This window comes from Zobellella taiwanensis (assembly GCF_003012795.1).
Lineage (GTDB): Bacteria > Pseudomonadota > Gammaproteobacteria > Enterobacterales > Aeromonadaceae > Oceanimonas > Oceanimonas taiwanensis.
Genome location: NZ_PXYH01000008.1, coordinates 1 through 57,322 on the forward strand (window position 1 = coordinate 1; position 57,322 = coordinate 57,322).

General features: G+C 63.4%; 52 protein-coding genes (1 of these 52 cut by a window edge). 35 read left to right on the plus strand and 17 right to left on the minus strand.

What is annotated here, in order from left to right; translation table 11 throughout:
* Positions 1-229: 229 nt before the first annotated feature.
* The 3 genes from yaaA to C7I36_RS07240 are packed head-to-tail and all read right to left on the minus strand — an operon-like array spanning position 230 to position 3,197.
* Positions 230-1,009, minus strand: a complete 780-nt coding sequence (gene yaaA, locus C7I36_RS07230; protein WP_106453056.1) for a peroxide stress protein YaaA — start codon at positions 1,007-1,009, stop codon at positions 230-232.
* A gap of 9 nt (positions 1,010-1,018) precedes the next feature.
* Entirely contained in the window at positions 1,019-2,128 is a 1,110-nt protein-coding gene (locus tag C7I36_RS07235) for a PilT/PilU family type 4a pilus ATPase (RefSeq protein WP_106453057.1), read from the minus strand.
* A 34-nt stretch (positions 2,129-2,162) separates the two neighbouring features.
* Positions 2,163-3,197, minus strand: a complete 1,035-nt coding sequence (locus C7I36_RS07240) for a type IV pilus twitching motility protein PilT (RefSeq protein WP_106453058.1) — start codon at positions 3,195-3,197, stop codon at positions 2,163-2,165.
* A gap of 33 nt (positions 3,198-3,230) precedes the next feature.
* On the opposite strand from C7I36_RS07240, the gene C7I36_RS07245 reads away from it, so the two are divergent.
* From C7I36_RS07245 to C7I36_RS07295, 11 genes are all read left to right on the plus strand, one after another.
* Positions 3,231-3,923 (plus strand): YggS family pyridoxal phosphate-dependent enzyme, encoded by a 693-nt coding sequence (locus C7I36_RS07245; RefSeq protein WP_106453059.1) that lies wholly within the window; start codon positions 3,231-3,233, stop codon positions 3,921-3,923.
* Between the two features lie 10 nt (positions 3,924-3,933).
* Positions 3,934-4,758: a pyrroline-5-carboxylate reductase gene (proC, locus tag C7I36_RS07250; RefSeq protein WP_106453060.1), complete on the plus strand. Its 825-nt coding sequence runs from the start codon at positions 3,934-3,936 to the stop codon at positions 4,756-4,758.
* A gap of 9 nt (positions 4,759-4,767) precedes the next feature.
* Positions 4,768-5,319 carry a YggT family protein gene (locus C7I36_RS07255; protein WP_106453061.1) on the plus strand — a complete coding sequence of 184 codons (552 nt, stop codon included), beginning with the start codon at positions 4,768-4,770 and terminating at the stop codon, positions 5,317-5,319.
* Positions 5,307-5,618, plus strand: a complete 312-nt coding sequence (locus C7I36_RS07260) for a DUF167 family protein (RefSeq protein ID WP_106453180.1) — start codon at positions 5,307-5,309, stop codon at positions 5,616-5,618. Before C7I36_RS07255 ends, C7I36_RS07260 begins: the two co-directional genes overlap by 13 nt.
* Positions 5,619-5,650: 32 nt before the next feature.
* Positions 5,651-6,064, plus strand: coding sequence for a DUF4426 domain-containing protein (locus C7I36_RS07265; protein WP_106453062.1), 414 nt, complete (start codon positions 5,651-5,653; stop codon positions 6,062-6,064).
* 21 nt (positions 6,065-6,085) lie between these two features.
* Positions 6,086-6,685, plus strand: coding sequence for an RdgB/HAM1 family non-canonical purine NTP pyrophosphatase (rdgB, locus tag C7I36_RS07270; protein ID WP_106453063.1), 600 nt, complete (start codon positions 6,086-6,088; stop codon positions 6,683-6,685).
* A complete protein-coding gene (gene hemW / locus C7I36_RS07275) occupies positions 6,685-7,830 on the plus strand; it encodes a radical SAM family heme chaperone HemW (RefSeq protein ID WP_106453064.1) in 1,146 nt (381 codons plus the stop codon). The genes rdgB and hemW overlap by 1 nt, the downstream gene beginning before the upstream one ends.
* 51 nt (positions 7,831-7,881) lie before the next feature.
* Positions 7,882-8,616: a cell division protein ZapD gene (gene zapD / locus C7I36_RS07280; protein ID WP_106453065.1), complete on the plus strand. Its 735-nt coding sequence runs from the start codon at positions 7,882-7,884 to the stop codon at positions 8,614-8,616.
* Complete coding sequence (gene yacG / locus C7I36_RS07285; RefSeq protein ID WP_106453066.1) at positions 8,613-8,804, plus strand: DNA gyrase inhibitor YacG; 192 nt, start codon at positions 8,613-8,615, stop codon at positions 8,802-8,804. Before zapD ends, yacG begins: the two co-directional genes overlap by 4 nt.
* A complete protein-coding gene (mutT, locus tag C7I36_RS07290) occupies positions 8,788-9,207 on the plus strand; it encodes an 8-oxo-dGTP diphosphatase MutT (RefSeq protein ID WP_425445037.1) in 420 nt (139 codons plus the stop codon). Before yacG ends, mutT begins: the two co-directional genes overlap by 17 nt.
* Positions 9,208-9,483: 276 nt before the next feature.
* The gene (locus tag C7I36_RS07295) at positions 9,484-11,442 is read left to right on the plus strand and encodes a methyl-accepting chemotaxis protein (protein WP_106453068.1); all 1,959 of its coding nucleotides are present in this window, start codon (positions 9,484-9,486) and stop codon (positions 11,440-11,442) included.
* A 24-nt stretch (positions 11,443-11,466) separates the two neighbouring features.
* Here C7I36_RS07295 and C7I36_RS07300 read toward each other — a convergent pair whose 3' ends face one another.
* Positions 11,467-12,204, minus strand: coding sequence for a FadR/GntR family transcriptional regulator (locus C7I36_RS07300; protein ID WP_219899614.1), 738 nt, complete (start codon positions 12,202-12,204; stop codon positions 11,467-11,469).
* A 297-nt stretch (positions 12,205-12,501) separates the two neighbouring features.
* Between C7I36_RS07300 and C7I36_RS07305 the strand changes: the two genes are divergently transcribed.
* The 12 genes from C7I36_RS07305 (at position 12,502) to C7I36_RS07360 (ending at position 25,451) form a co-directional block, all read left to right on the plus strand.
* Positions 12,502-13,527 carry a 4-hydroxythreonine-4-phosphate dehydrogenase PdxA gene (locus tag C7I36_RS07305; protein WP_106453069.1) on the plus strand — a complete coding sequence of 342 codons (1,026 nt, stop codon included), beginning with the start codon at positions 12,502-12,504 and terminating at the stop codon, positions 13,525-13,527.
* Between the two features lie 118 nt (positions 13,528-13,645).
* On the plus strand, positions 13,646-14,818 hold the full coding sequence (locus C7I36_RS07310) for an L-rhamnonate dehydratase (RefSeq protein WP_106453070.1): 1,173 nt from the start codon (positions 13,646-13,648) through the stop codon (positions 14,816-14,818).
* 9 nt (positions 14,819-14,827) lie between these two features.
* Positions 14,828-15,826, plus strand: coding sequence for an AraD1 family protein (araD1, locus tag C7I36_RS07315; RefSeq protein WP_106453071.1), 999 nt, complete (start codon positions 14,828-14,830; stop codon positions 15,824-15,826).
* A 27-nt stretch (positions 15,827-15,853) separates the two neighbouring features.
* Positions 15,854-16,867, plus strand: a complete 1,014-nt coding sequence (locus tag C7I36_RS07320; RefSeq protein WP_106453072.1) for a TRAP transporter substrate-binding protein — start codon at positions 15,854-15,856, stop codon at positions 16,865-16,867.
* The gene (locus tag C7I36_RS07325) at positions 16,867-17,832 is read left to right on the plus strand and encodes an amidohydrolase family protein (protein WP_219899615.1); all 966 of its coding nucleotides are present in this window, start codon (positions 16,867-16,869) and stop codon (positions 17,830-17,832) included. The genes C7I36_RS07320 and C7I36_RS07325 overlap by 1 nt, the downstream gene beginning before the upstream one ends.
* 50 nt (positions 17,833-17,882) lie before the next feature.
* Positions 17,883-18,887, plus strand: coding sequence for a TRAP transporter substrate-binding protein (locus C7I36_RS07330; protein ID WP_106453074.1), 1,005 nt, complete (start codon positions 17,883-17,885; stop codon positions 18,885-18,887).
* Positions 18,888-18,934: 47 nt separating this feature from the next.
* The gene (locus tag C7I36_RS07335; protein ID WP_219899616.1) at positions 18,935-19,525 is read left to right on the plus strand and encodes a TRAP transporter small permease; all 591 of its coding nucleotides are present in this window, start codon (positions 18,935-18,937) and stop codon (positions 19,523-19,525) included.
* A gap of 2 nt (positions 19,526-19,527) precedes the next feature.
* Positions 19,528-20,808 (plus strand): TRAP transporter large permease subunit, encoded by a 1,281-nt coding sequence (locus C7I36_RS07340; protein WP_106453075.1) that lies wholly within the window; start codon positions 19,528-19,530, stop codon positions 20,806-20,808.
* A 59-nt stretch (positions 20,809-20,867) separates the two neighbouring features.
* Positions 20,868-21,851: a TRAP transporter substrate-binding protein gene (locus C7I36_RS07345; RefSeq protein ID WP_106453183.1), complete on the plus strand. Its 984-nt coding sequence runs from the start codon at positions 20,868-20,870 to the stop codon at positions 21,849-21,851.
* Positions 21,852-21,914: 63 nt separating this feature from the next.
* A complete protein-coding gene (locus C7I36_RS07350) occupies positions 21,915-22,853 on the plus strand; it encodes a YncE family protein (protein ID WP_106453076.1) in 939 nt (312 codons plus the stop codon).
* A 12-nt stretch (positions 22,854-22,865) separates the two neighbouring features.
* Positions 22,866-23,822, plus strand: a complete 957-nt coding sequence (locus tag C7I36_RS07355) for an amidohydrolase family protein (protein WP_106453077.1) — start codon at positions 22,866-22,868, stop codon at positions 23,820-23,822.
* A 48-nt stretch (positions 23,823-23,870) separates the two neighbouring features.
* The gene (locus C7I36_RS07360) at positions 23,871-25,451 is read left to right on the plus strand and encodes an aldehyde dehydrogenase (NADP(+)) (RefSeq protein ID WP_106453078.1); all 1,581 of its coding nucleotides are present in this window, start codon (positions 23,871-23,873) and stop codon (positions 25,449-25,451) included.
* Between the two features lie 45 nt (positions 25,452-25,496).
* On the opposite strand, the gene parC is transcribed toward C7I36_RS07360, so the two are convergent.
* From parC to nudF, 6 genes are all read right to left on the minus strand, one after another.
* Positions 25,497-27,746 carry a DNA topoisomerase IV subunit A gene (gene parC, locus C7I36_RS07365; protein WP_106453079.1) on the minus strand — a complete coding sequence of 750 codons (2,250 nt, stop codon included), beginning with the start codon at positions 27,744-27,746 and terminating at the stop codon, positions 25,497-25,499.
* Between the two features lie 10 nt (positions 27,747-27,756).
* Entirely contained in the window at positions 27,757-29,652 is a 1,896-nt protein-coding gene (parE, locus tag C7I36_RS07370; RefSeq protein WP_106453080.1) for a DNA topoisomerase IV subunit B, read from the minus strand.
* A 329-nt stretch (positions 29,653-29,981) separates the two neighbouring features.
* Positions 29,982-30,551 carry a YqiA/YcfP family alpha/beta fold hydrolase gene (locus C7I36_RS07375; RefSeq protein WP_106453081.1) on the minus strand — a complete coding sequence of 190 codons (570 nt, stop codon included), beginning with the start codon at positions 30,549-30,551 and terminating at the stop codon, positions 29,982-29,984.
* A gap of 2 nt (positions 30,552-30,553) precedes the next feature.
* Positions 30,554-31,396, minus strand: a complete 843-nt coding sequence (cpdA, locus tag C7I36_RS07380; protein WP_281258135.1) for a 3',5'-cyclic-AMP phosphodiesterase — start codon at positions 31,394-31,396, stop codon at positions 30,554-30,556.
* Positions 31,393-31,833, minus strand: a complete 441-nt coding sequence (locus C7I36_RS07385) for a DUF1249 domain-containing protein (RefSeq protein ID WP_106453083.1) — start codon at positions 31,831-31,833, stop codon at positions 31,393-31,395. Before C7I36_RS07385 ends, cpdA begins: the two co-directional genes overlap by 4 nt.
* A gap of 21 nt (positions 31,834-31,854) precedes the next feature.
* Positions 31,855-32,475, minus strand: coding sequence for an ADP-ribose diphosphatase (gene nudF, locus C7I36_RS07390; protein WP_425445038.1), 621 nt, complete (start codon positions 32,473-32,475; stop codon positions 31,855-31,857).
* A 231-nt stretch (positions 32,476-32,706) separates the two neighbouring features.
* Here nudF and tolC point away from each other — a divergent pair, with 231 nt between their 5' ends.
* Positions 32,707-34,008: an outer membrane channel protein TolC gene (gene tolC / locus C7I36_RS07395; RefSeq protein ID WP_106453085.1), complete on the plus strand. Its 1,302-nt coding sequence runs from the start codon at positions 32,707-32,709 to the stop codon at positions 34,006-34,008.
* A 26-nt stretch (positions 34,009-34,034) separates the two neighbouring features.
* Here tolC and C7I36_RS07400 read toward each other — a convergent pair whose 3' ends face one another.
* The 4 genes from C7I36_RS07400 to C7I36_RS07415 are packed head-to-tail and all read right to left on the minus strand — an operon-like array spanning position 34,035 to position 37,996.
* The gene (locus tag C7I36_RS07400; RefSeq protein ID WP_181256316.1) at positions 34,035-35,036 is read right to left on the minus strand and encodes an AbrB family transcriptional regulator; all 1,002 of its coding nucleotides are present in this window, start codon (positions 35,034-35,036) and stop codon (positions 34,035-34,037) included.
* The gene (locus tag C7I36_RS07405) at positions 35,033-36,556 is read right to left on the minus strand and encodes a tripartite tricarboxylate transporter permease (RefSeq protein ID WP_106453087.1); all 1,524 of its coding nucleotides are present in this window, start codon (positions 36,554-36,556) and stop codon (positions 35,033-35,035) included. Before C7I36_RS07405 ends, C7I36_RS07400 begins: the two co-directional genes overlap by 4 nt.
* A gap of 4 nt (positions 36,557-36,560) precedes the next feature.
* Positions 36,561-36,995, minus strand: a complete 435-nt coding sequence (locus C7I36_RS07410) for a tripartite tricarboxylate transporter TctB family protein (protein ID WP_106453088.1) — start codon at positions 36,993-36,995, stop codon at positions 36,561-36,563.
* A gap of 11 nt (positions 36,996-37,006) precedes the next feature.
* Positions 37,007-37,996, minus strand: a complete 990-nt coding sequence (locus C7I36_RS07415) for a Bug family tripartite tricarboxylate transporter substrate binding protein (RefSeq protein WP_106453089.1) — start codon at positions 37,994-37,996, stop codon at positions 37,007-37,009.
* A gap of 126 nt (positions 37,997-38,122) precedes the next feature.
* Here C7I36_RS07415 and C7I36_RS07420 point away from each other — a divergent pair, with 126 nt between their 5' ends.
* From C7I36_RS07420 to nirD, 10 genes are all read left to right on the plus strand, one after another.
* A complete protein-coding gene (locus C7I36_RS07420) occupies positions 38,123-38,794 on the plus strand; it encodes a response regulator transcription factor (protein WP_106453090.1) in 672 nt (223 codons plus the stop codon).
* The gene (locus C7I36_RS07425; RefSeq protein WP_106453091.1) at positions 38,791-40,200 is read left to right on the plus strand and encodes a sensor histidine kinase; all 1,410 of its coding nucleotides are present in this window, start codon (positions 38,791-38,793) and stop codon (positions 40,198-40,200) included. Before C7I36_RS07420 ends, C7I36_RS07425 begins: the two co-directional genes overlap by 4 nt.
* Entirely contained in the window at positions 40,197-41,243 is a 1,047-nt protein-coding gene (locus C7I36_RS07430) for an ABC transporter substrate-binding protein (RefSeq protein ID WP_106453092.1), read from the plus strand. Before C7I36_RS07425 ends, C7I36_RS07430 begins: the two co-directional genes overlap by 4 nt.
* Positions 41,244-41,378: 135 nt before the next feature.
* Positions 41,379-43,985: a nitrate reductase gene (locus tag C7I36_RS07435; protein WP_245880064.1), complete on the plus strand. Its 2,607-nt coding sequence runs from the start codon at positions 41,379-41,381 to the stop codon at positions 43,983-43,985.
* A gap of 369 nt (positions 43,986-44,354) precedes the next feature.
* Positions 44,355-45,722, plus strand: a complete 1,368-nt coding sequence (locus tag C7I36_RS07440; RefSeq protein WP_106453093.1) for a CmpA/NrtA family ABC transporter substrate-binding protein — start codon at positions 44,355-44,357, stop codon at positions 45,720-45,722.
* Between the two features lie 13 nt (positions 45,723-45,735).
* A complete protein-coding gene (locus tag C7I36_RS07445; protein ID WP_245880065.1) occupies positions 45,736-46,707 on the plus strand; it encodes an ABC transporter permease in 972 nt (323 codons plus the stop codon).
* Between the two features lie 10 nt (positions 46,708-46,717).
* Positions 46,718-47,530, plus strand: coding sequence for an ABC transporter ATP-binding protein (locus tag C7I36_RS07450; protein WP_106453094.1), 813 nt, complete (start codon positions 46,718-46,720; stop codon positions 47,528-47,530).
* Between the two features lie 40 nt (positions 47,531-47,570).
* Positions 47,571-48,332, plus strand: coding sequence for a uroporphyrinogen-III C-methyltransferase (gene cobA, locus C7I36_RS07455; RefSeq protein WP_106453186.1), 762 nt, complete (start codon positions 47,571-47,573; stop codon positions 48,330-48,332).
* 325 nt (positions 48,333-48,657) lie between these two features.
* A complete protein-coding gene (nirB, locus tag C7I36_RS07460; protein ID WP_106453095.1) occupies positions 48,658-51,171 on the plus strand; it encodes a nitrite reductase large subunit NirB in 2,514 nt (837 codons plus the stop codon).
* Complete coding sequence (gene nirD / locus C7I36_RS07465) at positions 51,168-51,503, plus strand: nitrite reductase small subunit NirD (RefSeq protein ID WP_106453096.1); 336 nt, start codon at positions 51,168-51,170, stop codon at positions 51,501-51,503. The genes nirB and nirD overlap by 4 nt, the downstream gene beginning before the upstream one ends.
* A 132-nt stretch (positions 51,504-51,635) precedes the next feature.
* Here nirD and hldE read toward each other — a convergent pair whose 3' ends face one another.
* On the minus strand, positions 51,636-53,060 hold the full coding sequence (hldE, locus tag C7I36_RS07470) for a bifunctional D-glycero-beta-D-manno-heptose-7-phosphate kinase/D-glycero-beta-D-manno-heptose 1-phosphate adenylyltransferase HldE (RefSeq protein ID WP_106453097.1): 1,425 nt from the start codon (positions 53,058-53,060) through the stop codon (positions 51,636-51,638).
* A gap of 139 nt (positions 53,061-53,199) precedes the next feature.
* Here hldE and lpxL point away from each other — a divergent pair, with 139 nt between their 5' ends.
* Positions 53,200-54,123, plus strand: coding sequence for an LpxL/LpxP family Kdo(2)-lipid IV(A) lauroyl/palmitoleoyl acyltransferase (gene lpxL, locus C7I36_RS07475; protein WP_106453098.1), 924 nt, complete (start codon positions 53,200-53,202; stop codon positions 54,121-54,123).
* Between the two features lie 50 nt (positions 54,124-54,173).
* Here the strand turns inward: lpxL and C7I36_RS07480 are convergent, their stop codons facing one another.
* Both C7I36_RS07480 and glnE read right to left on the minus strand, forming a co-directional pair.
* The gene (locus C7I36_RS07480) at positions 54,174-54,533 is read right to left on the minus strand and encodes a four helix bundle protein (protein WP_106453099.1); all 360 of its coding nucleotides are present in this window, start codon (positions 54,531-54,533) and stop codon (positions 54,174-54,176) included.
* Between the two features lie 42 nt (positions 54,534-54,575).
* Positions 54,576-57,322, minus strand: partial view of a bifunctional [glutamate--ammonia ligase]-adenylyl-L-tyrosine phosphorylase/[glutamate--ammonia-ligase] adenylyltransferase gene (gene glnE / locus C7I36_RS07485; RefSeq protein WP_106453100.1) — the 3' portion only. It continues 127 nt past the right edge of the window; only the last 2,747 of its 2,874 coding nucleotides appear in the window; its start codon lies beyond the right edge, outside the window — the gene reads right to left on this strand; the stop codon is at positions 54,576-54,578.

A 57,322-nucleotide genomic window follows, 5' to 3' on the forward strand; every position in this document is an offset into this window, starting at 1 on the left:
GGCTTCCTTCAGACCCCACCGTTGGCCAGTGGCGCCCTTGCCAGTCGGATTGTCTTCCCCTCAGTCGGGGTGACGCCATCTTCTTTCAGATGGCCGGGTTTGCCGGCTTCGCCGGGCAAACAAAAAAACCGGCCAGGGGCCGGTCAAATGAAGAAGAAAGAGCTGAAAATTCAGTAGACATATCCTCAGAAAGCCCTGGCAACCAAAGGTTCCCCTGAGTTGCCACTTTTTATTGCGCTCCCTCCTCGCGTTTGAACACCAGTTCGGTCGGCCCCGATTCCTGCTCCACAAAGTAATAACCAGCCCGGTCGAAAGCGGTAAGCTGGCTGACCTCGGTCAGGCGGTGCTCGATGATATAGCGGGCCATCATGCCCCTCGCCTTCTTGGCATAGAAGCTGATGACCTTGTACTGGCCGTTTTTGCCGTCCTTGAACACAGGGGTGACGATCTGCCCGTCCAGCCGCTTCGGTTTCACCGCCTTGAAGTACTCGTTGGACGCCAGGTTGATCAACACATTGTCCCCCTGCTCCGCCAGCGCCCGGTTGAGCGTCTCCGTGATGATATCGCCCCAAAACTGGTACAGGTCCCGCCCCCGCTCGTTGTCGAGCCGGGTACCCATTTCCAGCCGGTAGGGCTGCATCAGATCCAGCGGCCGCAGTACCCCGTACAGGCCGGACAGCATGCGCAGGTGGCGCTGGGCAAAGGCGAAATCGTCCGGTCTCAGGGTTTCTGCGTCCAGGCCGGTGTAGACATCCCCCTTGAACGCCAGTATCGCCTGCTTGGCATTGGCGGGCGTGAATTCGGGGGTCCAGTCGGCGAAACGGGCGGCATTGAGGCCGGCCAGCTTGTCGCTGATGCTCATCAGCCGGCCGATCTCCGCCGGGCTCAGCCGGCGGGCCCGCTCGATCAACTCGGCGGCATGATCCAGCAGCTGGGGCAGGGTATGCTCGGCAATCACCGGCGGGGTGTCGTAGTCCAGGGTCTTGGCGGGGGAAACCACTATCAGCATAAGGATCCTCTAAGATTCGATGGTGACATTGTCGAGCATGCCGGAATCCAGTCCGCCACCGCCCTGCAGCTTGATCATCAGGCGCAGATCATTGGGGGAGTCGGCATAGGCGAGTGCTTCGGTGTAGCCTATATGCTGCTGGGTATAGAGGTCAAACAGCGCCTGATCGAAGGTCTGCATGCCCTGCTCCCTGGACTTGGCCATGACGTCCTTGAGCTTGTGCATCTCCCCTTTGCGGATCAAATCCGCCACCAGGGGGGTATTGAGCAGGATCTCGAAGGCGCCCCGGCGCCGCCGTCCGTCCCGGGTCGGGATCAATTGCTGGGCCACGATCGCCTTGAGGTTAAAGGAAAGATCGAACAGCAGTTGGCGGTGCTTGCTCTCGGGGACCAGGTGCATGATCCGGTCCAGCGCCTGGTTGGCGTTGTTGGCGTGCAGGGTGGCCATGCACAGGTGGCCGGTTTCGGCGAAGGACAGGGCGAAGCCCATGGTTTCCTCGGAGCGGACCTCGCCGATCAGGATCACATCCGGCGCCTGGCGCAGCGAGCTTTTCAGGGCAGCGTCAAAGGATTCGGTATCGATGCCCACCTCGCGCTGGGTAATGATCGACTGGCCATGCTGGTGCACGTATTCCACCGGATCCTCTATGGTGAGGATGTGGCCGCCCGCATGACGGTTGCGGTGGCCGATCATGGCCGCCTGGGTGGTCGACTTGCCGGTGCCGGTGCCGCCCACGAACAGCACCAGACCGCGCTTGGTCATGGCCACCTCACGCAGGGTATCCGGCAGGTAGAGCTCCTCGAAGGTGGGAATATGGCTTTCGATGCGCCGGATCACCATGCCCGCCTTTTCCTGCTGCCAGAAGGCGCTCACCCGGAAACGCCCGTGCTCATCGTCGCTGATGGCGAAGTTGGCCTCCTTGTGGCGGTGGAAACGCTCCCGCCATTCGGGGTTCATGCAGGACTCGACCAGCGCCAGGGCGGCTCCGGCGGACAATCGCTCCTGCCCTATGGGCTGCATCCGTCCCTGCACCTTGATGGTGGGCGCCACGCCCACCGAGATATACATGTCCGACGCCTTCTGTTCGCGCATCGTTTTCAACAAGGGAGCCAGCTCCATGACACAATCTCCGCTGTGGTTGTTCATCCCGGCGTCAGATCCCCTGGGGATCCACCGCCTTGGCCCGGGCATCCGCCGGGGCCACCATGCCGCTGCTGACCAGCATCTTGAGGTTCTGATCCATGGTTTGCATGCCATGGGCCATGCCGGTCTGGATCACCGAGTACATCTGCGCCACCTTGTCCTCGCGGATCAGGTTGCGGATCGCCGGCGTGCCCAGCATGATCTCGTGGGCGGCGATCCGCCCGCCGTTGATCCGCTTGAGCAGGGTCTGGGAGATGACCGCCCGCAGCGACTCGGAAAGCATGGAGCGTACCATGTCCTTTTCGGCGCCGGGGAAAACATCGATGATGCGGTCAATGGTCTTGGCCGCCGACGAAGTGTGCAGGGTACCGAACACCAGGTGGCCGGTTTCGGCGGCGGTGAGCGCCAGGCGGATGGTTTCCAGGTCGCGCAGCTCGCCCACCAGTATGATATCGGGATCCTCCCGCAGCGCCGAACGCAGGGCGTTGCTGAAGGAGTGGGTGTCCCGGTGCACTTCCCGCTGGTTGACCAGGCATTTCTTGTTAGCGTGCACGAATTCGATAGGGTCTTCGATGGTGAGGATGTGCTTGTTGAAACTCTCGTTGATATGGTCGATCATCGCCGCCAGGGTGGTTGACTTGCCCGAGCCGGTCGGGCCGGTCACCAGCACCAGGCCGCGCGGGTATTCGGCGATGCGGCGGAAAATCTCCGGCGCCCCCAGGTGTTCCAGGCTCCAGACCTCGCTCGGTATCACCCTGAAGGCCGCCGCCGCACCCCTGGACTGGTGGTAGGCGTTGACCCTAAAGCGCGCCAGACCAGGCAGCTCAAAGGAAAAGTCGACCTCGAAGTTTTCTTCCAGCTCCTTGCGCTGGCGATCGTTCATGATGTCGTACACCAGGCGGTGCACTTCCCTATGCTCGAGCACCGGCAGATTGATCCTGCGCACTTCGCCGTCCACCCGGATCAGGGGGGGCACCCCGGCCGACAGGTGCAGATCCGACGCATTATGCTTTACACTAAACGCCAATAATTCCGTAATATCCATGATAAATCCCTGTCGCTTTCGGTTATCTATTATATGAATACTATCGCACAGCAGCTGCAACTCGTTCATGACAGAATCGCCGGCGCCGCCGCCCGCTGCGGCCGACCCGCCGCCGACGTCGGTCTGCTGGCGGTCAGCAAGACCAAGCCCGCCGCCGACGTGGCGGCCGCCTATGCCGCAGGCCAGCGCCAGTTCGGAGAAAACTACGTGCAGGAAGCGGTCGACAAGATCAAGGCCCTGAGAACCACCTGTCCCGACATCCGCTGGCACCTGATAGGTCCGCTGCAGTCCAACAAAAGCCGGCTGGTGGCCGAACACTTCGACTGGGTGCACACGGTGGACCGGCTTAAAATCGCCCAGCGGCTCAGCGATCAACGCCCGGTGCACATGCGCCCGCTCAATATCTGCCTGCAGGTTAACGTGAGCGGCGAAGCCAGCAAGTCCGGCCTGGCCCCGGCCGAGGTAGCGGCCCTCGCCGAGCGGGTCGACGTCCTGCCCGGCTTATGCCTGCGCGGCCTGATGACCATACCCGAAGCGACCGATGATCCGGAAATACTCCGGTCACAATTGCTAGAGTTGAAACAACTCTTTGATAGAATGGCGGAAAAATATCCCCGACTGGATACCCTGTCGATGGGAATGAGCAACGATTTGGAACTCGCAGTGGCCTGTGGCTCGACCCTGGTGAGGGTCGGCACGGCTATATTTGGCTCCCGCAACCCCTGAGTGATCATTGATGGAACACAGAAAACTCGCCTTTATCGGCGCGGGTAACATGTCTCGCAGCCTGATCTCCGGCCTGATCCAGTCCGGCTATCCGGCGGATAGCATTATCGCCGCCAACCCTTCCCGCCCCAAGCTGGACGCCCTGGCCGCCGACTTCGGCATCCGCACCACCCAAAGCAATGCCGAGGCCGCCAACTGGGCCCAGGCCCTGGTATTGGCGGTCAAACCCCAGATGATGGCGGCCATGCTGGGCGAACTGCTCGCCTCCGGACTACGGTTTGAGGGCAAGCTGCTGATTTCCATTGCCGCCGGCATCAGCGTGGCGCGCCTGCAGCACCTGGCCGGCGGTCACGACAATATCGTTCGCACCATGCCCAACACCCCTTCCCTGCTGGGCCTTGGCATGACCGGGCTCTATGCCCGCCCGCAGATCAGTCAGGCCGACAGGGACTACTGCCAGCAGATGATGGCGGCGGTGGGCAAAACCCTGTGGGTGGCGGAAGAGGACGGCATCAACCAGGTGATCGCCGCCGCCGGCAGCGCCCCGGCCTATTTCTTCCTGTTTATGGAGGCCATGGCCGAGGAAGCCCAAAAGCGCGGTTTCAGCGCCGAGGAAGCCCGCCTGCTGGTACAGCAGACTGCCCTGGGCGCGGCCCAGATGGTCGCCGCCAATCCCGGCCTGACCCTGGCCCAACTGCGGGCCCAGGTTACCTCCAAGGGCGGCACCACCGCCGAAGCCATCCGCAGTTTCCAGCACAACCAGCTGGAACGGCTGGTGGGCGATGCCATGGCGGCTGCCGTGGCCCGGGCCCGGGAACTGGAAACCCAGCTTTAAGGATTCATGATGAACACCGCTTATTACCTGATCAATACCCTGTTCGACCTCTACCTGATGGTGGTGCTGCTGCGTATCTGGCTGCAGCTGGCCAGGGCCGATTTCTACAATCCTTTCAGCCAGTTCGTGGTCAAGGCCACCAACCCCGTGCTGACCCCCCTGCGCCGTTTCATTCCCGGCTTCTTCGGCATCGATATGGCGGCGGTGCTGCTGGCCCTGCTGGTGGCTACCGCCAAGCTGATGATTTTCAAGGCCATGAACCTGTTATACGCGGACTGGAGCACAGTGGTGCTGGTAGGCCTTATCACAGTACTGAAAAAGGCCGGTGTCATGCTGTTCTGGATCCTGATCATCCGTGCCCTGCTCAGCTGGGTCAGCCAGGGCCGCAGCCAGGTAGAGTATGTGCTGCACCAGCTCACCGAGCCGCTGCTCGCGCCCCTGCGCCGCCTGATCCCCCCCATGGGCGGCCTGGATTTATCCATTCTGGTGGCCTTTATCGCCCTGCAGGCCCTGAACTGGCTGATGGGCGATCTGTTCGGCCCCCTGTGGTGGCAGCTGTGAGCCAGCCGGTCCGGCTGGAGCAGGGCCGGCTTTACCTCAGCCTCTACCTTCAGCCCAGGGCCAGCCGGGATCAGTTTCTCGGCCTGCACGGCAACGCAGTCAAACTGGCCATCACGGCGCCGCCGGTGGATGGCCAGGCCAATGCCCACCTGCAAAAGTGGCTGGCCCGCCAGTGCCGGGTTGCCGCCGCCAACGTCAGCCTGCTGGCGGGCCAGGGCAGCCGGCATAAAGCGGTGATGATCGTCGAGCCCCGACAAATCCCGCCCGCGCTGGCGGAACTCCTCGGCCGGGAGGCCTAGACTGATCCTATAACCCCGAGCAAGGAATCCTTATGTTCAAGATGCTGATTTCCGCCCTGGCGCTGTTCGCCTCCACCCAGGTTTTGGCGGAAACAACCCGGGTAGGCGACTGGACGGTGCACTACAGCGCCTTTTCCTCCACCTTCCTCACCCCCGAGGTGGCGCGCAGCTACAACATAGAGCGCAGCCGCTTCAATGGCCTGCTCAACATTGCCGTCACCGATGACGAAGGCAAGACCCAGCAGGTGGCACTGAGCGGCCAGGGCAAAAACCTGATCGGCACGGTACGCGAGCTGACCTTCCAGACCGTCCGCGAAGGCGACGCCATCTACTACATCGCCCAGTATCCCTTTCGCAATGAAGACAATGTGCTGTTCACCATCGACATCAGCCACCCCCGCCAGGGCGGGCAGTTTTCATTCCGTCATACCTTTTATACCGACTGACAGAGCAGAGAGAATCCCAGGGTGACCCAACGAATCGTACTGGCCTCCGGCAACGCCAAAAAAGTTGCCGAACTGCAAAGCCTGCTGCACGGCCTGGGCATGACCGTCATCCCCCAGACCGAGCTAGGCGTGATCGATGCCGATGAAACCGGCACCACCTTTGTGGAAAACGCCATCATCAAGGCCCGCCACGCAGCGCGGCTCACCGGCCTGGCCGCCATCGCCGACGACTCGGGCCTGACGGTCGACGCCCTCGACGGCCGCCCCGGGGTCTATTCCGCCCGTTTCGCCGGCCCCGACGCCACCGACCAGCAAAACCTGGCACAGCTGCTGGCCGACCTGGAAGGCCTGCCCGCTGGCCTGCGCAAGGCCACCTTCTGGTGTGTACTGGTCTACCTGCGCCATGCGGACGACCCCACTCCGCTCATCTGCACCGGCCGCTGGCAGGGCTCCATCACCGAAGCGCCCCGGGGCGAACACGGCTTTGGCTATGATCCCGTCTTCCTGGTGCCGGCCCTGGCCAAAACCGCCGCCGAGCTGAGCCCGCCGGAAAAAAACCGCCTTAGCCACCGGGGCCAGGCCCTGCGCCAGTTGCAGCAGTTGCTGCAAGAAGAAGCCTGATGCTGCAACTGCCGCCGCTCAGCCTCTATGTGCACATTCCCTGGTGTGTACAAAAGTGTCCCTACTGCGACTTCAACTCCCATGCCCTGAAAGAGGGCATTCCGGAGCGGGAGTATATCGACGCCCTGCTCGACGACCTGGACCGGGATTTGCCCCTGGTGCAGGGCCGCGGGCTGCACAGCATCTTCATCGGCGGCGGCACCCCCAGCCTGCTCAGCCCCGAAGCCATCGGCCGGCTGCTGGCCGGGGTGCGGACACGCATTCCCTTCGAACCGGACATGGAAATCACCCTCGAAGCCAATCCGGGCACGGTGGAAGCCGGCCGCTTTGGCGGCTTTCGAAAAGCCGGCGTCAACCGTATCTCCATCGGCGTGCAGAGTTTCCAGCCGGAGCAACTGAGCCGCCTGGGGCGCATCCACGATCCGGAACAGGCCCGCTTCGCCGCGCGCGAAGCCACCGCCGTCGGGTTCGACAGCTTCAACATCGACCTGATGCACGGCCTGCCCGGGCAGCGCCCGGAAGATGCCCTGTACGATCTCGAACAGGCCCTGGCACTGGCGCCGCCGCATCTGTCCTGGTACCAGCTCACCATAGAGCCGAACACGCCGTTTGCCTCACGCCCGCCCTCGCTGCCGGAAGACGATACCCTGGCCGACATCCAGGAACGTGGCCATGCCCTGCTGCTGGCCCACGGCTATGAGCAATACGAAGTGTCCGCCTACGCCAGGCCCGGTTTCGAGGCCAGGCACAACCTCAATTACTGGCGCTTCGGCGACTACCTGGGCATCGGCTGCGGCGCCCACGGCAAGGTGACCCTGCCGCACGAAAACAGGCTGCTGCGCACCGTCAAGGTCAAGCATCCCAAGGGATATCTGGAACCCGGTCGCCCCTATCTGGACCAAACCTGGCCCATCGCGCCCCAGGATCTGTCGCTGGAATACTTTATGAACCGGCTGCGCCTGTTCGAGCCCATTCCCAAGCAGGAGTTTCGCCGGCTCACCGGCCAGTCCCTCGATACCCTGGCCGGGCCGCTGGCCGACGCCCGCCGGCTGGGCCTGCTGGCCGAAGACGACAACCACTGGCAGCTGACGCCCCTCGGACGGCGCTTTCTGAACCGGCTGCTCGATTTGTTTATTGCCGATTGATATGGGTAAACTTGCCGCCATCCATGCCTTCACCTTTGCAGGCCCCGTTTTATGTCATCACTGGTCTACGAATTTCCACTCAACGAAAAATGCCGTAACTATCTGCGCCTGAACGAACTGCTGCAACAGACCCAGCACTGCCGGGAGCTTGCCGCTCCCGGCCAGGCCACCGCCCTGTTCAAGGCCCTGCTGGACATCATGGAACTGCTTGAGCGCTGCGATCTGCGTAGCGATCTGGCCAAGGATCTGGAACAACAGAAAGGCCGACTCGACGCCTGGGCCCAGGTGCCCGGGGTCGACGCCGCAGCCCTGGCGCGGCTCGGCCAGCAGCTGGAGCAACTGGTGCAGCAACTGCCCAGGGCGGCCCGCCTCGGCCAGCAACTGCGGGAAGACAAGCTGCTGAGCGCGGTGCGCAGCCGTTTCGCCATCCCCGGCGGCCTCTGTCCCTTCGACGTGCCCCAACTGCATTACTGGCTGAACCAGCCGGTGGCGCAACAGCAGCGGGATCTGGACGGCTGGCTCAGCCATCTGCAACTGCTGCAGCAGGGCCTGGCGCTGCTGCTGACCCTGTGGCGGGAAACCGGCCAGTTCCGCGACGAGCAGGCCAATGCCGGCTTTTTTCAGGACAATGCCGAACAGACCGAGATGATCCGCCTGCGCCTGCCGGTGGACACCGCCGCCTATCCCGTGGTCAGCGGTAACAAATACCGCTTTACCATCCGCTTCATGCCGATCGGGAGTACCGAAACCGGCCACATCGACTTCGAACTGGCGAATATCAAATGAGCACCATCACTACAGTCCCCTGCCCTGGCTGCGGCACTGCCGTGGAGTGGGGCGCGCAAAGCCCCTACCGCCCCTTCTGCAGCAAGCGCTGCCAGTTGATCGATCTCGGCGAATGGGCCGACGAGGAAAAACGCATTCCCGGCGATCCCGCCTGGCTGCCGGAACAGGACGATGAAAATGAATACTGAGGCGATACCGAAGCAAACCGTGCTGGTGGCGGTGGGCGTCATCGAGAACGGGGCCGGCGATATCTTCATCTGCCGGCGCGGCGAGAGCCAGCACCAGGCCTTCAAATGGGAATTTCCCGGCGGCAAGGTGGAAACCGGCGAAACCGTGCCCCAGGCCCTGGCCCGGGAGCTGGAAGAGGAGATCGGCATCAGGGTCAGCGCCTGCGCCCCTTTTATGCGCATTGAGCACGACTATGGCGACAAGCAGGTGATCCTGGATATTCGCAAGGTCACCGCCTTCGAAGGCGAGGCCCACGGCCGCGAAGGCCAGCCCAGCCGCTGGGTGCCGCGGGCAGAGTTGCACCGCTATGACTTTCCCGCCGCCAACGGCGCCATCGTCAGGAAACTGCAAGAGAAAAAATAAACGACAGGCCCCTGGGCGGCCTGGTAACCAGGCCCTGTTTATGCCAATGAATGCGGCCACGGCGGCAGGCAACGCCTTTCCCGGAGCGAATATCCGCCAATAGTGTGCCAGACAGCCCGGGGGGCAGCATGACCCCCATTCAAACAAAACATAAAATTAAACAAAATTTTACAAATTAAAACAATTTAATACAAAACAGTGACCCCGCTTCATTGACTCCGCTTTCCCGCCCTGACTAAGCTGGTGTACTTTTGTCCACCCCCGAGTCCCGGCTAAATGCGTATTCAACACAAACTGGTACTGGCCCTGCTGCTGACGACCCTGATCCCAATAGGCCTGCTGTCTGCGTTCACCCTCCATCAGGCCCGCCAATTGGCAGAGCAGGATTTTCTGAACCAGGGGCACAGTGAAATCCAGAAACTGGAGCAGGCCTTCAACGCCCATTTTGAACAAATCGGCCAAAACGTCGACTTTCTTGCCTCCTCCCCCCTGCTGAACCGGGCCGACGACAGCATCAGTGCCTACCAGCAGGGCCCGGCACGGCGCATGACGCCGGATCGCAACGGCGGCATCGAAACCGAGATCTACCGGGAGTTCGAGCGCTTCGCCGCCAGCCACCCGGGGCTGGCCTACGTCTATATGGGCACCCGGGACGGAGGCTATATACAGTGGCCCCTGGGCGACATTAGCGCCAACTATGATCCCCGCCTCCGGCCCTGGTTCCAGAAGGCCATGGCCGCTCCGGGCCAGGTCGTCAATATTGGTGCCGATTACTGGGCCACCGTCGACGACACCATGGTAGGCATAGTACGCAGCTTTAAAAATCAATCCGGCCAGGAATACGGCGTCATGGCGCTGGACGTCTCCCTCAAGGAACTGACCGGTATGGCCCGGCGGGCCCGGCTTGGGGAACAGGGTTATCTGATGATCATCAACGATGATGACACCGTACTGGTGGACGCGGCCCGGCCGGAGCACAACGCCCTCCCCCTGGCCGAACTGAAGGATCAGGCCTATGCCCGCCTGGCCGGCACCGAGCAGGGCGTGCTCCAGTTGACACTCGGCGGCGAAAGCTTCCGCGCCCTGGTCCATCCCTCTCCCGGGCTCGGCTGGAAATTCATCGCCCTGATGCCGGAACGCGAGATACTGGCACCGGCCCGGCAGATGCTGTGGACCACCCTGGGCAGCACCGCCCTGGTGCTGGTACTGGTACTGTTGCTGTCCTGGTGGCTGTCCGGGCTGTTGGCCGGCCCCATACTGCAGGTCAGCCGGGGACTCAGGGACATCGCCCAGGGCGAAGGGGATCTGACCCGGCGCCTGGCCATCGCCAGCCGGGACGAAACCGGCGAGCTGGCCCGTTGGTTCAACCAGTTCCTCGAGTCCATCCAGCAACTGGTGGCACGCATCCGGGACACCGCCGGCCAAATGGATGCCGTGTCCGAGCAGGGCCGCCACAGCGCGGCGGCGGTGGATGCCGCCAGCGGCCACCAGTTGGCGGAAGTGGAGCGCATGGCCACCGCCCTCACCGAGCTGTCGGCCTCCGCCAACGAAGTAGCCCAGAGCTGTACCCGGGCGGCCCGGGCCGCGGCCCAGGGCCAGCAGGCCGGCGACCGGGGCCAGGCGGTGATGCTGGACACCGAGGCCTGCGTGCGGGGCCTGAGCGAGCAGTTGGGCCAGTCGGCACTGCATATCCGCCAGCTGGAGGCGGAAACGGGCCGGATCAACTCCATCCTGGAAGTGATCCGCGGCATCGCCGAGCAAACCAACCTGCTGGCACTGAACGCCGCCATCGAGGCGGCCAGGGCCGGCGAGCAGGGCCGCGGCTTCGCGGTGGTGGCCGACGAGGTGCGCACCCTGGCCCAGCGCACCCAGGTGTCCACCGCCGAGATCGACAGCCTGCTGGCCGGGCTGAACCAGCAGACCCGCCTGGCGGTGGACAACATGAAGGCCAGCCAGCAGCAGTCTGAGCAGGCAGTGCAGCGCTCGGGCCAGGCCCGGGAGACATTCGAGGAGATCAAGGTGGCGGTGGACGAGATCACCGACATGACCACCCAGATCGCCGCCGCCGCCGAGCAGCAACACCTGGTGGCGGAAAGCATTAACGCCCACATCGGCGCCATCCACGGCGCCGCCGGCGAGGTCAACCAGGTATCGGGCCGGGTGGCTGGCCACGCCGGCCGCCAGGCCGAGCTGGCCGGTGAACTGGGACAACTGGTCAATCAGTTCCGGATCTGAGCCGAAGACTGTTCCCTGGCCTGCTCAGCCCGGCATTTTCTCCCGGGTGGTGCTGTAGACGCTGGTCAGGTGGCCGAGCATGGCCCGCTCGGCGGCGGCGCCGTCGCCCCGGGCCAGGGCCTCGACGATCTGGCAGTGTTCTGCATAGCTGCGGGCGATGGCGCCCGGCTCCAGCATCACGCTGCGGCGGATATTGAGCCCGTACGAATACAACTCCTCCGAATACTTGAGCAGCAGCTCGTTGCCCGCGTACTCGGCGATCAGCTTGTGGAAATTCTTGTCCGACAGCTGGAAGTGCACCGGGTTGTCGAACATCTCGGCCTGGGCCTCCAGCATCTTGCGCAGCTTGTCGAGCCCCTCCTGGTCGATGCGCGCCGCCGCCTTGCGGGCGATGGCGGCTTCAATCAGACTGCGGCTCTCGAACACCGTATCGATATCGTACTGGTTGACACCAACCGGGCTCATATGGGCATAGCTGTCATGAAAGCGTGCTAATTGGGCTTCCCCTGCGGTGATCCGGGTCTTGCTGCCGTGGGACACCGAGATCAGGCCGTAGGCCGCCACCAGCCGCAGCGCACCGCGCACCGTTTCCCGGCTCACCCCGAACAGCTGGGACAACTCCCGCTCGCTCGGCAGCACGTCGTTGTCGCGCAGCAGGCCGGTGACGATCATCTCGATGATCTTCTCCGCCAGAATGTCTTTTTTGGTCTTGTTCTCCAGGGTCTGCTCAAAGGCAAACACCGTATCCTGTGCCATCGTCATGAGCGCCTCCGCCAGCCAAACTGGACTAAATACTAGACCTCTTGAATCTCCTTGGCAAGCCATCACAGATTTTCACAAACAAAACCAAAACATCAGGACACAAATAGTTAATAAATCAGCTTGACACCCCACCGCGAGGCTGACTAAATTAAACACCAACTGGTACGGTAAACCAACCAGCATACCAGTCAACATTAAACGAAACGATTATTCGTCTATCGTTCCGAACATTCGGAGTACAGATGCCTTTTCCTTCATCCCCATGGGCCTGGTCGAATATATGTATGGAGCCTGAACATGACTGAACTGAAACCCGTAGTGGCCCTGACCCTGGGCGATGCCGCCGGCATCGGCGCCGAACTGATCGCCAGGCTGCTGGCCGAGCCCGGTGTCGGCGAGCAGGCCCGCATCGTGCTGGTGGCCGACGACTGGCAGTGGCAGCAGGGCCAGCAGCTGGCCGGCACCGACCACCAACTGCCCATCGTCACCCGTTTTGCCGAGGCGCATGAGCATCAAGGCCCGGTGCTGCTGAAGGTGGACACTCTGGCGCCAACGCAGGCCCGTTACGCCGAGGTGAGCGGGGCCTGCGGCGCCTCCACCCTGGAGATACTGCGGCTGTGCCTGGACGCGGCCCAGGCCGGCGAGGTGGACGCCATCTGCTTCGCGCCCCTCAACAAGCACGCCATGAAGCTGGGCGGACTCCAGCACGAGGACGAGCTGCACTTCTTCGCGGAATACCTGGGAGTGGAGGGCTACTTCTGCGAGTTCAACACCCTGGGACACCTGTGGACCTCGCGCATCTCCTCCCATGTGCCGCTGAAGGACGCGGCCCAGTATGTGACCCAAGAGCGCATCGTCGCGGCCAGCAAATTGATCCACGAAGCCCTGCTCCTCGCCGGCTTCGAATCGCCCCGGGTGGCGGTGGCCGCCTTCAACCCCCACGCCGGCGAGGGCGGCACCTGCGGCCGGGAGGAGATCGACGTCATCGCCCCGGCGGTGGCCCAGTGCCAGGCCGAGGGCTACCCGGTGAGCGGTCCCTACCCGGCGGACACCCTGTTTATCCGCGCCCGGGACGGCGACTTCGACGCCGTGGTCACCATGTACCACGACCAGGGCCAGATCGCCATCAAGCTGCTCGGCTTCTCCCAGGGGGTGACGGTGCAGGGCGGCCTGCCCATCCCCATCACCACCCCGGCCCACGGCACCGCCTTCGACATCGCCGGCCAGGGCAAGGCCCGGGTGGGGCCGACCCGCAACGCCTTTGACATCGCCTGCCGCATGGGGCTGGCCAGGCGGCGACGGACCCTGGCCGCCACCGGCTAAGGCACAGCACGGTTAACAAAGAGACGACGCGGGCCCGGAAACGGGCCCGTACGGGCAACCCTTGCCCGAACAAATTTAAAAAAACATTCAAGCAATTGTTTTATAAGGAATTAATCATATGAAGATCACCAATGTACGCGCCCGGGTATTCGAATGGAAAGGCCACACCGTGCCGCCCCAGCCCCACTTCTGCTCCAACGCCATGGATCTGCTGTGGGACAAGGGCGACTCCATGGGCACCTTCCGCTTCCACGGCTGGACCGTGGTGGAAGTGGAAACCGACGACGGCCTGGTGGGCATCGGCAACGTGGCCCTGGCGCCGCGCATCGCCAAGGCCATCATCGACCAGTACCTGACCCCCCTGGTGCTGGGCCACGACCCCTTCGACTACGAATACCTGTGGCAGCGCATGTACCGCTCCACCCACGCCTGGGGCCGCAAGGGCGTGGCCATGGCCGCCATTTCCGCCATCGACATCGCGCTCTGGGATCTGATGGGCAAGGCCACCGGCCGGCCGGTGTTCAAGCTGCTGGGCGGCCGCACCAAGGAGAAGATCCCCTGCTACGCCTCCAAGCTCTACCGCACCGACCTCGGCGAGATGCAGGCCGAGGCCCAGCGCTACCTGGATCAGGGCTTCACGTCCATGAAGATGCGCTTCGGCTACGGTCCCAAGGACGGCCCCGAAGGCATGCGCAAGAACCTGGACAGCGTGGCGGCGGTGCGCGAGGTGATAGGGCCGGACGTGGATCTGATGCTGGAATGCTACATGGGCTGGAACCTGGAATACGCCAAGCGCATGCTGCCGAAGCTTGAGAAGTTCGAGCCGCGTTGGCTGGAAGAGCCGGTGCTCGCCGACGACATCGACGGCTACGCCGAGCTGAACCGGCTGACCTCCATCCCCATCTCCGGCGGCGAGCACGAGTTCACCAGCCATGGCTTTCGCCAGTTGCTCGACAAGCGGGCGGTGTCGGTGATCCAGTACGACACCAACCGGGTCGGCGGCATCACGGCGGCGCACAAGATCAACGCCCTGGCGGAAGTGTACGGGGTGCCGGTGATCCCCCACGCCGGCCAGATGCACAACTACCACCTGACCATGTCCACCCTGGCCTCGCCCATGTCCGAATACTTCCCGGTGCACGAGGTCGAGGTGGGCAACGAACTGTTCTACTACATCTTCGAGGGCGACCCCACGCCGGAAAACGGCTTTATCGACCTCGACGAACACAAGCCCGGCCTGGGACTCAGCCTGTCCCAGCGTTACCTCGACCAGTTCAACATCATTGAATAAGGCGGCATCATGAGAATCGTACAACTGAAACTCAATAGAGGATTGCGGGCGGCGGTGGTGGAAAGCACCAATCAGCTGCGTGTCATCGAACTGGAAGGCGGCACCTATGGCCTGGTGCAAATTGCACTGACCGAAGGGCTGCCGCTCACCGAGGTGATTTTCCGTTACCTCGGGCATGAGCTGGTGGACTATAAACAGGCCATCGACAGACTACAGCTGCTTCCCCCCGTCACCCATCCCGATGCGGCACACTGCCTGGTCACTGGCACGGGGCTCACCCATTTAGGCAGCGCCGATACGCGTGACACCATGCACGCCAAGCTGACCCAGGGAGGAGACTCCCTTTCCGATTCCATGAAGATGTTCAAACTGGGTCTGGAGGGAGGAAAACCCGGTGCCGACCAGATAGGCGCACAGCCCGAATGGTTCTACAAGGGGGATGGCGATATTGTCATCGCTCCTGAACAGGCCTTACCCGTCCCCGGCTTTGCCGAAGATGCGGGAGAAGAGCCGGAGCTGGTGGGGCTCTACGTCAATGATGGCCATGGCGTTCCTCATCGGATCGGCTTTGCCATCGGTAACGAGTTCTCAGATCACATTACCGAAAAGGCCAACTATCTCTGGCTGGCTCATTCCAAACTGCGCCCCTGCAGTTTTGGGCCGGAACTGCTAATCGGCGACCTGCCGCCCCACCTCGAGGGCGAGAGTCGTATCGTGCGAAACGGCGAGGTGATCTGGCGCAAGCCCTTCCTGACCGGAGAGAGCAACATGGCGCACAGCATTGCCAACCTGGAACACCATCATTTCAAGTATGAAGGGTTCTGCCGGCCCGGTGATCTGCACGTGCATTTTTTCGGTACCTCCACCCTCAGTTTCGCCGACGGCATCAGGACACAACCTGACGATCGATTTGAAATTGAGTTACCGGCCTTTGGTCGCGCCCTGCGTAACCCTTTGGCCTTCGCTCCCGAAAACAGCCCTCGGCCACTCCAGGTCCGGATGCTGTAACCAGATAACTCGATCGAGGTAATCATCATGAAGACTTTCCGCTCTTGCCTGAAACAGGTATTGGTCACGACACTGGGCGCAACCTCATTGCTCGCAAGTACTGACAGCTGGGCAGACTGGACTCTTACTTTTGCCCATGCGCATCCGATAGAAGACTCCCAGCATCTGGCGGCGGAAGTCTTCTCCAAACGAGTGGCTGAGCGAACCGGCGGTGAGATCAAGATCCGCATATTCCCCAATGGCCAGTTGGGGAATGACCAAGCCATGATTGCCGGTGTCCGTGGTGGCACCATCGATATCGAATTGTCCGGAAACCCCTATTTCAGCGGCCTGACCGGAGAGTTGAATGTATTGGACCTGCCCTTTCTGTTTGACGATAACGAACAGGCTTACCGGGTACTGGATGGCATAGTAGGACAAGAACTACTGGACAAGATGGGCAAACAGAGCATACAGGGCTTGGCTTTTTGGGAGATTGGTTTTCGCAACCTGACCAACTCAAGGCGAGCCGTTGAGTCGGCAGCCGACATAGCCGGGTTGAAGCTCAGGACCACACCCAACCCGGCGCACATTGCCGCCTTCAAGGCAATGGGAGCCAATCCCATACCCATGCCGTTTGCCGAATTGTTTACATCCCTGGAAACCCGAACCGTGGATGGCCAGGAAAATCCGGTTTCCTTGATCCGCTCGGCCAAGCTCTATGAAGTTCAGAATCACCTTTCCCTGACCGCACATGCCTACACAGCGGCGCCGTTGATTATGAACAAAGCCAAATTCGACAGTTTACCGGCCGAGTATCAGCAGGTACTGAAGGAAGAGGCCTTGGCGGCCGCTCATTATCAGCGTCAATTAAATACTGAGCGGCAAACCGCAGATCTCGATTATCTCCGACAGCAGGGAGTGAGTATCGTCGAACAACCGGACCGGGACTCCATGCGTCATCAGGTTGAAGCTCCGGTCAGGGCCATGTTTATCGAAAACCATGGGCAGGAGTTGCTCGACGCCGTCGAGCAGGCCAAGCAAATGGAAGGAGCACAATGATGAACCTTACCCTGCCTCAGCAGCGTGAGCGCTATCTGGCCAGTGGTGACGACCGGGAGCTGCCCATTATCGATGCCCACATGCACCTGTGGGATCCACGGCAAAACTATCATCCCTGGCTCTGTGATGAACCGATGATCCCATTTCGCTATGGTGACTATGCCGCCATCCGTCGCCCGTTTCTCCCGCACCACTATCGAGCGCTGACTGGCGAGCACAAAGTCTACGGCGTGGTCTATATGGAGGCCGAGTGGGATCCCCGGGATCCGCTGGGAGAAATCGCATGGCTGCATCATCTGGCGGAGGAAACTCGCTGGCCCAACGCCGTGATCGGCCAGGCCTGGCTGGATCGGGAAGACATCGATCACTTGTTGGCTCAGTTGTCATCATCCCCCCTGGTGCGAGGTGTCCGTCATAAACCCGCGGCCTTGCCTCGGGCCGACTATTACCCTGGGCACCAACTCAAAGGTTCAATGAATTGTCCGATATGGCAGCAAGGTTACCAGAAACTGGCCCAGCATCACTTGTTGTTTGAATTACAGACTCCCTGGTGGCATTTGCCCGACGCGGCCAGCTTGCTGACCCGCTTTCCGGACGTAAAGATGGTTATCAATCATGCCGGTCTGCCGGGAGACCGGGATCCTCAAACCCTGGCCGGCTGGCACGATGCCTTGCGCCAGTTGGCAGCCATCCCCGATGTCACCATCAAAATATCGGGCCTGGGGCTGCCATCCCGCTCCTGGTGCATCGAGGACAACCAGCAGCTCATCAGGCAAACCATAGAGCTCTTCGGACCCGAACGTTGCATGTTTGCCAGTAACTTTCCGGTAGACAGCCTGGTTACCCGGCTCGACGCCTTGTTCGATGCCCTTAAAGCCATTACTGCCGACTATTCACCCCCGGACCGCCTCAAGATGTTTTGTGATAACGCCGCCCGTATTTATCGGCTTGATACGAAGTTATAACGCCATAACTGGAAACCCTCTCAACGGAAGTCAGTATAAGGATATAAATTATGAAAGCGTTTAAGACCACGGTTACATCAGCCATCGCTCTATGCCTGATGATGAGTTCATCAATGGCCACTGCTGAAATCACTGCCCGTATGGGTACCAGCTTACCCGACTCTCATCCACAGACCCTGGGCGCCCAATATTTTTCAAAGCTGGTCAATGAGAAGAGTGATGGCGAGATAACCATCCAGGTATTCAGCAATGGCATATTGGGAAATGATGTCAACATGACCTCCATGTTGCAATCAGGCACCCTGCAATTCACCGTCCCCTCGACGGCCACGCTGGCAAGCCTAAATTCCGACTTCAGCATCATCAGTCTTCCTTTCCAATTCTCGAATGAAGCACAGGCCGATGAGGTATTGGATGGTGATGTAGGCAAATCCCTGCTGGACAGTCTAAATAATAAGGGGCTGAGTGCACTGGCATTCTGGGAGAATGGATTCCGACATATCACCAACTCGAGACGCCCAATCAACAGTTTGGATGATCTAAAGGGCCTTAAAATCCGTACGATGCAGAATGATCTCTATATCGGCCTGTTCAACGGACTCAATGCCAATGCGGTTCCCATGCCGGTCACAGAGTTGTTCACCGCCCTGGAAACCCACACCGTGGATGGCCAGGAGAATCCTTACACCGTGATTAACACCGCTCGTTTCTTTGAAGTTCAGAAGTACCTTTCCCGTACTGCTCATGCCTATGATGCCCTGGTGCTGTTGGCATCAAAGCCATTTATGGACTCTCTGAATGAAACACAGCGCCAAATCATCCATGAAGCGGCACAAGAAGCCACCACATACCAGAGAGCGGAAAGCCGCCGGCTAAACAACGAGCTCTTGGCCGAGCTTGAAAAGAAAATGGAGATCAACGAGGTAAGTGAAGATGAGCGGGATCGTATGGGGAGTAGCCTGCAGCCACTGATTGAACGTTACCAAAACGAGCTCGATAGTGGATTGGTCGAGGATTTCAAACAAGCCTTGGCCACGGCAAAAAACCGGAACTAACAACATCACGTGCATCAGATCAACTTCCAACCAGGCAGGACCGAATCATGACGTACAAAGCCCTTTCATCCATCCATGACAGACAAGAACCCCTTTTCCCCGGAAGGCAACCGACAGGGAAAGAACAGGCCCAGGAGCATATTATGCGCCCGATAGCATGTCTGGCCCGTATCGCGGAAAGAATACTGAATGCTTTTATGGTATTCGCCCTGGTAACGCTGATCATACTGGTCTTCACCAATGTGATCCTGCGCTATGGCTTCAACAGCGGCATTTCCATCAGCGTGGAATTGTCCCGCTTCCTCTTCGTCTGGATTACCTTTGTCGGTGCGGTCTGTGCCCTGCTGCGCCAACAGCATCTGGTCGTCACCACGCTGACCGAACGCCTGCCACCTCCTGTCCAGGCCGTGCTGACGCGGCTGGTCACCCTGGCCATGCTGGGGTGCAGCATCATGCTGATGATCGGCAGCTATAAACAGGCCGTACTGAACTGGAACAACCTGTCGCCCATCAGCGGCATTCCGGTCGGCGTGTTTTACGCCGCCGGCCTCTTCACCGGGATCATGATGTCAATCGTACTCGGCTACCGCCTCATCATCCCCGCCACCCCATGCCCAACTCAGCCTGAGGTAGAATAATCATGACCATCACCCTCTTTCTCGGCTCCCTGCTCGGCTCCATCGGCCTGGGCGTTCCCATCGCCTTTGCGCTGCTGGTCAGTGCAGTAGTACTGATGCTGCATTTGGACATGTTCGATTCCCAGATCCTGGCCCAGAATCTGGTCAACGGCGCCGACAGTTACACCCTGCTGGCAATCCCCTTTTTCCTGGTCGCGGGCGAAGTCATGTCCCGCGGAGGCCTGTCCCAACGGATCGTCACCCTGGCCATGAGCCTGGTCGGCCATAAAAAGGGCGGCCTCGGCTTTGTCGCGATTTTCGCCGCCATCATCATGGCCAGCCTGTCCGGCTCCGCCGTGGCGGATACCGCGGCCTTGGCCAGCATGCTGTTGCCGATGATGCGCAAGGCCGGCTACCCCTTGGGACGTTCTTCCGGGTTGATGGCGGCAGGCGGTATTATTGCCCCCATTATCCCCCCTTCCATTCCCCTGATTATCATCGGTGTCGCCGGTGGCATATCCATCAGCAAGCTGTTTCTTGCCGGTATAGTGCCGGGGCTTATTATGGGGGCAACGCTTGTTGTCATGTGGCTCTTCATGACCCGCAAAGAGGATCTGGTGGTCGCCAAGAAGGCCACGGCCGGCGAGCGCTGGCAGGCTCTGCGCAGCAGTGTCTGGGCCATCTTGCTGCCCGTTATCATCATCGGTGGTATCAAGACCGGTATATTTACCCCTACCGAAGCCGGTGTCGTCGCGGCGGTTTACGCTATCTTCGTGTCCACTCTGGTATACCGCGAGCTGAATTTGACTCAGTTGTATGAAGTCCTGACCATTTCCGCCCGCAGCACCGCCATCGTCATGTTTCTGGTGGCCGCGGCCATGGTGGCCTCTTGGCTTATCAGTATTGCACAGCTTCCCCTGATGGTCGCCGATATGCTCGCCCCCCTGGCCGACAACCCGCGGCTGCTGATGCTGGCAATAATGGGGCTCATCCTGGTGGTAGGCATGGTAATGGACCTGACCCCCACCATACTGGTGCTGACTCCGATACTGATGCCCATCGTCAAGCTGGCGGGAATAGATCCTGTCTATTTCGGCATCATGTTTGTGCTCAACTGCGCCATCGGACTCATTACTCCACCGGTGGGTAATGTATTGAATGTCATCAGCAGTGTGGGGAACCTGAAGTTCGAAAAAGCGGTGACAGGTGTAATGCCTTTCGCGCTGGCTTATGTCGTCATTCTGCTGTTGTTCGTCGCCTTTCCGCAGATCATTATCTGGCCAATGAATATGTTGTCCGGCTAAAAAGATCCGGAATGGTTATTTAAAAAGGAAAACCGGTTAGCAACCATATGGAGATAAACATGAAAAAATTACTCAAGCCCTTCGCCATTGCTTCTATTGTGGCTTTATCTTTTATCTCGCAGGCACAGGCGGCCATTGAACTGAAACTGGCTCATGCCGCGCCAGAGACCGACACCCAGCACAAGGCGGCGGAGTTTTTCTCTCGACTGGTATCAGAAAGAACCGATGGCGAGGTCAATGTAAAAATCTTCGGTAACAGTATTTTGGGAGGTGACCAACAGCTCATCTCCGGTGTTCGTGCTGGCACCATTGATATCGAAATGTCCGGCAATCCGAACTTTGCCGGCATAGAGCCCAAACTGGGAGCCTTTGATCTGCCTTACATCTTCGGTAACAGTGAACAAGCTTATAAGGTATTGGATGGTGAGGTAGGCGAGAAGGCTCTGGCTCTGTTGGACAATTCTGGAATGAAAGGTCTCGCATTCTGGGAGGTCGGTTTCCGGGCCATGACCAATTCCAAACGCCCCATCCTTAACCCTGATGATGTCAAGGGATTGAAGATGAGAACCAATTCCAACAAATCACTGATAGAAGCCTTCTCCCTGCTGGGAGCCAACCCCATTCCCATGCCGATTGGTGAGCTGTATACCGCGCTGGAAACCCGCACTGTCGATGCCCAGGATCACCCTATCGGCATCGTGTGGTCTGCCAAATTTTATGAAGTTCAGAAATACCTGTCCCTGACCAATCAGGCTTACACCTCTCTGATTATGGTGATGAACAAGCCTCGTTTTGACAGTCTCAATCCGGAGTACCAAGAAGTGATCGTGCAGGCAGCAAGGGAAGCGGGGCAATACCAGCGACAACTCAATGCGGAAAATGAGAGGGAGATCATTAACGCACTGCGTACCGCTGGCGTCCAGGTAGAGGAGAAAATCGATACAGCGCCCTTCCAGGCCATCATAAAGCCGACTTGGGATAGCTATATCGGGGAAAATGGGGCCGAGTGGATCGATGCCATTCAGCATGCCATAGCCAATTAACAACTCATGCCGGCCTTGATAAAACAGGGTCGGCATCAGCCCCTTACATTTGAGGATAATGAGATGCCCGGCAAGGAAATATTGATACTCAACCAGAAGTGTGCCCATACGCTGAGTTTTTATGATGTCGGCAACGGCGAAGAAATAAAGTCGATTCGTCTGCCCGACTACCCCCATGAATTCGTCGTCGACTCACAAGGCACATATGCTTATGTCGGCCACTATGGCATTTTAGGTGCCGACTGCATTGGCGACCAGGGGGGCTGTTCCGTCTTTGTTATCGACATTGAGCAAGGCAAGGTCGTTAACACCCTGAGTACCTGGCCATACTATCGCATCCATGGACTGGGGATGGACAACCAGGATCGTCTGTATGCCATGAGTGAAGGTCACAATACCCTGCTGCTGTACACCAACCCGGCCACATCGACAACGCCTGATCTCGCGGTTTCGTCCGGGGGCTACAAGACCCACTTGTTTGCGCTCACCCGGGATGGTGACACTGCCTATGGGATAAACCTGCTCAGCAATACGGTAACCAAGTTCAAACCTCATGATCCCACCTTTACCCCTATCGCCATGATCCCGGGCCGCAAACCGGAAGGCAACTGCCTGTCTGCCGACGAGCGCACCCTCTTTGTCAGCAACCGGACCGATAACAGCATAGTGGCCATTGATGTGGAATCCATGACCATCCGGGATCAAGCCGAAACAGGGCTGGATCCTACCCGTATTTACTGTGATCCCAACCGCCGTCTGATCGTCACCAACTACGGTGAAAATTCCCTGTCCCTGTTTGATCAGCAGCTGAATCCCCTGGGACGCATCGAACTGGAACATATCCCGATAGCACTCAGCTTTCATCCCGATGGACTTCAGGCCTTCGTGTCCTTCAAGGGTGATCGGATAGGCGTCTTGGATCTCGAGTCGGGGAAAGTAGTGCGTTACTTCCCGACCAGAAAGGAACCCGATGTCTCGTTCCTGCTGGTAAAGAACCTATAAGAGTGCCAAACCATGAAGACTCCACAGTTCCTGATCGACTGCCACCACCATTTCTGGGCCCTGGGTCCGGAGCTACGCTATCCGTGGCTCGGTGAGCAATTGGTGACCGATTTTTTTCTGGGGGACTACGGCAGCATACGCCGCCCTTTTCTGCCCCCGGATCTCCGCCGGCTGATCCCGGAGGGCTACTGGCTGCTGGGCTCTGTACATTGTGAAGCGGAAGCCGACCGGAGCCAGGCGGTCGATGAAACCCGGTGGATCGATGCCCTCGGCAACGAGCAAGGACTCCCTACCGCCCATGTCGGCTGGGCGGCGTTCGGAACTCGGGAGTGTGCTACCCAACTGGATATTCAGATGCAATCACCTTCTTTTAGGGGAGTGCGAGCTAAACCGGCGACCGCTACCAGCCCGGGCGCAATGGCTGACATGCGGGGACAGGCTAACTCGTTGCAAGACGACACTTGGTGTTCGGGCCTGGCACTGCTGAGCGAACGCGGGCTGAGCTGGGATCTCCGGATCCCCGCCTGGCATCTTGCCGAAGCAGCGGAACGCTTGCAGGAGCATCCCGAATTGCGTGTGATTCTGAATCATACCGGACTCCCTTGGGATCGTACCAACCGTGGTCTGGCACGCTGGCGCCGCGGACTGCAACAACTGGCCGACAATCCCAATGTGTGCGTCAAGCTTTCGGAGCTGGGAGCGCCAGGCCACCAATGGGTGCCAGCCGATAACCTGGCCTTGTTGACAGAGGCCATCGATATCTTTGGCCCGGAACGGTGTCTGTTCGCCAGTAATGCGCCGGTCTCCGGTATTCAGGTCGGCTATGGAACATGGTTGCAACTGGTCGAAACGGCCATAGCTCAAACCTGCCCAAACGCACGGGATCGGATCCTCTGGCGCAATGCCATTCACTGGTACCGCCTCGATCCTCATAGATTGAAGACAGCAAATCATGCTCCCCTCCAGTGAAGAAGGGCATACAGCACGCCATATTGAAACCTCAAACAGGAAGAACTCATGACTCGACTCAACGGTAATAATCAGATAGGAAACCGGGAAGTCAGCGGTAGCCAGAGCCCGATATTCGGCATCAACCCGGCCACCGGCGAGCGGCTCGCGCCCGGCTATGCCGGTGCCAGCCCGGCCCAGGTGGTCGAGGCCTGCGCCCTGGCCGAGGCCGCCTTCGAGCCCTACCGCCACAGCGCCCCGGCGGCCCGCGCCGCCTTTCTGGAGGCCATCGCCGCACAGATAGCAGCGCAGGGCGATGCCCTTATCGAGCGCGCCATGCTGGAAACCGGCCTGCCCCGGGCCCGGCTCGAAGGGGAGCGGGGCCGCACCCTGAGCCAGTTGCGGCTGTTCGCCGAGGTGGTGCGCGCCGGCGACTGGCTGGGGGTGCGCATCGATCCCGCCCAGCCGGAGCGCACGCCCCTGCCTCGCGCCGATCTGCGGCTGCAGCACCTTCCCCTGGGGCCGGTGGCGGTGTTCGGCGCCAGCAACTTCCCGCTGGCGTTTTCGGTGGCCGGCGGCGACACCGCCTCGGCTCTGGCCGCCGGCTGTCCGGTGGTGGTCAAGGCCCACTCGGCCCACCCGGGCACCTCCGAGCTGGTGGGCCGGGCGGTGGCGGCGGCGGCCCGGGAGTGCGACATGCCAGAGGGCGTCTTCTCCCTGCTCTACGGCAACGGCAACAGTGTCGGCCAGGCGCTGGTGGCGGATCCGCGCATCAGGGCGGTGGGCTTCACCGGCTCCCGCCAGGGCGGCCAGGCGCTGCTCGCCACCGCCCAGGCCAGGCCCGAGCCCATCCCCGTCTATGCGGAGATGAGCAGCATCAACCCGGTGCTGCTGCTGCCCGCCGCCCTGGCCGCCCGCCCCGAAGCCCTGGCCGCGGGCTTCGCCGGCTCGCTCCAGCTCGGTGCCGGCCAGTTCTGCACCAACCCCGGCCTGCTGCTGGGCCTGGAAGGCCCGGTGCTGGAGCACTTCGCCGGGCTGGCCGCCGAGGCGCTGGCCCGGGCCGAGCCCCAGACCATGCTGACCCCCGGCATCCACCGGGCCTACGAAGAGGGCGTCGCGGCCCTGGCCCGGGCCGAGGGGGTCGACACCCTGGCCACCGGGCTGGCCGCCCGGGGTCCCCACGGCTGCCGGCCGCGGCTGTTCCGTACCAGCGCCAAGCACTTCCTGGCGGACGCGCAACTGCAACAGGAGGTGTTCGGCGCCAGCGCCCTGCTGGTGAGCTGCCGGGACGAGAACGAGCTGGTGGCGGTGCTCGATGCGCTGGAAGGCCAGCTCACCGCCACAGTACAGATGGACGATCAGGACGGCGCCCTGGCCCGGCGACTGCTGCCACGGCTGGAGCGCAAGGCCGGCCGGGTGCTGTTCAACGGCTTTCCCACCGGGGTCGAGGTGTGCCACGCCATGGTGCACGGCGGCCCCTGGCCGGCCACCTCCGACAGCCGCACCACCTCGGTCGGCTCGGCGGCGATACAGCGCTTCCTGCGCCCGGTCTGTTACCAGGACTGCCCGCCCGTCCTGTTGCCCGAGGCACTGCAGGACGACAACCCCTGGCACCTGCGCCGCCTGCAGGACGGACGCTATTCCTCCTGAAACAACAAGGCCCGATTGCTCGGGCCTTGCTCCTGTTGCCTCTTATCAGGCTTCCAGCTCGATACCGTCCACCCGTTGCAGGCCCCTGGGCAGCAGGGCGCCGCGGCGGCCGCGCTCACCCTGGTAGTGCTCGAGATCGGCGGGCTTGAGGGTCAGCTTGCGCTTGCCGGCATGCAGGGTCACGCTGGCCCCTTCAGGCACCACCGCCAGCTGCTTGATAAAGTCCTCGCGGGCCTGCACCTTGGCGGAAGGGATGCCGATCAGCTTGTTGCCCTTGCCCTTGGCCAGCATAGGCAGGTCCTTTAGCGGGAACAGCAGCATGCGGCCCTCGTTGGTCACCACCAGGCAGCGGGAAGTCTCCACGTCCGCTACCGGCACCGGCTTCAGCACCTCGCCGCCGGCGGGCACCGTCAGCAGGGCCTTGCCGTTTTTGTTGCGGCTGACCATGTCGCCGTAGCGGCAGACGAAGCCGTAGCCGGCATCGGACGCCAGCAGGTAAAGCGCCTCCTCTTCTCCGGCCAGCACAAAGCGGGCCTGCTCCCCCGGGCTCAGGCTACAGCGACCGGTGAGCGGCTCACCCTGGCCCCGGGCCGAGGGCAGGCTGTGGGCATCCAGGCCGTAGGCCCGGCCGATATTGGACAGGAACACCGCCATCTGGTTGCTGCGCCCCGGGGCGGCATCGAGAAAGCCGTCACCGGCCTTGTAACTGAGCCCTTGGCCATCCACCTCGTGCCCCTTGGCGGCACGGATCCAGCCCTTCTCGGACAGCACTATGGTGACCGGCTCGCTCGGCACCAGCTCCTTCTCGCTGAGCGCCCTGGCCTCTTCCCGCTCCACCAGAGGAGAGAGCCGTTCGTCGCCGTATTTCTCGGCGTCGGCCAGGATTTCCTTCTTGAGCAGGGTGCTGAGCCGGCGTTCGGAGCCCAGGATCTGGGCCAGCCGGTCGCGCTCGGCGGCCAGCTCGTCCTGTTCGCCGCGGATCTTCATTTCTTCCAGCTTCGCCAGGTGGCGCAGCTTCAGCTCGAGGATGGCCTCGGCCTGGGTCTCGGTCAGATCGAAGCGCGCCATCAGCACCGGCCTGGGCTCGTCCTCGGTGCGGATGATGTGGATCACCTCGTCGATATTGAGGAAGGCGACCAGCAAGCCGGCCAGGATGTGCAGCCGGGCCTCGACCTTGTCCAGCCGGTATTGCAGCCGGTTGCGCACCGTTTCGCGGCGAAAGCGCAGCCATTCACCCAGGATCAGATCCAGGCTCTTCACCTGGGGCCGGTTGTCCAGCCCCAGCATGTTGAGGTTGACCCGGTAGTTCTTCTCCAGATCCGTGCTGGCGAACAGGTGCTGCATCAACTGCTCCACGTCCACCCGGTTGGAGCGGGGGATGATCACCAGCCGGGTCGGGTTTTCGTGATCCGACTCGTCGCGCAGATCCGCCACCATCGGCAGCTTCTTGGCCTGCATCTGGGCGGCGATCTGCTCCAGGATCTTGCCGCCGCTGGCCTGGTGCGGCAGGGCGGTGATGACGATGTCGCCCTGCTCCAGCTGGTAGACGGCGCGCATCTTGATGCTGCCCTTGCCGGTTTCGTAGATCTTTTGGATCTCGGCCCTGGGGGTGATGATCTCGGCCCGGGTGGGGTAATCGGGCCCGGCCACATGTTCCATCAGCTCGGTCACCGTCGCCTGGGGGTGGTCCAGCAGGTGCACGCAGGCGTTGGCCACTTCCCGCACGTTGTGGGGCGGGATGTCGGTGGCCATGCCCACGGCGATGCCGGTGACCCCGTTCAGCAGAATGTGCGGCAGCCGGGCCGGCAGCATGCGCGGCTCCTTCAGGGTGCCGTCGAAGTTGGGTATCCACTCCACCGTGCCCTGGCCCAGCTCGGACAGCAGCAGCTCGGAGAAGCGCGACAGCCGCGCCTCGGTATAACGCATGGCGGCGAAGGACTTGGGATCGTCCGGCGCGCCCCAGTTGCCCTGGCCATCCACCAGCGGGTAGCGGTAGGAGAAGGGCTGGGCCATCAGCACCATGGCCTCATAACAGGCGGAGTCGCCGTGGGGGTGGTACTTGCCCAGCACATCGCCCACGGTGCGGGCGGATTTCTTGTGCTTGGACAGGGCCGACAGGCCCAGCTCGCTCATGGCGTAGATAATGCGGCGCTGCACCGGCTTCAAGCCGTCGCCGATATGGGGCAGGGCCCGGTCCATGATCACGTACATGGAGTAGTTGAGATAGGCCTGCTCGGTGAAGGTGTGCAGCGGCAGGCGCTCCACCCCTTCCATGGTAAAGTCGTTGTTGCTCATTCTTTCGTCCTCAGGCCAGGGGATCGACCAGGTTGCCCTTGGTTTCCAGCCATTCCCGGCGATCGCCGGAACGCTTCTTGGCCAGCAGCATGTCCATCAGTTGCTCGGTGGCCTCGGCATCCTCCACCGTCAGCTGCACCAGCCGGCGGGTGTTGGGATCCAGGGTGGTTTCGCGCAACTGCTTGGGGTTCATCTCGCCCAGGCCCTTGAAGCGGGTGACCTGCACCTTGCCCTTTTTCTTCTCGGCGGCGATCCGCTCCAGCACCCCGTCGCGCTCGTCCTCGTCGAGGGCGTAGAACACCTCCTTGCCCACGTCGATGCGGTACAGGGGCGGCATGGCCACGTACACATGGCCCCGCTCCACCAGGGTGCGGAAGTGGCGCACGAACAGGGCGCACAGCAGGGTGGCGATATGCAGGCCGTCCGAGTCGGCGTCGGCCAGGATGCACACCTTGCCGTAGCGCAGGTCGGACAGGTCGTCCGAGTCCGGATCCAGGCCGATGGCCACCGAGATGTCGTGCACTTCCTGGGAGGCCAGCACCTGGCCGGACTCCACTTCCCAGGTATTAAGAATTTTCCCACGCAGCGGCATGATGGCCTGGAACTCCCGGTCCCGCGCCTGCTTGGCGCTGCCGCCGGCCGAGTCCCCTTCCACCAGGAACAGTTCGCCCTGCATGGGATCCGAGCAGGCGCAGTCGGTCAGCTTGCCAGGCAGGGCCGGGCCCTGGGTCACCTTCTTGCGCACCACCTTCCTGGCCTGGCGCAGCCGGCGCTGGGCGCTGCTGATGCACAGCTCGGCGATCTGTTCGGCCAGCTCGATATGCTGGTTCAGCCACAGGCTGAAGGCGTCCTTCACCACCCCGGAGACAAAGGCCGCGCTCTGGCGCGACGACAGCCGCTCCTTGGTCTGGCCGGCGAACTGGGGATCCTGCATCTTCACCGACAGGATGTAGGCACAGCGTTCCCAGATGTCGTCCGGGGTCAGCTTGACCCCGCGCGGCAGCAGGTTGCGGAACTCGCAGAACTCGCGCATGGCATCAAGCAGGCCCTGGCGCAGGCCGTTGACGTGGGTGCCGCCCTGGGCGGTGGGGATCAGGTTGACGTAGCTCTCGCCCAGCCCTTCGCCGCCGTCCGGCAGCCAGGTCAGGGCCCACTCCACCGCCGAGTGCTCGGCGGCAAAGTTGCCGGTAAACGGCTGCTCCGGCAGGCAGGTGAGCTCCTTCACCGCTTCCACCAGGTAATCCTTGAGACCGTCCTGGTAGCACCACTCCAGGGTCTCGTTGTTGACCCTGTCCTCGAAGCGGATGGCGAGCCCGGGGCAGAGCACCGCCTTGGCCTTGAGCAGGTGCTTCAGGCGGGTGGCGGAGAATTTGGGGGAGTCGAAATAGCCGGCATCGGGCCAGAAGCGCACCCGGGTACCGGTGTTGCGCTGGCCGCAGGTGCCGGTCACGGTGAGTTCGCTCACCTTGTTGCCGTGCTCGAAGGCCATCTCGAACACCTGGCCGCCGCGGCGCACGGTGACGTCGACCCGGCTGCTCAAGGCGTTGACCACGGAAATGCCCACCCCGTGCAGGCCGCCGGAAAACTGGTAGTTCTTGTTGGAGAACTTGCCGCCGGCGTGCAGCTTGCAGAAGATCAGCTCCACCCCGGAAATGCCTTCCTCCGGGTGGATGTCCACCGGCATGCCCCGGCCGTCGTCGATCACCTCGAGCGACTGGTCGTCGTGCAGTATCACCTCGACCTTGCTGGCGTGGCCGGCCAGGGCCTCGTCCACGCTGTTGTCGATGACCTCCTGGCCAAGGTGGTTGGGACGGGCGGTGTCCGTATACATGCCGGGGCGACGCCGCACCGGCTCCAGGCCATTGAGCACCTCAATGGCGTCGGCAGTATATTGACTCGATGTCATATTGACCTTCGGTAATCAGGGGTATTGGCGGGCATCTTACTACTGAAAGCCGGAAGCTTGAAGCTGGAAGCCTGAAGGAACACCTCCAGCTTCCGGCTTACGGCCTGACTCTTGGTCACAAGTTTTTGTTGACTTTTGATCGAGCAAAACATCGGCCAAAGCACACAGCTCCTCCGGCACACCGTGGGACCTGATACTCGCCCCTGGGGGCTACGCCGCGCTTCTGAGAACCTATTCACGATTGGTGTACGCGGCCAAAGTGGCCCTGTTGCCTCTTATCTGCGTCAAATCAGACAGCCGGACTTGTGACCAAGAGTCCGGCTTACGGCTTAAAGCTGCAAGAAGCGGATGATCTGGGCACAGTAGTGCTCGAAACCGATAAAGGAATGGTCGCCGCCCTTCTGGATGCAGACCCGGGCGAAGCGGTAGTAGTCCAGCGCCTCCCGGTAGTCCAGCACCTCGTCGCCCTGCTGTTGCAGCAGCCAGATACGATCAAGGCAGCTGGGCTCATTCACCCTGAGCTCGGCCAGCTCCGCCATGTGCTGCCCGGTGAGGGTATAACGCTCGCCGGTGTAGGGATTCTCCTGTTCCCCCAGCCAATCGGCCAACAGCACATGGGGGTTCACCGCCGGGTTGACCACAACAGCGCGCACCCCGTACAGCTGGGCCACCCGGGTGGCCCAGAAGCCACCGAGGGAGCTGCCCGCCACCCCGAAGGGGCCGTCCAGCCCGTCGCAAATCGCCGCTATCTGGCTCCAGGCCGCCGCCGGGGTCGCCGCCAGCTGGGGGCACACCAGCTCGATGTCGGGCCGGTGCCGGGCCAGGTGCTCGCGCATCAGCCGGGCCTTGATGGAGTTGGGAGACGAATTGAAACCGTGCAGGTAAAGCAGGGTCGCCATGGTTAATATCCCCTGGCACTGAAGTCGGGCACGAAACTGTCGGGGGGCAGCCGCCATACCCGGGTGCTGAGCCGGCCGTCCGGATACAGGCTGAGGGCGCGCCAGCCGGGGGCGGTATGATCCAGGGCGAACTCGTCCGACAGGGGCTTGAACTGGATGCAGGTGGAGGGACTCGCCAGGTAGCGGATGCCGTCACGGACTTCGTCGAATCCCTGGTGCACATGGCCACACAACACCACCCGGCTGGCCGGGTGTCGGCCCAGCCGCGCCTGGAGCTCGCCGGCATTGCGCAGGTTATGCTGATCCAGCCAGGCGCAGCCCACGGGCACGGCCTGATGATGTACCGCCACCAGCAGATGATGGCGCGGATAGCGTGCCAGCACCTGGTCGAGCAGAGCAAGCTGTGCCTCTCCCAGGCTGCCGTGGGCCTTGCCGTGCAACTGGGAATCGAGCAGCAGCACCTGCCAGTGCTCGCCCAGCAGGTGCTTGGCGGTGCCGATACCGGCGGCGTCCAGCTCGGACTGCATCACGGGCGCGTCGTCGTGGTTGCCGGGCAGCCAGAACACCGGCGGCGTCAGTTCGGCCATCAGCCGGGCAAAATGCCGGTAGGATTCGGGGCTGTGATCCTGGGACAGGTCGCCGGTGGCCAGAATGGCATCGCAACCGGCCTGTTCTTCTTTCATGGCATCCACCACCGCCCGGCTGCTGTGCCAGGTGGCGATGCCCAGCAGCTCGCCGTCCGGATCGGAAAACAGATGGGTGTCGGTGATCTGCATCAGCTCGACCACGCCGTCGGGCCGACGGGCGCTGAGCGTTACCGGGGGAGCTGTCGTTGCCTTGTTCAAACCTGTTTGACCGTGCTGAATCCGTGGTGTAGGCAACATCTCAGCCATTCGGCCAGAAAGAGGTTAACCTGTTCTTTTTCATTGGGATGATGCATGTTTTCATTGGGGTAATGATAACTCGGCCGCAGGGCAAAAATCTGCTGGCTGGCACACACTTCAGCCATCCGCACGTCGTGGTAGAGCCGCACCCTCACCTTCATGCGCATAAAGGCGGGCAGCTCGGGGGAACACTGCTCGATGGAAACCTGCCAGGTATAGGGCGCCGTATCGAGCACCCGCAGCACGAACAGCACCCCCTCGCTGATACCCACCGACAACGACTCCCCCACATGCGCCGCCCTCGGCAGCAGTTTCATCAGCGCCATGTAATTGGTGTCGCAGGTGCGCTGCAGACGTTTCAGGTCGGGTACATGCTTGCGGGCAGTCACGGAAACCACGCTGTTCTCCTCGGATAGGGTTCAGGGCCAGATGCCCGAATGACGATGCAGTTCCAGCCATTGCAGGGCGATGACACTGGCGGCATTGTCGATGCGCCCTTGCGCCAGCCAGTGCATTGCCTGTTCGCGGGACAGGCGATGCACCCGGATATCCTCGCCTTCGTGGCCCAGCCCGGCATGATCGGCCGCCTCGGCGGCATCCACCTCGCCGATGAAAACGGTGATCCGCTCGCTGCAGCCGCCGGGGCTGGAATAGTAGGCCAGCGCCCGGGTCAGCCGCCGCAGGGTCAGGCCCGCCTCTTCCCGGGCCTCCCGGCGCACCACGTCGTCCTCCGCCTCGCCGGGCTCCACTATACCCGCCACTATCTCCAGCAGCCAGGGACCGTCAGGGTCGCGCAGGGCACCCACCCGGAACTGCTCCACCAGCACCACTTCATCCCGCACCGGGTCATAGGGCAGCACGGCGGCGGCATGGCCCCGCTCGAACAATTCCCGGGTCAGCTCGGGTCCCCAGCCCCCGGCAAACAGCCGGTGGCGCAGGCGCAGTTTCAGCAGCCCGAAAAATCCCCGGTAGCCGTCCTCTTCCGTCAGGATCTGCACATCCCGCCGGCCGAAGCGGGAAACCGAATCTCGGCTCATCATGGCTCCTTGCTTGACATTCCACCGGCAGTTCCTAGACTAGGACGCCAATTGAATGAACGTTCATTCTATTGTATTCAGGGGGCCGCTTGCGCCGCCGCCACGCCGTTGGCCTATATTACTGCAACGGTCAGGGCCCATGTTACCGTTATACTGAGCTGACGAAAACACACTGCCTGCCCCTGGCTGGGCGCCGGGCGATCATAGATTCATTCGTTTATGTAAGGCCAACACATGAAAAAAACGCTGTTGTCGACCCTGGTGTTACTGTGCACGGCAAGCCAGGCGCAGGCCGAAGACCTGCTGGATATTTACCGGCAGGCCACCCAGAACGATCCCCAGGTTCGCGAAGCCAAGGCGCGCCGCGATGCGGCCTTTGAACAGATCAACGAATCCCGCGCCGCCCTGCTGCCCCAGGTGGACTTGAGTGCCGGCGCCAACTACATCCAGAGCAACAAGGACGACCGCAGCACCCGCTCAACCGCAACCGCCGGTGTCAACCTGGGCCAGGCGCTGTACCGCCAGTCCAGCTGGATCAACCTGGACATCACCGAAAAGGCCGCCGCCCAGACCGAGGTAACGTACAAGCAGACCCAGCAAAACCTGATCCTCAGGGCTACCCAGGCCTACTTCGAGGTGCTCAACGCCCAGGATACCCTGAGTTTTGTACAGGCCAACAAGGAAGCCGTCAGCCGTCAGCTGGATCAGACCAAGCAGCGTTTCGAAGTGGGCCTGAGCGCCATGACCGATGTCCACGAGGCCCAGGCCCAGTATGACCAGGCCCTGGCCGAGGAAATTGCAGCGGAAAACGCGGTCAACAACGCCAGGGAAAGACTGCGCGAACTGACCGGCATCAGCTACCAAGCACTCAATGCGCTCAATACCGACACCTTCAGCCCCCAGCGCCCGGTCAGCGGCGCCGACGCCTGGCTGGAGATTGCGCTGGAACAGAACCTGGAACTGCACGGCCAGCGCATCGCCAAGGACATCGCCAACGAGCAAATCGACCTGGCCCGGGCCGGCCATCTGCCGACCCTGGATCTGAACGCCGGCCTGAACAGCAGCTACAGCGACTATAAAAACGACGGCCAGAACGACGGCAGCCTGAGCGAGGGCAGTATCGGCGTCAGTTTCAACCTGCCCCTCTACTCGGGCGGCGCCACCGGCTCCCGGGTCAAACAGGCCCAGTACAACTATGTGGCGGCCAGCGAGCAGTTGGAAAAGAGTTTTCGTGCGGTGCAGAGCAGCGTCTACTCCTCCTACAACGACGTGAGCGCGGCGCTGGGCTCCATCCGCGCTTTTGAACAGTTCGTGGTCTCCGCCGAAAGCGCGCTCAGCGCCACCGAGGCCGGCTACGAGGTGGGCACCCGCACCATAGTGGACGTGCTCAACGCCACCCGCCAGCTGTACGACGCCAAGCAGAAATTGTCCGAGGCCCGTTATAACTACATTCTGAGCCAGCTGCGGCTCAAACAGGCCGCCGGCAACCTGACCGAGCAGGATCTGGTGGACATCAACAACGGACTGAAACGATAGCCGACAGCCGCGGCGGGCCTTGCGCCCTAGTCGCGGCCCGCCTCGGCCCGACGTATCAGCCAGGCGGCGCTGGCGCTGAGCAGCAGAATGCGCAGCACATGGTGGAAGATAACCCAGGAAGGCTCCAGGCCGGTGACCAGCGCCAGGTAAATCATGGCTTCCACCGCTCCCGGCGCATAGGCCAGCCATACCTGGAACAGGGGCACCTCCAGCCACCAGGCCACCGCCGCCGCCCACACCAGCGCCATCAGCGAGCTGGACAGGGTGATCAATACTCCCACAAGCAGCAGATAACCCATTTCCCGCGCCGGCAGCGGTCGCAGCCGGCTGCCCACCAGGGCACCCAGCAGCACCATGCCCACGGGGATCACCCCGGCCGCGGGTACCAGGGGTTCGCCCTGCCAGGCTGCGTAGCCGCCGGCGCTCAGCACCCCGGAGAGAATGTAACTGGCCGGCAGCCGGGCACCAAGACGGCCCAGGCACCAGGCCGCCAAGATCAGCAGGCCGGTGGCCGGCACCGACAGCCCGGTACTGTCCGGCATGGCCGCCACCGGCACCCATTCCAGCGCCATGGCCAGTCCGACCAGGGACACCAGCATAATCACCCTGACCGTCTGGGACAGGATCACCCGCAGCGGATTATCCAGATCCGTTGCCAGCGCCGCCATCACCGACAGGGCGCCCGGAGAGGCCGCCAGCATGGACTCCTGACGGGACCACCCGAGTCGTTGCAGCAGCCACTGGGTTAACGGAATTTGCGTGCCCAGGCAAAGCAAAAGCCCCGCCACGCTGAACAACAGCGCGGCGGGGCCGGGAATATTCAGATCCAGGCGCAGGCCCACGGCCACCCCAAGGGTGGCCTGGATGACCGGCAGCAGGGATTTGGGCATCCGCATCTCCACCCCGGCCATGGCCGCCAGGGCCACCAGCAACATGGCCCCCAGCAGCCAGTCGGAGGGAAAACCGGCCCAGTGGGCCAGCCCTCCTCCGACGGCCCCGATCAAACAGGTACGGAGTATGATGCTCACCCCTGGACCGCCTCCTCCCGCTTCAGGGCTGCCTGGCGGCGGCGCCAGCGACCCAGCAGCAACGGCAGCACCAGTACGGCCAGGCTCAGGATCCACAGGGTCAGGGTCACACCGTTATTGAACAGTATGCCCCAGTCACCGGCACTGATGGACAGGGCCCGGCGCAGGTTGTCTTCCAGCACCTCGCCCAGCACCAGGCCGAGGATCACCGGCGCCAGGGAAAAGCCCAGCTTGCGCAGCAAAAACCCGAACACCCCCAGCAGGATCATGAAGAACAGATCAAAGCTGGCGCCGTGGATGGAGTAGATGCCCACAAAGGTCAGCATGACGATCACCGGCACCAGGTAGGCCTGGCGTACGCTGAGCATGCGCACGAAGATGCCGACCAGAGGCAGGTTCATCACCAGCAGGGCGATGTTGCCCACGAACATGGAGGCGATGAGGCCCCAGGCGATGTCCGGCTTCTGGCTGAACAGCAGCGGCCCCGGGGTCACGTCGAACAGCAGCAGGGCGCCCAGCAGGATGGCGGTGGTGCCGGAGCCGGGGATCCCCAGGGTCAGCATGGGCACCATGGAGCCCACCGCCGCCGCGTTGTTGGCCGCTTCCGGAGCCGCCAGGCCGCGCACGTCGCCATTGCCGAACTCGTTATGCTCGCCGGCCATGCGTTTTTCGGTGCCGTAGGCCACGGCACTGGCCACCGAGGCGCCGGTGCCCGGCAGCACGCCGATCACAAAGCCGACCAGGGTGGAGCGCAATACCGTCCAGCGCACCGCCACCAGATCCGCCGCCTTGACGAAGGACTTGCTGACCTTTTCCAACCGGCCGCCGCCACCGTAGTGATGCTCCACCAGCAACAGGATCTCGCTGATGGCGAACATGCCGATCACCACCACCAGGAAGTCGATGCCGTCAAACAGGCTGGTCAGGCCAAAGGTGAAACGCAGCACGCCGGTGCCCGAGTCCACGCCCACCGTGGCCATGGCCAGGCCGATCAGGGCGCCAATCACGGTTTTCACCGGGCGCGAGCCCACCATGGAGGCCAGGCAGCACAGGGCAAATACCATCAGCGCCACGAACTCGGCGGGGCCAAAGGTCACCGCCAGCCGGGTCAGCAGCGGGGTGAAGATCACCAGCAACAACAGCGCGCCCATGGAGCCGGCAAAGGAGGACACCGCCGACAGCGCCAGCGCACGGCCACCCTCCCCCCGCTTGGCCATGGGGTGGCCATCCAGGGTGGTCATGATGGCGCCCGCATCGCCGGGCACGTTGAGCAGTATGCTGGAAATGCGCCCGCCGTACTCGGCGCCGTAATAGACACCGGCCAGCAGAATGATCGCCGAAGCCGGCTCCAGGCCGATGGAATAGGCCAGGGGCAGCAAAATGGCAATGCCGTTGATGGGGCCTATGCCCGGCAGGGCACCCATCAGGGTGCCGAAAAAACAGCCCGCCAGCACCAGCGCCAGGTTCATCGGCGTCAGGGCCACGGCAAAGCCGCCGGCCAGGGTTGATAACACATCCATGGAATTAACCTCCAAATACGGCGCCAACGGGCACGTTCAGTTCCAGTACCAGGCTCAGCAGTACATAGCCCACACCGCCCAGGGCGGCGGAGTAGAGCAGCGCCCGTTGCCAGCCCGCCCCGAACAGGCGGGCAAAAACACTGCCGACCAGCAAGGTGGAAAGCACAAAGCCAAGCGGCTCAAAGCTCCAGGCGTAGGCCAGCAGCAACAGTACCACCAGCCCGTGGCGCAGCAGCATGTCGCGGCCATAGGCCTGCTTTATGGTATCCGGCCGAATCACCAGCCAGAGGGCGGTGGCAAACAACAACACCGCCAGGATCAGCGGTATGGCCTTGGGGCCAACGGGTTCATATTGAAACGGCACGTCCAGCTGCCAGGCGGCGGCCCCCAGGGCCACCGCCAGCACCATCAGCGCCAGCGAAAAACAACGATCCGCCATGCCGACACCTTTTACTTGAGCAGTCCCATTTCACGGGACAGGTTCTGGAATTTCTCGATTTCGGCCCGGATATAGGCATCGAACTCGGCGCCGGAAACGGACAGCGGGAACAGGCCCTGATTGTCGCGCACCTGGGCGAACTCACCGGACTGGTACAGCTCGTTGAACTGCTGCACCCAGTACTGATAGGCCTCGTCGGAGGCTTCCGGGGCCATGTAGAAACCGCGCATGATGGGCCATTCCATGTCAAACCCCTGCTCCTTGGCGGTGGGAATATCGCCGAAGTCACCTTCCAGCCGTTCCGGCGCCAGCACCGCCAGCACCTTGACGATGCCCGCATCCAGTTGCCCCTTGATTTCGGAGGCATCGCCCGGGAACACCTGAATATGGTTGCCCAGCACGGCGGCCATGGCGTCGCCGCCCCCTTCGTAGGCCACATAGCGCATGGTACGCGGATCCAGACCCAGGCTGCGATACAGGAAAGCGGCCTTCATCCAGTCCTGGCTGCCCACGGTGCCGCCGGCACCGAACACCACCTTGCCCGGATTGCTCTTGATCTCGGCGGCCAGCTCTTCCAGGTTCTGCCAGGGCGCATCGGCCTTGACGATAATGGCCCCGTAGTCGGCACCGATGGCGCCCACCCAACGGGCGTCGTCCACATCCAGGCCGGTGCCGAACTTGCCCAGCGCCAGGTTGAGGGAGGAGCCGGAACTGAAGGCCACCACGGCGTTGTCATCGCTGCGGCGGTTGCTGTTCATATGGGTATAGGCCACGGCACCCACGCCGCCCGGCATAAAGGTGACCCGCATGGGCTCGTTCAGCAGGCCGGACTTGTCCAGGCTGGAGGTCAGGATACGACAGGTCAGGTCAAAACCGCCACCCGGTTTGGCGGGGGCGATACATTCCGGCTTTTTGGGGGTAAACTCGGCCTGGGCTGGGCCCGCGGCCATCATCAGCAGGCCGCTGCCCAGCACAGCGTGAACCAGAGGGCGTAGTTTCATCTTGTTATCTCCTTGGCGACAATTCCGTGACTTGCCTTGTTTCAGATAAAAACAAGCCGTTAACATGCGCCATGCTATCGCCCCAAGCTGTCACCAAGCTGTCATGGAGCATCAAAGGGAGTCAGAGTGCGTATTCTTGTGATCGAGGACACAGTGGTGCTGGGGGAAGCCATCGCCGACCGGCTGCAGAAGCTGGGCCATGGCACCGATCTTATCGGCAACGGCCGCCAGGCCGCCGACTGGCTGCGCCACCAGCAGGTCGACCTGATCATCCTGGATCTCAACCTGCCCGGCCTCGGCGGCGAGGCCCTGCTGGCCGAACTGCGCCAGCGCAAAAGCACCACGCCGGTGCTGATCCTCACCGCCCGGGACGGGATTGACGATCGCATCAAGCTGCTGGATCTGGGGGCCGACGACTACCTGACCAAGCCGTTCGACTTCGGCGAGCTGGAGGCCCGGGTCCGCGCCCTGCTGCGCCGCCGCCAGGGGTATGCCACCGATGTCAGCCGCCACGGCAACCTGGTGTTCGACCGGGCCGCCAGGACGGCCAGCATAGATGGCCGCCCCTGCCCCCTGGTCAACCGGGAGTTCCGCCTGCTGGAGATCTTCCTCTCCGGCCTGGAGCGGGTGATGAGCAAGGAAGAGCTGACCGAGAAGCTGTTCAACGCCGACGAAACCCCCTCCGCCAACGCCATCGAGCTTTATGTGGCCCGCCTGCGCAAAAAGTTGGCCGGCAGCTCGGTGCAGATCCAGACCCTGCGCGGCCTCGGCTATGTGGCCCGAGTCGCACCGCCATGAGCCGGTCCGAGGTGCGGCATCCGGCCCTGCGCCGGCGCCTGCTGCTGCTGAGCGGCGCCGTGCTGGCCGGCCTGGCGCTGCTGGCCCTGGCACTGATGATGTCCTATAGCCGCAAGACCGCCGATCGCAGTTACGACCTGATGCTGGGCAGCGCCGTACTGCAGATGGCGGACGCGGTCCGCCACGGCGGCGAGGGCTTCAGCGTGGACATTCCCGTGTCCGCCTTCGCCACCCTGGCCCAGGCCACCGAAGACCGGGTGTTCTACCGCATCAGCGTCAACGGCGACTTCCTCACCGGCTACCGGGATCTGCCCTCGCCGCCCGGCCGCTCTCCTTCGTACCGGCCCCTGACCCTTGCACAGCCGGATTTCTACGATGCCCACTATTCCGGTGAGCAGGTCAGGGTTGCCCGCCTGATCCGGCTCAACACCGAACGGCTGCCGCCGGATGAAATCACCATAGAACTGGCCCAGACCCGCCTGGCCCGCGAACAGCTGAGGGCGCAGATGCTGCACCCGGCCCAGGAACTGATTTTGCTGGTGGTGGGCTGCGCCCTGTTGCTGCTGTGGCTGGGCATTTATTACGCCTTTCGCCCGTTCAAGATGCTCGCCCTAGCGCTGGCGAAGCGGCCGCCCCGGGATCTGACGCCCCTGTCGCTACCGGTGCCGAAGGAAACCCTGCCCCTGCTCGACACCATCAACCATTTCATCGCCCGCCAGCACGAAATACTGGCGCGCATGGAATCCTATACCTCGGTCGCCGCCCACCAATTGCGCACCCCGCTCGCCAGCCTGCGCGCCCTGAGCGAAAACGCCCGGGACGAGGCAGACGAGAACAAACGCCGCCGGCTGCTGGCGAAGCTTATCGGGCAATGCGATCAATTGTCGCTCACCGTGCGCCACCTGTTGAACCAGTCCCTGCTCGATCACCGCTTTCACAGCCGGGAACTGGGGCCGGTCGAGCTGAACGCCCTGGCCAGGGAAGTCTGCCTGGGGCTGGCCGTTCCGGCCCTGCAGCACGGGGTGGAGCTGGCCTTTGAGCCGGCCGACGCGCCCCAGTGGATAGCGGGGGACGAGTTTGCCCTGACCCAGATGCTGAAGAACCTGATCGAAAACGCCGTGGCCCACAGCCCGCCGCAGGCACAGGTGGAAATCCGGGTGGAGCATATCCCCGCCATCCATATCCTGGACCGGGGGCCGGGCCTGCCGGAGGCGGAAAAGGCACGGGTATTCGAACGCTTCTACCGGGGCGCGGCCAGCCGCTACGCCGGCAGCGGCCTGGGCATGGCCATTGCCCGGGACGTGGCCGAGCGCCACGGGGCCCGCATCCTGCTGCATGACAATACACCGCGCGGACTGGATGTGGAGATCCGCTTCCCCCCGCCGGCGGGAGATCGTCGTACATGAATAAAATAGGCCGTTTCCTGCTGCCGCTGCTGTTTCCCGTTGTCACCTCGGCGGCGGAGGAATTCCTGCTGCCGGCGCCGGCCGCCGAGCAGGAAGAGCTGGTGCTCTACAGCGCGACCGACTACGAACACCTGGCGCCCCTGCTCGTCGCCTTCCAGCAGACGGATCCGGGCGTATCCATCCGTGTTGTCGATCTTAACTCCCGGGAGCTGTACGAACGCTTCCTGGAGGAAGGCCAGGATTCCCCCGCCGACCTGCTGCTCAGCTCGGCCATGGATTTGCAGTTGAAACTGGTCAACGACGGCCACGCCCTCCCTCGCCGTTCCGAGCAATCCCTGGCCCTGCCGACCCAGGCCCACTGGCGCCATGAGCTGTTCGCCTTCACCTTCGAGCCGGTGCTGATGGTGTTCAACCGGGACGGACTCGCCGGACGGGAGCCCCCGCGCAGCCGCCAGGAGCTGCTGGCGCTGCTGCGCCGGGAGCCGCAACGGTGGACTCGCCGCATCGTTACCTACGATATCGGCGCCAGCGGGGTCGGCTACCTGCTGGCCAGCCAGGACAGCCAGCAGGGGGAAACCTACGGCCGGTTGCTGGAGGCCTTCGGCAGCCTGGAGGTGCAACTGGACGACAACAGCAACGACATGCTCGCGGCCCTGGCCCGGGGCGAGGCGGACATCGGCTATAACCTGCTCGGTTCCTACGTGGAGGCGGCGGTCGCCGCCCATCCCGGGCTGGTGGCGGTCGCCCCGGAGGATTACACCCTGATGCTGATGCGACTGGCGCTGATCTCCCGTTACTCCCCGCGCCCGGAGCTTGCCGGCAGGCTGCTTGACTACATGCTGTCTCCCCCGGGGCAGGCCGCCCTGGGCCAGGCCGGCCTGCAACCCCTGCTGGATCAGACTCGGCTGGCGATACAGCCCCAGGGGCCCATTACCCTGATCCCCCTGACTCCGGCCCTGCTCCCGCCGCTGGACCGGCTCGACCGGCGCAGCTTTGTCGAAGCCTGGCGGGGCTCCATGCTGCCGGCGTCCGCTGCACCCTGACCTGCAACGCTGCCTCGCCATGGTGCAGGCCGCTCCGGCAAGCTCCACATATCACATTGATATAAAAGAAAATATGATAATGGCACAAGCCTTGCTTTGTGGTGTTCAACATCATTGACCATCAGCGGGGCCATCATGACAGCCTGTATCCATACCACCTGCCCCTATTGCGGCGTTGGCTGCGGCGTTAAGGTCGACAGCCAGGGCGTTCCCGGCGGTGATGCCGGCCATCCCGCCAACCTCGGCGCGCTGTGCGTGAAAGGCATGGCGCTGGGCGAAAGCCAGAGCCTGCCCAACCGCCTGCTCTACCCGCGGGTGAACGGCGAACAGGTGGACTGGCCCGGGGCCATCGACCATATCGCCCGCCGCTTCGGCGAGCTTGTCGAACGCCACGGCCCCGGCGCCATCGCCTTCTACGGCTCGGGCCAGATGCTGACCGAAGACTACTATGTGGCCAACAAGCTGATGAAGGGCTTTATCGGCTCGGCCAATATCGACACCAACTCCCGGCTGTGCATGTCCTCCGCCGTGGCCGCCCACCAGCATGCCTTCGGCGAGGACGCGGTGCCGGCCAGCTACGAGGACATCGACCAGGCCGAGCTGGTGGTGATCGTCGGCGCCAACACCGCCTGGACCCATCCGGTGCTGTTCCGCCGACTGGAAGCCGCCAAGGCCGCCAACCCGCACCAGCAGTGGGTGGTGATCGATCCCCGCGCCACCGCCACCGCCCAGCAGGCGGATTTGCACCTGGCCATCACCCCGGGCTCGGATCTGGTACTGTTCAACGGCCTGGCACGCCACATCCTCGACAGCAACCGCCTGGATCGCCACTTCGTGGAACGCCACGTCGCCGGTTTCGACGAGCTGCAGCGCCAGCTGTCGGCGCCCGAATACCGCCCCGAGACGGTGGCCGAGGCCACCGGCCTGTCCATCGCCCGGCTCGAGCGTTTCTACCAGCTGTTCCTCGACCACCCCAAGACCCTGACCCTGTTCTGCATGGGCATCAACCAGTCGCTGCAGGGCACCCTCAACGCCGGCGCCATCATCAACTGCCACCTGCTCACCGGCCGCATCGGCAAGCCGGGCGCCGCCCCCTTCTCGCTCACCGGCCAGCCCAATGCCATGGGCGGACGCGAGGTGGGCGGCCTGGCCAACCAGCTGGCAGCCCATATGGACTTCGCCCCGGCCAACCGGGACAAGGTGGCCCGTTTCTGGAACACCGACCGCCTGGCCCAGGCTCCCGGCCACAAGGCCATGGACATGATAGCGGCGATAGAACGCGGCGAGATCAAGGCTCTGTGGGTGATGGGCACCAACCCGGCGGTATCGCTGCCGGACAGCGACCGGGCCCGCCGCGCCCTGGCCAGCTGTGAGCTACTGATCGTTTCCGACATCAGCCCCAACACCGACACCGCCAAACTGGCCCAGGTGCTGCTGCCCGCCGCCGGCTGGGGCGAGAAGGACGGTACCGTCACCAACTCGGCGCGCATCATCTCCCGCCAGCGCCCCTTCAAACCGGCCCCCGGCGCCGCCCGGCCGGACTGGTGGGCCCTGTGCCAGGTGGCCCGGGCAATGGGCTTCGAGCAGGCCTTTGCCTTCGAGTCGGCCGCCGATATCTTCCGCGAGCACGCCGCCCTCACCGGGTTCGAAAACGGCGGCGAGCGGTTGTTCGACATCTCCGCGCTCAGCACCCTGAGCAACGCCGAATTCGACGCCATGACCCCGCGCAGCTGGCCCCTGTCCGGCAAGGAGGGCGGCCCGGCCCGGCTGTTCGCCGATGGCCGTTTCTCCACCCCCGACGGCAAGGCCCGGCTGCGCTCGGCCCAGCCGTCCGCCGCCGGGCCGGCCGGGCTGCTGCTCAATACCGGCCGGCTGCGGGATCAGTGGCACACCATGAGCCGCACCGGCCACGTGGCCCGGCTGATGGCGGCGGCCACCGAGCCCCAGGCCCAGCTCCACCCGGATACCCTGGCCGCGCTCGGCCTGGAGCGGGCCGAGCTTATCAAACTGCACAACGAACAGGGCCGCACCCTGGTCCGACCGGTGGCCGACCCGGGCATGGCGCCTGGCCAGGTGTTCGTGCCCATGCACTGGAGCGAGGAATTCAGCGCCGGCGGCCGCATCAACGATCTGGTCGAGGCCCGGGGATGCGCCCTGTCCGGCCAGCCCGCCTTCAAGCAAAACCGGGTGCAGGCGACCCCCGTCGAACTCCAGTGGCAGGCCAGCTGGATAGCCACCGAGGCGCCGGCCCGGCTGCCCGCATGGTGGAGCCGCCGCCCCCTGGCCCAGGGCGAGTGCTGGAGCCTGGCCGACCTCGATACCTCCGCCGCCGAGGCCCGGGCCGCCCTGACCGCCGAAGGCAGCTGGCTGGACTGGCCCCTGCCCCAGGGCCGGCTGCTGGTCAACCTGGAGCAGGGCAAGATCGCCGGCCTGCTGCTGCTGGGACTGTCACCCTGGCATATCAACCCGGAGCCGCTGGCGACCCTGCTCGGCACCGCCCTGCAGCCCAGCCTGCTGCTCGGCCAGCTGAGCCAGGCCCTGGCCGGCAACAGCCGGCTGGTGTGCAGCTGCTGGAGCCTGAGCGAGGAGCAGCTCCGCCGTGCCATAGCACAATACGAGATCACCGAGCTGCCTCGGTTGCAGCAGTTGCTCAAGTGCGGCACCCGCTGCGGCTCCTGCGTGCCGGAGCTGAAACAGCTGATCGCTGTGTGCCAACCCCGGCTACAGGGAGAAAAAATCTAGCCGGACAAGCGTCTCCGGCTCTCCCTTCGTTTCCGTTATCTCGGGTCCGCCCCGAGCCGTTTCCTCCAACCTCTGCCATTTGGCCGGATCCCCTGTTCCCAGGGGAGTTTTTTTCTTTTCCGTCAATAAAAATAGCGACGGATGCTTGCGACGGCCTCAACACACCCCTAAAGTGGTAGATATAATCGCTCAAGCCATGCCTTCTGCATCATCCTGGTGAAAACCCTGCCCGCAAACAGGCAGCCCCCGCACAGCTACCTTTAAATATCCTTTATATTCAACAACTTAATTTTTGGCACATATCTTGATAATCCCTGTGTAGCGACCGGTCTTCCGGCCACGGATCCAACATCACAGGGAGTACCCATCATGAACTTATGGCAAAGCATCGCGGCGGCCTGCATCCTCGCCTTCGGCCTGGCCGCCCCGCTGGCGGCCCAGGACGACCTGGGCCAGGCGGAAAAGGACGAACTCACCCTGGGCTTTATCAAGCTCACCGACATGGCCCCCCTGGCCATCGCCTATGAAAAGGGCTTCTTCGAGGACGAGGGTCTCTACGTCACCCTCGAGGCCCAGGCCAACTGGAAGGTACTGCTGGACAGGGTCATCTCCGGCGAGCTGGACGGCGCCCACATGCTGGCCGGCCAGCCCATCGGCGCCGCCCTTGGCATCGGCACCCGGGCCGACATCATCACCGCCTTCAGTATGGACCTGAACGGAAATGCCATTACCGTCGCCAACACCGTCTGGCAGGCGATGAAACCCCACCTCGCGCTGGACGCCGCCGGCAAGCCGGTACACCCCATCTCCGCCGGCGCGCTCAAGCCGGTGCTGGAGCAATACCGCCAGGCCGGCAGGCGCCTGAACATGGGCATGGTATTCCCGGTATCCAGCCATAACTACGAGTTGCGCTACTGGCTCGCCGCCGGCGGCATCCACCCCGGCTACTACGCCCCCCACAAGGGCGACAACAGCGGCCAGCTACAGGCCGAGGTGCTGCTGTCGGTGACTCCGCCGCCACAGATGCCGGCTACCCTGGAGGCCGGCACCATCGCCGGCTACAGCGTGGGCGAACCCTGGAACCAGCAGGCGGTGCAAAAACAGATAGGGGTGCCGGTGATCACCAACCACGATATCTGGCCCTACAACCCGGAAAAGGTATTCGGCGTCAACCAGACCTGGGCCGAGCAGCACCCCAACACCCATCTGCGGCTGGTGAAGGCGCTGCTGCGCGCCGCCCACTGGCTGGACGAGGGCGGCCACGCCAACCGGGAAGAAGCGGTGGAGATCTTGTCTCAGCCCTACTACGTGGGCGCCGACAAAAATGTGATCGCCGCCAGCATGACCGGCTCCTTCGAGTACGAGCCCGGCGACGTGCGCCCGGCCCCCGACTTCAACGTCTTCTTTCGCCATGATGCCACCTACCCCTGGTACAGCGACGCGGTCTGGTTCCTGACCCAGATGCGCCGCTGGGGGCAGATTGCCGAGGCCCAGAGCGACGCCTGGTACCTGGAGCAGGCCAAGCGCGTCTATCGTCCGGACATCTACACCCAGGCCGCCAAGGCGCTGATCGCCGAGGGCAAACTCGGTGCCGACGACTTCCCCGGCCTGGATGAACGGGATGGCTTTCGCCCGGTGGCCAGCAACTTCATCGACGGCGCCACCTTCGACGGCCGCCGGCCCAACGATTACATCGACCAGTTCGCCATCGGCCTGACCGGCGATGCCCGGCTCTAAGCGAGGAAACATAATGAACATGAAAGTGAGCGCATCGACCCCTTGGTCCCGGCTGGCATCGCCACTGTGCTGGTCGAAGAGCCTGATACCTGTGCTCGGCCTCGGCACCTTCCTGCTGCTGTGGCATCTGCTGGCGGCCCAGGTAAACACCTCCCTCGGCACCCTGCCGGGGCCGGTACAGACCGGTCAGCAACTGGCCAACCTGGTACAGGAGCACAGCAGGGAACGAGACCGTGAGCGGGCCTTCTACCAGCGCCAGGTTGCCCGTAACCAGGCCCTGCTGGCGCAGCACCCCGATGCCGAGGTGCGCATCCGCGCCTTCAACGGCCGGCCCACCTTTTTCGACCAGATCCTGACCAGCCTGAAAACGGTGGCCGCCGGCTTCCTGCTGGCCAGCGCCATCGCCATCCCGGCGGGCATTGCCCTGGGTCTGAACCGCAATCTGTACCGGGCGCTGAACCCTGTAGTGCAACTGCTCAAACCGGTCTCGCCCCTGGCCTGGCTGCCATTGGTGACCATAGTGGTGAGCGCGCTCTACGTCAGCCCGGAGCCGCTGGTGTCCAAGTCGTTTCTGATCTCGTTGTTCACCGTCACCCTGTGCAGCCTGTGGCCGACCCTGCTCAACACCGCCGTGGGCGTGGCCAACATGGACAAGGATCTGAACAACGTCAGCAAGATGCTGCGCCTGGGCGGCCTGACCCATGTGCGCAGGATAGTGCTGCCGAGCGCCCTTCCGATGATCTTCACCGGCCTGCGCCTCTCCCTGGGAGTGGCCTGGATGGTGCTGATTGCCGCCGAAATGCTGGCCCAAAACCCCGGTCTCGGCAAATTCGTGTGGGATGAATTCCAGAACGGCAGCCGCGATTCGATGGCGCGGATCATGGTGGCGGTGGTCGCGATTGGCCTTATCGGCTATCTGCTCGACCGCCTGATGCTGGGTCTGCAACAACATCTGTCCTGGGACAAGAGCGGCGACCGCCGCTGAGGAGCACTCAATGAGCAAACCCTATCTGGAACTGAGCGGCGTCGACATGCGCTTTCGCACCGACAAGGGCGAATTCGAGGCGCTGAAAAACATCAACCTGCGGCTGAAAAAGGGAGAATTTGTCTCGCTTATCGGCCACTCCGGCTGCGGCAAGAGCACCGTGCTCAACCTGGTGGCCGGGCTGCATGCCCCCAGTTCGGGCGGCGTCATCCTCGACGGCCGGGAAGTGAACGGCCCCGGTCCCGAACGGGCCCTGGTGTTTCAAAATCATGCCCTGCTGCCCTGGCTGACGGTGGAGCAAAATATCGCCCTGGCGGTGGACAACACCTTCCCCCACCAGGGCCGGGCCGAGCGCAGGGAGCGGGTGAAACATTTCCTGGCCCTGGTGCACATGAGCCACGCCGCCCACAAGCTGCCTGGCGAGATCTCTGGCGGCATGAAGCAACGGGTCGGCATCGCCCGGGCGCTGTCGGTGGATCCCAAGGTGCTGCTGCTGGACGAACCCTTCGGCGCCCTCGACGCCCTCACCCGGGCCCACCTGCAGGACTCGCTGATGGACATCCAGGCCGAACTCGGCAACACCGTCATCATGATCACCCACGACGTGGACGAGGCGGTCCTGCTGTCGGACCGTATCGTGATGATGACCAACGGACCGGCCGCCACCATAGGGGAAATCCTGGCCATTCCCCTGGCCCGGCCCCGTAACCGGGTGGCACTGAGCGACGACGCCCGTTACCACCAGCTGCGCCGGCGGGTACTGAGCTTCCTGTATGAAGGCCATGACAACGTCAGCACCCTGGCCAGGACCAGGGTTGCCTGAATCCATCACTATGGGGCCCAGCCGGCCCCGGGAGGAAACCATGACATCCCGTCCCCTCGTTACCCTGGTCGGCGCCGGCCCCGGCGATCCCGAACTGCTCACCCTCAGGGCCCTGCGCGCCATCGAGCAGGCCGAAGTGGTGGTGTACGACAGCCTGGTCAGCCCCGACATACTGGCGCTGATCCCGGCCGGCGTGAAACGCATCGAAATGGGCAAGCGCTGCGGCAAGGCCAGCGCTCGCCAGGAAGACATCTGTGCCGTGCTGGTGCGCCTGGCCAGGATCGGCAAGCGGGTGGTCCGGCTGAAAGGCGGCGACCCCTTCATCTTCGGCCGCGGCGGCGAAGAGGCGCTCTACCTCCGCCAGCACGGCATCCCCTTCGGTGTGGTGCCGGGCATCACCGCCGCCCTGGGCTGCGCCGCCTCCGGCCTGATCCCCCTCACCTACCGGGGACTGTCCCGCGCCGTCACCCTGGTCACCGGCCACCTGCAGCAGGGCGGTGAATTCCGGGGCTGGTCCGCCCTGGCCCAGGCCGGCCAGACCCTGGTGTTCTACATGGGGCTGGAGCAGGCCGCCGTGATCCAGCCTCGGCTGCTGGTCGAAGGCTGTCCGGCGTCACTGCCGGTGGCGCTGATCGAATCCGGCACCACCGCCGCTCAGCGGATCACCACCACCGAACTGGGCCGGCTGACCGCCACCGCCGCCACCCTGAAGCCGAGCGGCCCGGTGCTGATGATCATCGGGGAAGTAGTGGCCCTGCGCGCCGAGCTGAGCGCCACCCTGGACTCCCTCGCCGTCGCCTGAATCGACTCCCGTCGCGCCACAGGGCGACGGGAGCCGTTGTTCCTCCCGTAATCCGCCCTACCGCCGGACCTACCGGAACTACCACTAAATGGGTAAATCACTGATCCCTAATGATTTTTTGCATCACACTGGTGAGCCCATGCCCACCTCCCAGGCAACCCCACCCTGAACATAAAAATAAATACCAAATTTATCAATAACTTAAGTTTTGGCACACATCTTGAATTCTTTGTTCCAGGCGTATATCGCACACGGAAAGGGGCAGCACCAAGGCCACCGAACACCATCAACCCGAAAGCAAGTCTTGGATGGCTTAAGGAAAACAATGATGAAACAGAAACTGATTGTCATCGGCAACGGCATGGTAGGGCAGCACCTGCTGCAACAGCTGGCGGACCAGAACGGCGTGGAGCAGTACGACATCACGGTGTTCGGCGCCGAGAAGCATGCCGCCTACGACCGGGTACACCTCTCCGACGTGTTCGACGGCAAGGAGCCGGAAGCGCTGCTGATGGCCGGCCCCGACTGGTACGGCGAAAGCGGCATAGAATTACGCCTGAACGAGGCGGTCACCGCCATCGACCGGGACGCCAGGACCCTGACCACCGCCGCCGGCGCCGTGCTCGCCTACGACCGCCTGGTGCTGGCCACCGGCTCCACCCCCTTCGTGCCGCCCATCCCCGGCCGGGACCGCAAGAAATGTTTCGTCTACCGCACCCTGGAAGATCTGGCCGCCATCAAGGCCGCCTGCCAGGGCGCCAGGACCGGCGTGGTCATCGGCGGCGGCCTGCTCGGCCTGGAAGCCGCCAACGCCCTGCGCCTGCTCGGCCTGGAAACCCATGTGGTGGAATTCGCTCCCCGGCTGATGCCGGTGCAGCTGGATCCCCAGGGCGGCACCCTGCTCAGGGAGAAGATCGAGCGCCTGGGGCTGCATGTGCACACCCAGAAAGCCACCCACCATATCATCGACGGCGAAAGCGCCACCCACCGCCTCAAGTTCGACGACGGCGGCATACTCGAAGCCGACGTGCTGGTGTTCAGCGCCGGTATCCGTCCCCAGGATGCCCTGGGCAAGGCCGCCGGCCTTACCCTGGGCGAGCGCGGCGGCATCTGCATCAACGATCAGTGCCAGACCTCGGATCCGGACATCTACGCCATCGGCGAATGCGCCCTGTGGCAAGGCAAGCTGTTCGGCCTGGTGGCCCCCGGCTACCAGATGGCCCGTACCGTGGCCGCCCAGCTGCTGGGCAAGGACGGCGCCTTCCAGGGCGCCGACATGAGCACCAAGCTCAAGCTGCTGGGCGTGGACGTGGGCGCCATCGGCGATGCCCACGGCCAGACCCCGGGCAGCCAGGAAGTGCTGCTGCTGGATCGCAGCAAGGATCTGTACAAGAAGCTGGTGCTGAACGAAGCCGGCGATCGCCTGCTGGGCGCCGTGCTGGTGGGCGACACCGGCGACTACGACACCCTGCTGCAGACCTACCTCAACGACATGCCGCTGCCGGCTCACCCCCTGGCCCTGCTGGTGCCGGAAGACGCTGCCGGCGGCGCGCCCAAGGCAGCCCTGCCGGCCACCGCCACCGTCTGCTCCTGCCACAACGTGAGCAAGGGCGCCATCATAGAAGCGGTGCAGGGCGGCGCCTGCGACGTCGCGGCGGTCAAGGCCTGCACCAAGGCCGGCACCGGCTGCGGCGGCTGCGCCGGCCTGCTCACCCAGGTGGTCAACCAGGCGCTGGAAGATCAGGGCATCACCGCCGACAAGAGCCTGTGCGAACACTTTGCCTACAGCCGCCAGGAGCTGTTCCACCTGGTCAAGGTGGGCCAGATCAAGAGCTTCGACGAACTGCTGGCCAAGCACGGCACCGGCCTGGGCTGCGACAGCTGCAAGCCGGCGGCGGCCTCCATCTTCGCCTCCCTGTGGAACGAACACGTACTGGCGCCCAGGCACCAGCCGCTGCAGGACACCAACGACACCTTCCTCGCCAACATGCAGAAGAACGGTACCTACTCGGTGGTGCCCCGGGTACCGGGCGGCGAGATCACCCCGGAGCAGCTGATCGTGCTGGGCCAGGTGGCCAAGCGCTACGATCTTTACACCAAGGTCACCGGCGGCCAGCGCATCGACCTGTTCGGCGCCCGCCTCGAGCAGCTGCCGCAGATCTGGAAGGAACTGATCGACGCCGGCTTCGAGACCGGCCACGCCTACGGCAAGTCGCTGCGCACCGTCAAGTCCTGTGTCGGCTCCACCTGGTGCCGCTACGGAGTGCAGGACTCCCTGGATCTGGCGGTGGCCCTGGAGCACCGCTACAAGGGCCTGCGCTCGCCCCACAAGCTGAAGTTCGCGGTGTCCGGCTGCACCCGTGAGTGCGCCGAGGCCCAGGGCAAGGACGTGGGCGTGATCGCCACCGAGAAGGGCTGGAACCTGTACTTCGCCGGCAACGGCGGCATGCGCCCGCGCCATGCCGACCTGTTCGCCACCGATCTGGATACCGACACCCTGATCCGCTACATCGACCGCTTGCTGATGTTCTACGTGGCCACCGCCGACAAGCTGCAGCGCACCTCGGTGTGGATGGAAAACCTGGAAGGCGGCCTGGACTACCTGCGCGAGGTCATCATCGACGACGCCTTAGGCCTGGCCGAAGAGCTGGAAGGGCGCATGGCCCAGGTGATCGCCACCTACGAGTGCGAGTGGAAAGCCACCCTGCAGGATCCGGAAAAACTCAAGCGCTTCAAGAGCTTCGTCAACACCGACGAGGCCGATGACAGCATCGTCTTCGAGCGCAAGCGCGGCCAGATCCGCCCGGTAGAACCGATTGAAATCAAGGAGGTATCATGAGTCTTGTTCGCCTTTGCCACGTCAACGACATCCCCGAGCACAGCGGCATGGCCGCATTGGTGGAGGGCCGGCAACTGGCCCTGTTCAACCTGCCCGGGCTCGGCTTCTTCGCCCTCGACAACTGGGATCCCATGGGCCGCGCCCAGGTGCTGGCCCGGGGCATCGTCGGCGATATCAAGGGCGAGCCCTGCGTGGCCTCGCCCCTGTACAAGCACCATTATTCACTGAAAGACGGCCGCTGCCTGGAGCAGGAGGACGTCAAGGTCAAGGTCTGGCCCCTGGTCGCCAAGGACGATCAGCTGTGGCTTGAGCAGCCATCCCTGACGGGATAAGGACGCGGGGTTGGGAAAACGGGGCCGAATGGCCCCGCTTTTTGCTGGCGACAGTTTACGATCTTCACGAAGCACATCTGTAACGACTCAAACAAAGAGTCAACAGGGCTGCCTCCACCGACATCTTATCCGTCAGCGGGTGCGGATGGCCTGGATGATGGCGGTGGTGGAGCAGCCGTCCTCGAAGTTGAGCACCTTCACCTCGCCGCCGTTGGCGGTCACTTCCTCGAAGCCGGCGATGTCCTCGGGCTTATAGTCGCCGCCCTTGACCAGCACGTCGGGCAGCACCTCGGCGATCAGCCGGCGCGGGGTGTCCTCACTGAAGGGCACCACCCAGTCCACCGCGCCCAGGCCGGCCAGCACCGCCATGCGCCTGTCCACCGAGTTCACCGGCCGGCCCTCGCCCTTGAGGGCGCGCACCGAGGCATCGGTGTTCACCGCCACGATCAGCCGGTCGCCCAGCTTGCGGGCGTTGTTGAGGTAAGAGACATGGCCGGCGTGGAGGATGTCGAAACAGCCGTTGGTCATCACGATTTTTTCGCCCCGGCGGCGGGCGGCTTCAACCACATACCTGAGCTGCTGCTCGGTCACCACCCCCATGCCCGACTCGGGCCCGCCGTAGAGCACATTGGCCAGCTCGATGGCGGAGACGGTGGAGGTACCCAGCTTGCCCACCACTATGCCGGCGGCCACGTTGGCCAGGGCGCAGGCTTCGTCCAGCGCCAGCCCGGCGGCCAGGACCGAAGCCAGGGTAGCGATGACGGTGTCGCCGGCGCCGGTTACGTCAAACACCTCGTGGGCCTGGGCCGGCAGGTGCAGTTCGTCCTCGCCCTGGCGGATCAGGGTCATACCGTGCTCGGAGCGGGTTACCAGCAGGGCCTTGAACTCGAACCGCTCCACCAGCTCCAGGCCGCGGGCCACCAGCTCACGCTCGTCCTTCACCTTGCCCACCACCGCTTCGAACTCGCTCATATTGGGGGTGAGCAGGGTGGCGCCCCGGTACTTCTCAAAATCCGAGCCCTTGGGATCCACCAGCACCGGCACCCCGGCCTGGTTGGCGGCCTGGATAAGCTGCTGCACCTGGGCCAGGGCGCCCTTGGCGTAGTCGGACAACACCAGCACCCCGGCTTCGGCCAGGGCAGCCCGGGTCATGTCGGTGAGGGGGGCGGCATCTTCGGCCGCGAAACTTTCCTCGAAGTCCAGCCGCAGCAACTGCTGGTTGCGGCTCATCACCCTGAGCTTGGTGATGGTGGGATGGTATGGGTGACGTACAAAATCACATTCCACTCCCACGCCTCTCATTTTGTCCTGCAGGGCGTTGGCCGCTTCGTCGTCGCCGGTCAGGCCCAGCAGCCGGGCGCCGGCGCCCAGGGCGGCGGCGTTCAGGGCCACGTTGGCGGCGCCGCCCGGGCGTTCCTCATTGTGCTCAACCTTGACCACAGGCACCGGAGCCTCGGGAGAGATGCGCCCCGTGGGGCCGGACCAGTAGCGGTCCAGCATCACATCCCCGACCACCAGTACCCTGGCGTTATCGAATTCCGGCAACTTGATCTTCATAGGTTCGGACCCTTGTGAACGTGGGAAAGACAAAATCTTATCACAGCCGAGCCCAATCGCACTCGCCGGCCGGCCTCGGGTGGCCATTGCCACCATTGTTATTTAGAATTCGGCCATTCGACGACAATGGCGACTCCCTATGCATGATTCCCGGCTTCCCCCTTTCCGTGCTGCACTGCTGCATCCACGCTATGCGCTCAACTGGCTCGGTCTTTGCCTGCTGTGGCTGCTGGTCACCCTGTTGCCCTGGCGCCTTCAGATGGCTCTGGGTCGGGGCCTGGGCCGGCTGTCGATGAACGTATTGAAGTCCAGGGTCAAGGTGGCCAGGCGCAATCTGGAACTGGCCCTGCCGGAGCTGACCCTGGCCGAGCGCGAGCACCTGCTCAGGGGCAATTTCGAAAGCGTGGGCTGCGCCGTCTTTGAAACCGGCATGGCCTGGTTCTGGCCCCACTGGCGCGTGCGCGCCCTGACCCGCATGGAAGGCACCGAGCACGTTGATGCCGCCGCCGCAAAGGGCCAGGGCATGCTGCTGCTGTCGGCCCATTTTCTTACTCTTGAGCTCAACGCCCGCCAGTTCGGCCTGTACCGGCCGGGCGTGGGCGTCTACCGGCCCAATACCAACCCGGTGCTGGAATATGCCCAGGTGCACGGCCGCTGCCGCTCCAACAAGTACCTGGTGGACCGGCTCGACATCAAGGGCATGCTCAGGGCGCTGCGGGCCGGCGACGCGCTCTGGTATGCGCCGGACCACGACTACGGCCGTCATGCCAGTGTGTTCGTGCCTTTCTTCGCGGTGGACAAGGCCGCCACCATCACCGGCACCGCCACCCTGGCGCGGGTAAAGCATACCGTCACCCTGCCCTGTTTTACCCTGCGGGAGAAAGACGGCTACCGATTGATCATCCAGCCGCCCCTGGCCGGCTTTCCCACCGGCGACGACGAGGCGGACGCCATCGCCGGCAACCGGGTGCTCGAGGCCGCCATCCGCCTGGCCCCGGAGCAGTACATGTGGCTGCACCGGCGGTTCAAGACCACTCCGCGAGGCGTGGCTTCCCGCTACTGATTAAAAAGCCGGGAGTAGGGATTGGGGACTCGGGACTGGTACAGACGCTGTCAGCTCTCGAGTTTCTTTTTGATGCTGCTCTGCAACCCATTGAGCAACCGAAAAGTGCGGTCCAACCGCTGAAAAATATCGTGTGTCTGCGGCAGCAATCCGAGCATACACGCGATCTCCATCTGGGTATCAAGCTCATTCAGCGAGCCTCTGGCAATACTCAGGAAATGGGCATATTCACGCGTGCTCGATCCGGCCACGCCTTCAGCAATATTGGAAGGCACCGAAATGGCCGCCCTGCGCATCTGTGATGTCAGACCGAATAGCTCGGCCTTGGGAAATGCGGCCGAAGCCTCATAGGTCAGCTTTACCAACAGCATGGCCTCGCGCCAGACATCAAGTCGCTTATGCGTCTTCATACTTCCTCCCAGTCCCAGTCCCTAATCCCCAGTCCCTAGTCCCTAGTCCCCAGTCCCGGCGTGCTTGAGCCATTTGTTCCAACTCTCCACCACCCAGCCGCGTTCCCGGGTGAGTTCGCTGTCCGGCACCCGGCCGGGCTGGTCGGACAGGCTCAGCCGGTGGCCCCGGTCGCGGATGGCGCAGTAGGCGGTTTTCAGCCGACCGGCCTCCTCCTCTTCCAGCAACCCCACTTCCACCGCCGCCTCCAGGATGCGGATATTGTCGGACCAGCGGGTCAGGGCAGGATGCTCATGGGCATGGGCCAGCACCAGGTACTGGGTGAGGAACTCGATATCGGCCAGGCCGCCCACCGACTGCTTGAGGTGGAACTCGCCGGGCCCGGCCTTGATCAGATGAGCACGCATCTTCTCGCGCATCTGCACCACCTCCAGCGCCAGTTCGCCACGCTCCCGCGCCTTGCCCAGCACCTCCCGGCGGATGTCGTTGAAGGCCTCGAACAGCGGCGGATCGCCCACTATGATGCGGCTGCGCACCAGGGCCTGGTGCTCCCAGGTCCAGGCCTCGTTGTGCAGGTAGGTCCGGTAGGCGTCGAGCGGGCTCACCATCAGGCCGGAGGCGCCGCTCGGGCGCAGCCGCATGTCTACCTCGTAGAGCACGCCGCTGGGGGTGCGGGTGCTGAACAGGTGGATGATGCGCTGGGCCAGGCGCAGGTAGAACTGGCGGCAGTCGAGGGGCTTGTCGCCGTTGGTCTGGCCCTTGAGCCCGGCCTCCTGCACGAACACCAGATCCAGATCCGAGCTGTAGGCCAGTTCGATGCCGCCCAGCTTGCCGTAGGCCACCACCCCGAAGCCCTTGCGGCCGTCCGCCAGCTGTTCGGGCACGCCGTGGCGGGCGCTGATCTGGACCCAGGCCTGGTTGACCACTTCTTCTACTACGGCCTCCGCCAGCCAGGTGAGGTGATCGCTCACTTTCATCAGCGGCAGTGCCCCGGCGATGTCGGCGGCGGCGATGCGCAGCAGCTGGATCTGCTTGAACTGGCGCAGGGCCTCCATCTGCTGTTCCACGTCCTCCTCCGGTACCCGCAGCAGGAACTGGCGCAGCTCGCCCCGGTAGGCGTCCAGCGGAATGGGGTTGTACAGCACCTGGGGCACCAGCAGCTCGTCCAGCAGTATGGGATAGCGCGCCAGCTGCTCGGCCACCAGGGAGCTGGCCTCGCACAGGCGGATCAGCTGGGTCAGGGCGCCGGCGTTTTCCACCAGCAACTGCAGGTAGGCGGTGCGGGTGGCGATTTGCAGCAGCAATTTTTGCAGCCGGGCAAACAGGATGCCGGGGGTGTCGGACTGGCTGACCTTGTCGAGCAGCACCGGCATCAGCTTCTCCAGCGCCTGGCGGCCCTGGGGGCCCATGGCCCGGCGCGGGCACTCTTCCTTGAAGGTATTAAGCGCCCGGGCCAGGCGGCCGGCCTTGTCCGGTTCCATGCCCTGTTCCTGCAGCAGCCGGAGCAGCTCTTCCTCTTCCCAGTCGGTCTGCCAGAGGTCGAACCAGATCTGGGCCGCGCCCTCCTCTTCCGCCTCGGTGCTGTCGCCGATCAATTGCTCGAACTGGCGGTGCACCCCGGCCATGGCATCATGCAGCGCCCGGTAGAAGGCCTCCCAGTCCGGGTAGCCCGTCAGCCAGGCCAGGCGGGTACAGTTGAGTTCGTCCTGGGGCAGGGTCTGGGTTTGCTGGTCGGCAAAGGCCTGCAGGAAGTTTTCGATCTTGCGCAAAAAGCGGTAGCTCTGGTGCAACTGGCCGGCTTCTTCCGCCGTCAACGCTCCCGCCTCCCGCGCCGCCGCCAGGGCCAGGGGCAGGTGGCGCACCTGCAGCGCCGGCTCCCGGCCGCCGCGGATCAGCTGAAATACCTGGGCGATGAACTCCACTTCGCGGATGCCGCCGGCGCCCAGCTTGATGTTGTCCTTGAGCCCCTTGCGCCGTACCTCGGCGGCGATCATCGCCTTCATCTGGCGCAGGGAGTCGATCACCCCGAAGTCGATGTAGCGGCGGAACACAAAGGGTTTGAGCATGGCACGCAGCTCGGTGCTGTATTCCCCCTCGTCATTGAGAATGCGCGCCTTGACCATGGCATAGCGCTCCCAGGTGCGGCCGTGGTGCTGGTAGTAGTCTTCCATGGCGGCAAAGCTCACCGCCAGGGGGCCGGACTCGCCGAAGGGCCGCAGCCGCATGTCCACCCGGTAGACCTGGCCGTCCACCGTGGTCTGGTGCAGGGCGTTGACCAGCTTTTGCCCCAGGCGGATAAAAAACTGCTGGTTGGCCAGCTCCCGCCGTCCGCCCCGGGTCACCCCGTTGTGGGGAAAGGTGAAGATAAGGTCGATGTCGGAGGAGAAGTTGAGCTCACGCCCGCCCAGCTTGCCCATGCCCAGGATCAGCATGGGCACCGGCTTGCCCTCGGCGTCGGAGGGGGTTCCCAGCTCGGCACACTGGCGCCGGTAGAGCCAGCGGTAGGCTTCCACGATCAGCGCATCGGCCAGGGCCGAGATATGCTCGAAGCTTTCCTCCACTTCGGCTCCCAGCAGCATCTCCCGCCAGGCGATCAGCAGCAGCTCGCGCCGGCGAAAGCGGCGCAGGGCGCGCAGCAGGCCGGGCTCGTCGTTCACGGCCGCCAGTTGGGCGGCCAGCGCCGGCCGGTAGCGGCCGGCCCGGTCGCCGTTGTGCAAATCCGTTTCATCATCCAGCTCCAGGGCCAGTTCCGGTTGCTGGCACAGGCTGTCGGCGGCGAAGTCGCTGCAGG

Excerpts from the sequence above, each read along its gene's own strand:
- C7I36_RS07300 (WP_219899614.1), bottom strand. The coding sequence starts at position 12,204 with ATGACGATGGCACAGGATACGGTGTTTGCCTTTGAGCAGACCCTGGAG.
- C7I36_RS07415 (WP_106453089.1), bottom strand. The coding sequence starts at position 37,996 with ATGAAACTACGCCCTCTGGTTCACGCTGTGCTGGGCAGCGGCCTGCTG.
- nirD (WP_106453096.1), top strand. The coding sequence starts at position 51,168 with ATGAGTCTTGTTCGCCTTTGCCACGTCAACGACATCCCCGAGCACAGC.
- C7I36_RS07325 (WP_219899615.1), top strand. The coding sequence starts at position 16,867 with ATGAACCTTACCCTGCCTCAGCAGCGTGAGCGCTATCTGGCCAGTGGT.
- C7I36_RS07335 (WP_219899616.1), top strand. The coding sequence starts at position 18,935 with ATGACGTACAAAGCCCTTTCATCCATCCATGACAGACAAGAACCCCTT.
- C7I36_RS07305 (WP_106453069.1), top strand. The coding sequence starts at position 12,502 with ATGACTGAACTGAAACCCGTAGTGGCCCTGACCCTGGGCGATGCCGCC.
- C7I36_RS07245 (WP_106453059.1), top strand. The coding sequence starts at position 3,231 with ATGAATACTATCGCACAGCAGCTGCAACTCGTTCATGACAGAATCGCC.
- C7I36_RS07450 (WP_106453094.1), top strand. The coding sequence starts at position 46,718 with ATGAGCAAACCCTATCTGGAACTGAGCGGCGTCGACATGCGCTTTCGC.
- yaaA (WP_106453056.1), bottom strand. The coding sequence starts at position 1,009 with ATGCTGATAGTGGTTTCCCCCGCCAAGACCCTGGACTACGACACCCCG.
- C7I36_RS07360 (WP_106453078.1), top strand. The coding sequence starts at position 23,871 with ATGACTCGACTCAACGGTAATAATCAGATAGGAAACCGGGAAGTCAGC.
- zapD (WP_106453065.1), top strand. The coding sequence starts at position 7,882 with ATGTCATCACTGGTCTACGAATTTCCACTCAACGAAAAATGCCGTAAC.
- C7I36_RS07330 (WP_106453074.1), top strand. The coding sequence starts at position 17,883 with ATGAAAGCGTTTAAGACCACGGTTACATCAGCCATCGCTCTATGCCTG.
- parC (WP_106453079.1), bottom strand. The coding sequence starts at position 27,746 with ATGAGCAACAACGACTTTACCATGGAAGGGGTGGAGCGCCTGCCGCTG.
- C7I36_RS07320 (WP_106453072.1), top strand. The coding sequence starts at position 15,854 with ATGAAGACTTTCCGCTCTTGCCTGAAACAGGTATTGGTCACGACACTG.
- C7I36_RS07440 (WP_106453093.1), top strand. The coding sequence starts at position 44,355 with ATGAACTTATGGCAAAGCATCGCGGCGGCCTGCATCCTCGCCTTCGGC.
- parE (WP_106453080.1), bottom strand. The coding sequence starts at position 29,652 with ATGACATCGAGTCAATATACTGCCGACGCCATTGAGGTGCTCAATGGC.
- araD1 (WP_106453071.1), top strand. The coding sequence starts at position 14,828 with ATGAGAATCGTACAACTGAAACTCAATAGAGGATTGCGGGCGGCGGTG.
- C7I36_RS07240 (WP_106453058.1), bottom strand. The coding sequence starts at position 3,197 with ATGGATATTACGGAATTATTGGCGTTTAGTGTAAAGCATAATGCGTCG.
- nirB (WP_106453095.1), top strand. The coding sequence starts at position 48,658 with ATGATGAAACAGAAACTGATTGTCATCGGCAACGGCATGGTAGGGCAG.
- C7I36_RS07355 (WP_106453077.1), top strand. The coding sequence starts at position 22,866 with ATGAAGACTCCACAGTTCCTGATCGACTGCCACCACCATTTCTGGGCC.
- hldE (WP_106453097.1), bottom strand. The coding sequence starts at position 53,060 with ATGAAGATCAAGTTGCCGGAATTCGATAACGCCAGGGTACTGGTGGTC.
- C7I36_RS07295 (WP_106453068.1), top strand. The coding sequence starts at position 9,484 with ATGCGTATTCAACACAAACTGGTACTGGCCCTGCTGCTGACGACCCTG.
- tolC (WP_106453085.1), top strand. The coding sequence starts at position 32,707 with ATGAAAAAAACGCTGTTGTCGACCCTGGTGTTACTGTGCACGGCAAGC.
- hemW (WP_106453064.1), top strand. The coding sequence starts at position 6,685 with ATGCTGCAACTGCCGCCGCTCAGCCTCTATGTGCACATTCCCTGGTGT.
- C7I36_RS07435 (WP_245880064.1), top strand. The coding sequence starts at position 41,379 with ATGACAGCCTGTATCCATACCACCTGCCCCTATTGCGGCGTTGGCTGC.
- nudF (WP_425445038.1), bottom strand. The coding sequence starts at position 32,475 with ATGATGAGCCGAGATTCGGTTTCCCGCTTCGGCCGGCGGGATGTGCAG.
- C7I36_RS07410 (WP_106453088.1), bottom strand. The coding sequence starts at position 36,995 with ATGGCGGATCGTTGTTTTTCGCTGGCGCTGATGGTGCTGGCGGTGGCC.
- lpxL (WP_106453098.1), top strand. The coding sequence starts at position 53,200 with ATGCATGATTCCCGGCTTCCCCCTTTCCGTGCTGCACTGCTGCATCCA.
- C7I36_RS07430 (WP_106453092.1), top strand. The coding sequence starts at position 40,197 with ATGAATAAAATAGGCCGTTTCCTGCTGCCGCTGCTGTTTCCCGTTGTC.
- cobA (WP_106453186.1), top strand. The coding sequence starts at position 47,571 with ATGACATCCCGTCCCCTCGTTACCCTGGTCGGCGCCGGCCCCGGCGAT.
- C7I36_RS07345 (WP_106453183.1), top strand. The coding sequence starts at position 20,868 with ATGAAAAAATTACTCAAGCCCTTCGCCATTGCTTCTATTGTGGCTTTA.
- C7I36_RS07265 (WP_106453062.1), top strand. The coding sequence starts at position 5,651 with ATGTTCAAGATGCTGATTTCCGCCCTGGCGCTGTTCGCCTCCACCCAG.
- C7I36_RS07310 (WP_106453070.1), top strand. The coding sequence starts at position 13,646 with ATGAAGATCACCAATGTACGCGCCCGGGTATTCGAATGGAAAGGCCAC.
- C7I36_RS07445 (WP_245880065.1), top strand. The coding sequence starts at position 45,736 with ATGAACATGAAAGTGAGCGCATCGACCCCTTGGTCCCGGCTGGCATCG.
- C7I36_RS07340 (WP_106453075.1), top strand. The coding sequence starts at position 19,528 with ATGACCATCACCCTCTTTCTCGGCTCCCTGCTCGGCTCCATCGGCCTG.
- C7I36_RS07350 (WP_106453076.1), top strand. The coding sequence starts at position 21,915 with ATGCCCGGCAAGGAAATATTGATACTCAACCAGAAGTGTGCCCATACG.
- C7I36_RS07480 (WP_106453099.1), bottom strand. The coding sequence starts at position 54,533 with ATGAAGACGCATAAGCGACTTGATGTCTGGCGCGAGGCCATGCTGTTG.
- C7I36_RS07255 (WP_106453061.1), top strand. The coding sequence starts at position 4,768 with ATGAACACCGCTTATTACCTGATCAATACCCTGTTCGACCTCTACCTG.
- C7I36_RS07425 (WP_106453091.1), top strand. The coding sequence starts at position 38,791 with ATGAGCCGGTCCGAGGTGCGGCATCCGGCCCTGCGCCGGCGCCTGCTG.
- yacG (WP_106453066.1), top strand. The coding sequence starts at position 8,613 with ATGAGCACCATCACTACAGTCCCCTGCCCTGGCTGCGGCACTGCCGTG.
- mutT (WP_425445037.1), top strand. The coding sequence starts at position 8,788 with ATGAAAATGAATACTGAGGCGATACCGAAGCAAACCGTGCTGGTGGCG.
- proC (WP_106453060.1), top strand. The coding sequence starts at position 3,934 with ATGGAACACAGAAAACTCGCCTTTATCGGCGCGGGTAACATGTCTCGC.
- C7I36_RS07405 (WP_106453087.1), bottom strand. The coding sequence starts at position 36,556 with ATGGATGTGTTATCAACCCTGGCCGGCGGCTTTGCCGTGGCCCTGACG.
- C7I36_RS07235 (WP_106453057.1), bottom strand. The coding sequence starts at position 2,128 with ATGGAGCTGGCTCCCTTGTTGAAAACGATGCGCGAACAGAAGGCGTCG.
- C7I36_RS07375 (WP_106453081.1), bottom strand. The coding sequence starts at position 30,551 with ATGGCGACCCTGCTTTACCTGCACGGTTTCAATTCGTCTCCCAACTCC.